The organism is Sphingopyxis sp. (assembly GCF_035944815.1).
Lineage (GTDB): Bacteria > Pseudomonadota > Alphaproteobacteria > Sphingomonadales > Sphingomonadaceae > Sphingopyxis.
Map to the genome: position 1 here is coordinate 1 of NZ_DASZAU010000006.1, position 57228 is coordinate 57228.

The following is a 57228-nucleotide window of genomic DNA, read 5'->3' on the forward strand; positions in this document are numbered from 1 at the left end:
CGGCGGCAACGATCGCCTGTTCGGCGGTACGGGGGTCGATGTGACCACCGGCGGTGCGGGCGACGACTGGCACTATGTCGACAATGCCGGCGATCAGGTCGTCGAAGGCGCGAGCGAAGGCACGCTCGACCGGGTGTTCGCCAGCGCGAGCTACCAGCTTGGCGCCGGCGCGCATGTCGAAGTGGTCTCGACCGACAATCATGGCGGGACAGCGGCGATCAACCTCACGGGGAATGCGCTTGCGAACATGATCTATGGCAACGCCGGTGCGAACACGCTCGATGGCGGCGGCGGCAACGACCGCATCTTCGGGCTGGGCGGCGACGATCACATCGTCCAGACGGGTGCGGCGGGTGGCCGTGCGATCATCGACGGCGGCGACGGGATGGACACCTATCAGCTCAACGGTTCGGCCGGGGCGGAGGCGTTCGTCATCTACAGCCGGGCGGCGGCCGAAGGCGCGATCGCGGGCCTCTCGCTCTCGGCAGGGACCGAGATCGTCGTGACGCGCAACGGGCAGGTGATCGCCGAACTCGACAATGTCGAGGAGATCAACGTCAATGCGCTCAACGTGTCGTCGCCCGGCGGCGTCGCACCCGGCGGATCGGGCGGCGATGGCGGCGATACCATCCAGGTGATCGGCGACTTCAATCCGACCAGCCTGAACTTCAACACGATCACCGTGAACGGCGGCGACGGCGACGAGACGGTCGATATCTCGGGGCTCACCTCGGCGCACCGGCTCGTGTTCAACTCGGGCGGCGGCGACGATCAGGTGCTCGGCGACCTTCGTGCGCAGGATGTCGTCAACGGGAGCGGTTTCGCCGGCCCGGCATCCGCTGCCGGTACCGGGCACGGGATCCGCTTCGATGCTGCCGATATCCACGACCTCGGACGCCACGTCCTCGAGAATTCATGGGATTATATGTTCGCGTAAAGAGCATGGCGCCGGGAACCCCCCAGCCAAGCTCGGCGCCGGGAGTCCCCCGTCCCGGCGCCACTTTTTCAGTCAATTCATAGGGGAAATACCATATGCGCCTGTTCTGGATGCCCACCTCTCCGGCGGTGGCGGAAGCCGTCCGGGCTTGCCGGACGCACTTCGCCCTGGCAGCGGCCTTCAGCGCGCTCGTCAATATCCTGCATCTCGCGCCGACCATCTATATGATGCAGGTCTATGACCGGGTCGTGCCGACGGGCGGCGTCCTGACGCTGGTCTGGATCACGGTGATCGTCGCCGCGGCGATCGGCTGCCTCGCCGCGCTCGACATGGTCCGCAACCGGCTGATGCTCCGGGCTTCGTTGCGCCTCAATCGCCAGCTGGCCGCGCCGATCCTCGACCGGCTGCTCAGCCGGGCGAAGGGTGACGCCGGCCCCGCGGCGGCCCAGGCGATGCGCGACTTCGATACGTTGCGCCAGACCATGGCGAGCCCCGCCGCGATCGCGCTGTTCGATATTCCCTGGACGCCGCTCTATTTCCTTGTCGCTTTCGCCATCCACCCGATCCTTGGTGTGATGATCCTCGCCGGTGCGGGCGTGCTGCTCGCCCTCGCGCTGCTCAACGAACGCGCGACGAAGCGATCGGCGGCGGACGGCCACCGGGCGATGGCTGCCGCCTATGCGGGACAGGAAGCGATGTTCGGCAAGGCCGAGATCGTTCGCGCGCTGGGGATGCGCCGGGCGCTCGTCGCGCGCCAGATCGGTGACCGGCGCACGGGCCTCGAAGCGAGCGCCATCTCGCAACTGGCGGCGTCGCGATACGCCGCGCTGGTCAAATTTGCGCGCATGTTCATGCAGTCGCTCGCGCTGGGCGTCGGCGCCTGGCTGGCAATCAATGCGCAGATTTCGGTGGGGGCGATCATCGCGGCGTCGGTCCTGCTCGCGCGGGCCTTGCAGCCAATCGAACAGATGGTGTCGGCCTGGCCCGCGATCGGGCAGGCGCGTCAGGCGAAAGCGTCGATCGAGGCCTTGTTCCAGTCGACCGACGACCTGGTCGGCGACCGCGTGCTCCTGCCGTCGCCCGAGGGCTATGTCCAGATGTCGAACCTGTTGTTGCGCACGCCCGACAACAGCGCGCTGATCCTCCGCGGCGTTTCGACCTGGCTGATCCCGGGCGAAGTGCTGGGCGTGATCGGGCCGTCGGGCGCCGGCAAGACGACGCTGGCACGGATCGCCGCCGGCGCGATCCCGCCCGATGGCGGCGAAATCCGGATCGACGAGGCGCTGTACAGCGATTGGGACGCCGAGCGGCTTGCCGCCTATATCGGCTACCTGCCGCAGGATCCGACGCTCCTGCCCGGAACGATCGGCGAGAATATATCGCGTTTCGCGGCGGCGCGCGGCGAATTGCCCGTCGAGGTCGACCAGAAGGTGATGGATGCTGCGACCGCGGCGGGGATCCACGACATGATCCTGCACCTTCCGGGCGGCTATAATGCGCGGATCGGGGACGACGGCTTGCGGTTGTCGGGCGGGCAGGCACAGCGCGTCGCGCTGGCGCGCGCGCTTTACGGTGATCCCAAGATCCTCGTCCTCGACGAACCCAATGCCGCGCTCGACAGCCAGGGCGAGGACGCGCTGAACGCGGCGGTCGCCGCCGCCAAGGCCCGCGAGGCCGCGATCATGATCGTGACGCATCGTCAGTCGGCGCTGCGCGATGCCGACCGGCTGGCGGTGATGAAAAACGGTGCGATCGAGCATCAGGGACCGCGTGAGGAGGTTCTCGAGACATTGCGGCAGAGCGCGGCGGCAGCCCGCGCGAATGTCGTCAAGATGAAGAGGGGGGGCAAGCCATGAACGCCGCGAGTTTTTCGGACGAGATCGACGCTACGCCGCTGACCGTCGGGGCAATGGATTCGCCAAAGGGCGAAGTCCGTATCGGGGCATGGATCGCGGGCCTGTTTTTCGCGGGCTTCCTCGGCTGGGCGGCGCTCACACCGCTCGATGCCGGCGCGCTTGCACAGGGCAGCGTTGCGGTTTCGGGAAATCGCCAGGCGGTGCAGCACCGTGACGGCGGTATCGTGACCGCGTTGATGGTCCAGGAAGGACGCGAAGTCCGGCAGGGCGATGTCCTGCTCAAGATATCGGCGTCGGACGCGGTCGCGACCGAACGGGGATTGACCGGCGAGATCGTCGCGTTGCTGGCACAGCGGGCCCGGCTGATCGCCGAGCGCGACGGGGCCCGGCAACTCGTCGAGCCGGCCGAGTTCAGGACATATCTTGCCGGCGACGAGGTGCTGGCGCGTGAAGCGATGCGCGGCCAGCGATTGCTGTTCGACGCCCGCCGGCGATCGATCGAAACCGAACGCGGTGTCCTCGGCCAGCGTATCGCCCAGCATAACCGCCAGATCGCGGGCTATGGGCACCAGATTCAATCCAATCGCACCCAGCAGCGCCTGATCGGCGAAGAGTTGAGCGGCCTGAAGACGCTTTCGGAGCGCGGCTTCGTTTCGCTGAACCGGATCAGGTCGGTCGAACGCAATGCGGCGCAGCTCGACGGCGATTTCGGCGCGCTGGGATCGGACGTCGCGCGTCTCGAAGAGGCGATCGGGGAATCGCGATTACAGATGGTGTCGATGGATCGTCAGATGCTCGAAGAGGTGGCGACGCAGCTGCGCGAAGTGCAGGTCCGGCTCGACGAATTGCAGCCCAAATTGTTCGCGACGCGCGAACGCCTGACCCAGTCGGTCGTGCGGGCTCCGGCCAGCGGTCGGGTGGTCGGGCTGAAGGTCTTCACCGTCGGCGGCGTCGTCGCCCCCGGTGAAATGCTGATGGAGGTGGTGCCGCAGGACAAGGCGCTGGTCGTCAAGGCGAAGGCGTCGCCCAACGATGCCGACGACCTGTCGCCGGGCATGGCGACGCAGGTCCGCTTTTCGGGCATCCAGGAGCGGAGCCTGCCCATTTTGTCGGGCAAGATCACGAAAATATCGGCCGACAGCTTCGAAGACGAGCGGACGGGGATGCAATATTTCGAAATTGAAGTGGTCGTGTCGCCGGCGGAACTTTCCAAAATAACCGTGCTGCGCGGCCCGAACGCGTTGCGCGCAGGCATGCCCGCCGAGGTCATGATCCCGCTGCGCAAGCGGTCTGCGCTGACCTATCTCATCGAACCGCTGACCCAGACGCTCTGGAAGGCCGGGCGCGAGCATTGACGGGGACCGCGATTTGCCGAAGCGTCCGGCAGGAGTCGAAGGGGGCGTTCAGGCAATCCTGAAAAGCGAAAATCGTCCGAAACGGGAGGAGCGGACCGCTCGGTGCTGATTGGACTCCCCATCGCGCGCTCGGCGATCAATAGCTCCTCGGAAGCGCCGGCGGGCTCGCGGAAGACGATCGATTGGGTTTCGCGGACCACCAGTTCGCCGTCGCCATGCGTCTCGTGCGTGACCTCGCCAGGGCTGCGCGACCCGTGTGTCGGCATGCGCTTCGATCGAACGGTTGGGCCGCGGTTCGGGACGTCCGGAGAGCTGGACCGCTATATCATTCCCACTCAATTGTTCGCTTAAAGATAAGCTTTTGATTCAAAATAATAACAAAAAATTTCATCCGGTTCGACCGTCATTGGGGCCGCCAAATTTTTAACCTTATGAAAAAAGGTAATTTTAGGGATTTCAAATTGGGTGCCCTTCGGACGCAATTGGTCACAATTTGAATTCGAGTCCGCTAGGAATGATGAACTCTTAAACGCCGCTAATCTCGATTCTGTTATAAAAAAAGACCGTCAGTTCGCCCACAAAATGCCGTCACGCGGCCCTCCCTATTCAACATTGTGCGGTCCGCTTTGCGCCTGCTTATGGACATTAGTGCGACCATTCTGGTCGCCCGAAACCTGTCGTTCGAGGACTAGGCTATACCGAGTCAGCTTCGAGTTCAGCTCCCGTATTTCCGAGGTAAGCGCAGTGATTTCTCAAGCCCTCGACGGACCGTGCATCAGTGGGTCAGTGTAGGATATTGAGCCCACTCCAGCTCTGGTGGGAGTGCGACTGGAAGATGGGCGGCTCAGGCCAATCTCGCCTCGCAGTAGTGTTGCCGATGAACAGATTGGAATCCGGTTCGCACTGGTATTCTATCTTCTAGCGATTCAGAGGCCGCTGTGGCATGAGACCGGGCAAAATTCGGTCGATCGGGGCAGACACAGGAATGGATATTGTAGCATCGGTTAGAGCGCAACAGCCGTCGGCAGTACCAACCGAAGCGAGCTTCAATACGGCCTCCTATGTAAATTTTTCAAGCTGGGTCGGGAATCGTCAGGTCGCGACTTTAGGAACAAACAGCGGGTCAACAGTCATACCCTTCCAAAGCTGGCGCAGTTTCAAAGAGGCATTCGCGCCGGAACTGGTTGAACAAGCTTTCAGGGAGAGTGGCAAAGTTACCGCTGTCGTTGACCCGTTCGGTGGGTCAGGGACAACAGCTCTTGCCGCCCAATTTCTTGGCGCTACTCCGACCACGATCGAGGTCAATCCATTCCTCGCCGATCTGATCGAGGCCAAGATTGCGCACTATGACTTCGAAGCCCTCGTAACAGGGTATGCCGATGTGCGGAGCGCGGCGCGGGGGACCGACGCCAATCTGAATGATTTTGTGGCGACTGCACCGGTGACATTTATAGAGCCCGGGTTGAAAGATCGCTATCTCTTCTCGAAAGCCGTCGCGGCTCGCTTCTTTTCATACCGGAATGCCATAGCGCGCGTTTCTGATCCCGCAGTGCGGCGATTGTTCAACGTCCTGCTAGCGGGACTTTCGGTATCCGTTAGCAACGCGGTCGTTTCGGGCAAAGGACGGCGATACCGGCGGAACTGGAAGGACCGCCCGATCGACGCCGCTTTCGTCGACGAATATTTCGAGCGTCTGGTTCTCGAGGCGATGGGTGATATTCGTCGTTACGGCGCGCGTCGTGTACGGGAATATTCCCTTCTTCGCGGCGATGCGCGCGAACTTGTGGCAGATCTGCCGCCACAAGATTTGGCGATATTCTCACCGCCATATCCCAACTCTTTCGACTACACCGATGTCTACAACATCGAACTATGGATGGGCGGATATCTAAAGAGCTCTTCGGACAACCGCAATCTCAGGGAAAAGACGCTGCGGAGCCATGTCCAGATCCTGCGAAGCATGGCTCATCGCGCGCCGGACTCTCCCTCGATGAAGGAAGCGTTGGAGCGGCTTGAAGAGGTAAAATCGACGCTTTGGAACAAGAATATTCCTGCCATGATCGGCGCATACTTCGATGACATGGCGAAGGTGCTTCGCGGCGTTCGCTCGTCTCTACGTGACGGCGGGCGAGTCTACATGGTTGTGGGCGACAGCCGCTACGCGCGCATCGACGTTCCCGTTGCCAAGATATTGACCGAGCAGGCCGCGGCATTGGGCTATGAGGTAGTGAGATCTGAGCCGTTCCGCTCGATGCGTGCGTCGCCGCAGCAGGGTGGTCAAAGCGAGCTCCCGGAAACCCTCGTCGTGTTCAGGGCAGCTTGATTAGGCCACTGCGGCCGCCTCCTGAGCATCGCCGGTATTCGCGTACAGCGGCAGTACAAAGGCTTCGACCCGGTCGTCGGTAAAATAGCGATTGCGAGCCAATATGCACAAGTCGGCCGCGAGAATATCGTCCTTGTTCTGGCGGAGGTCGAAACAACCGAGCACGGAGTAACGGGCCTCTTTTTCCTCTCGATAGGATTTCGCCTGTCGCATTCCCTTTACTACCGCGCGAATATTCTTCGACGCGGCAAAGGGCGCGCCACCATTCGACCGCGATTTGAGTGCCTTCAATTCGATCACGGCAGGGTGAAGCGGTACTTCCGCAGTCGGTTTAGGATTCGTCATCACGAGGTCGATCCGACCCAACGCTACCTGTTGCTCTGGCTCGACCTGAATGGGGCGGAAGCTCGAACTAAGTTGCATGGCGACAATCCATTGAATTGTTCGCTCAGCTTCGGGTCCCGGTTCATAGGTAGCGGGATTTGCCCAGAAACCGGGAGGACCAACCTGCGGAGTAAGCAAGCCATTCCGACGGACATGTTCGAGGACTTCAAATATGTCATTGATCGTGACAGGTCTGATTTGCGACGGCAGCACCAACTGGATTGGCGCCTTCTCCGACGTGCCTCCCTCCTGGTAGCAGCTCAACGTTCTCGCTTCGGGATAAATAACTGCAATGGGAAGTTCGCCGAAACCATTCGCTTCAAGCAGATCAATGGCAGCATCGGCCGAGTTATCGGGCAAGGGAATGGCCCAACCGCCGGTGCCATGGGCAGCAGTGAATACCAACTTACCTTGCCATTCGTCGGGCGAACGCAGATTTATGTCGGCGAGCCGCGTAGCGCTCGAGTCCAGCGTTCGCGCGTCAGTGCGCGCAGTTCGGTTGGACAGGACGAATACCGACGGGACTAGTCCGTCGCCAGCCCCAAGGTCGAATGAAGCCAGTGCTGTCCTGCGGAGATTGTCGAAAAACCGCAGTGTAGGGTCTTCATCGCCGCTCGTGACGGCGAGGCCCGCGGCACCTCCCTCTCGGAACGCATCTTCAGCTAGAATTGCGGCGGCGAAGTCATCTTCATCCATGCGCGCGACGGCCTAGGTAATTCGCATACATGTAAAGCCGGCGCGCCGGACTCAATTTCGTCCCCGGAAAGGCTTGGTCGAACGATGCGATCGCCTGCGCAGTCCTGCTGGGTCCTGCCCGTCGATCTAGATCGACATAGTCCTCCGTATCCGGTCCGCTCCGTTGATAGACGAGGTCCATGCTTGCCGCCTTGGCAATCTCGTCGTCGGGAAGAGAAGCCAAAGCTTCCGCCAGTGCGTCAAGGAAGATTTGCTCTTTTGTCGACTGCGGATCATTAGCCAAGCCGGCTTCAATGTTGGTTAGATATTCGGAACCGATCCGCAAGGCATAGGATGCGAAGAACCGGGCTATTCGCTGCTCCCCGTCTCCTTCGATGCGATAGGCCAGTTCCGAAGGTTCAACCAGACCCATTCCGACAAGCAAATCGAGCTGAGCCTGCAAATCTGGATAATAGGGAGGACGGCCGGTTCGTCCGATGCGATCTTCGAATGGCCTCAGGCCCCATACGGGGCTAAGTACGTCCGCAAGAAACGCGAAAGCATGCAGCTTGTCGATCGAGATAGGCGCAAGTGCCGCATTCTCTGCCGCAATTAAGAGCTGGACGAGACGTACACGCGACTTCGTTCGCGCCAGATCGAGGTTCATCCAGCATGACCTCTCAGGCCAGCCTCGAGAAAATCATCGTATTGGCGGAAGTGATGACGAACGGCAGCATTCGGTGCGGCAACCTGCAGCAGATTGAGAACGCGCCGCCGTCGCCGGTCGATTTCAACATCGTCGGTCGTCGGCGTGCCCATCAACGCTGGAATCATCACCGAACTTGTAAGGTTGGATGTCACAATCATGCTACGAGGACCCTCGGCAAAGGCACGGAACATTTCCGCGGCGCGGCCCATGAAGATCGCATCAAGGCTCGCCTCCGGCGTCTCGATGACCATCGACATTGCACCGTCGGCAGCAGCTGCCTCGGCAAGTGCCATCCGAAAAGCGAGGTCGATAAACTCCCGTTGCGATTCCGAAACATCGTCAGGCGACTGTCTGATTTGCTCCCCTTCGAACGCAGCCGCAGTCATTTCAAAACGCAACGAGGGATATTGGAAGAACCGCCCGCTTTGGCTTGGGCGGTCGGAAATCATCTGAAAAGTAAGGCTGCACCGCTCTTCAAGAAAGCGCTCGATCAACGTCTGGAAGAAGCCGCTCACGCGGTGTGTCGCGGTTTCGATGCGCTCATTTACCGTGGCGAGCAGCGTCCCATAAACTGCCTCAGCGCCTTGGCGTTTGCGTTTTTCTATTTCTTCGCGTTCACGCAGTTCTTGGATGCTTGAGCGGAGTTTCGCGAGATCTTCAGGGTCCGGCGGGAGCTGACTTCGCAAGGCTTCGACGTCTGCCTTGCGAGTGTTGAGCGCAGTGTTGATTTCGCCCAGCTCCTTCAATGTCATCCGCCAGGATTGATCTAACGTGCGCTCATCGTCGAAAAGTGTCTCTCGCTGGATGCTTGCCGCTTCGTATCGCTGCTTTGCGTCGGCGAGGTCTTGATCGGATGCACTGGCAATGATGCCATCGGCTTGACGTGGCGACGCCGCCAGGTCGCTTCCGCAAACGACGCACAGCCCGGCCTCAAGAGCGCCTTGGAGTCGGGCTTGCGCGTCGGGTGTGTGCTGTTCGCAGGCGAGGCACCGCCCATCCGCGTGAAGTTGTGTAAGGATGTACCGAGCAGTCTCATTCAGCGTTGGAAAAAGGGCACCCAAGCGACTAAACCGGATTTCCTCAACGCTTTGACGTGCCGCGTCCTCGAAAAGCTTTGCGCGTTCAAGGTCGCGGCGCATCATGCGAATCTCGCCGTCGAACTTTTCGGCCTGCTCCTCAAGTTCGGCCTTCCGTTTGAGATCGGCGTCCAGAAGAGCCTGCTCTGCCGCCAATCTGGCGTCAACGCCGGCATTGTTTACTAGAAGGCGTTCTCCGGCCCTGAGGTCTTGGTCGAGCTGAAAAACCGAAGCGGATATATTGCGTGCTCGGCTGTCGGCGCTTGCAATCTGTTGTTCAACTTCGATCCACGCCCGTGCCTCCTCGGGGCGCGTAAAAAGGATTCGGAAAAATTGCCGTTGGGCCTGTTCGTCCCACAGGATGTCGCGGCGTTCTTCATTGAAAAAGGTCAGATACTTAACAGCCGTCAGAAAGTCGACGAACTGGCCCGCGTCGGCAGCTTCGCACAATGCGGCCCGGTAAGCGTCCTCATTTGGGCTGAGGACCAGCTCCACGCCGTTCCGGCGACATTCCAAAAGCCTGAGATTGGCTAGGGAGCGAACAATGTGGAAAGACACGTTGCCGATACGAAAGCTGAGTTGGGCGGTTGCGTCCTTCGCACGGTCAGCTACGCGTTGCGGAAAATAGGTTGTCCGACCTGCCCAAGGAACCACGTTAGCTTTCGCCGCTGAGCCAAACTTTCCGGCCCCTGAATCCTTTGGAAGCTCAAAAGCGCCCACCAGCAGGCGAAAAATCATGTTGATGAGTGTTGTTTTGCCGAGGCCGTTTATTCCGGCAAGAAGCGATATTCCGTCGTGGAACGCAAAGTCAATTCCCGGAACCTCAGGAGATCCGGGAAACAGCCGGTAATTGGTTACTTTGAGATGCTGTAAAACCGGAAACCTATTCAAATCACGCCATCCCAGTAGAGATTAATCCGCCGATCTCTTTATACATATGGGTGTTTACGCAATTATAACGGCGCAATCCTACCCCTGTCGTGTTGAACAGTGGTGCAACGATCGCCGGTCGAGGTCAACAATATCTGAAGCCAGAATGAAGTGCACCGACCAATTTTGCGCATCAGATGCCGTCGGTGCAGAATCGAAGAGCCGACGCTTTTTGCAGCGTTATGGGCGAGGGGATCGACGGGTGTCAGCTACGAATTGCGAAGCTTTGACATGATGCCCTGACGGCGGTACGTAGAGTCCAACATTCACGACATAGTCAAAATAGAAGTCACTCGATTCTTGATGAGTCGGGTGTGGAATTGAGCTATGCGAATGTTACCGAGACGTCGCCGCCGGCCCGTCCTCACACAGTTACTAGCAGCATCGACGATAACGATCGATGTTGCAGGGTGCATCAGGCAGATTGGCTACGTAACGGTTGCGATCATTCTTGCCCTGCACGTGCGTGACCTTCCCTTACAAACCATTTTCGAGGCGCGCTGCGGCATAACTAAATTAGTATCTCAGTAAGAAACATCCCCATGGAAGGCTGGGCGGCTGGCTACTGCTGCTATCTGTAGCCGCTTGCCAAAAGCAGACAGACCGCTACCGGCCAAGTGCCGCAAATATTGTGCAAGTTTCCGGCGCAACTCGCTCACATTCTTTTGCACAGATCCTGCGCTTGATCGCGAAGCGCGGAGATCGCGGCGTCGATCCTATCGGACGAATCTAGGCTAGGGACGATATCTCTTCCGCTTGCGAGGCCGGTGAGGCTCGCGATCATCATCGTTGCGCGAATCCGTGCCTCGTTTCCTTGTAAGGTGCCGCCCGATGCACGTGTGATGAGGTTAGCAGCGAGGTCGATACCGGGACGCCAAAGTTCTGCCGCGAGGATGTCGAAGGCGGGGCCTGGGCTGGCCAATTCCCGGGCCACAAACGGCGCGCGCCGTGCCGCATCGCCGGTGGAAAGAAGGAAACGGGCAAGCTCCGCCATCAGTTCGCTCAATGCCGTGGCCGAATGCGCGCGGTCCTGCTTTCCATGCAACGACGATCGCGCCGAAGCCGCGGCCGCCCCGAGAGCTTCCTGGTACTCGGACACGATGGTTCTGGCGCAGGCGAGGTACAAGGCTTCCTTGGTGCCGAAATAATAGCTCAGGGCCGGGAGGCTAACCCCCGCCCGATCGGCGATCTTCCGCGTCGTGACAGAGTCAAATCCTTCTGCGCCGAACGCGCAGAGCGCCGTTTCCAGGACGCGTGCGCGCGTGTCAGCACCCTTGGCATATCCGATGCGGGCGGTCGCAGCTTCGTCTGCCCGTACTTCGGCGTTTCCGCGGTGTCTTGCCATGCCCGCCATATGGCAAACGGACAAAAAAATGTCAATTGACACAAATCTATCAAATGACATGAATGTTGATCGTCAACCGAGAGGATGGTCTCATGCGTATCAAGACGCCGATTGCAGAACTCAAGGAGCGCGTGCGCGCGCAGGCCCACGCAGCGCCTTCGATCTATGGGGCGATTGATTTCGACACGGTACCGGAGCGCTATACCGAGCTCGCCGAGGATAGGTCGTACCTGTCGGCACGCTACGCGCATGACCGCGTGGCCTTGCTGGCCGATCGCGAACGTCTGGATCTCATCAAGGCTTACACGATGCTCGGTGACAGCGTTGCCGACAGCTATGCCGCGCTCATGCGGCAATATGGGTTCCGCCCATTGGTCGATATGCTTGTTCAGGCCTGCGACAAAGGCGTGGAAGCTGTCGCTGACGCACCGCCTGAACTTGTGGCCTTCATTCGCGACATGGAGCGTGTGCCCGACTGGCTCGATATGGCCCTCGTGGAAAAGGGCGCGCGGATCGAGCGCAACCCGCTCGCCAATTTCGGGCCCTTCGTGATCCGCGGCGCCTTGTTCGCGACTTTCATGAACAAATATGCCGCGTTGCCGATGGCAATCACCAACACCCTTTCCGGCGAAACCTCGGCGCGGCGCGTCAAGGAAACTGCGACCTTCTTCACCACCACGGCGTTGCCCGGCGCGCTTGAGCGCTTCGGACCGGGATTCAAGGCGGCGGCGATGGTGCGGCTGATGCACTCGATGGTGCGTGCCAATGTCATGCGGCGGCCCAAGGATTGGGACTCGCGGATTTTCGGTATCCCCATCCCGCAACTCGACCAGATGCCGGCGGGATTGTTCGGCGTCTTCCTGATGTCCTATGCGATTATCGATGAGGGACGCGACCACTTCACCGCGGATGAGCGCGCCCGCGTCGAGTTCGCGCGTTACCGGTGCTTCCTGCTCGGTTTGCCGGAAGATCTGTTGGAAGATACCCCCCAGGGCATCGTCAATATGATGACCGCGCGTGCCGGAACGCTTCGGGCCGGTTTCGATGACAACACCTGCGGCGCCCTCGTACGCGCCACGATGGCCGCGGATCTCCGACCCGACGGATCGTTGAAGTCGCGCATCTTCGAACGCTTCGAGCGGAGCTTCTCGAAAATGTTCTTCATGAAGAATTTCATGGCGGGAAGCCGCGAACGGGCGTCCGCCGTCGGCGTGCGGTTTACGACTGGCGATTCGGTGCGGGCCTCGCTCGCCGGGATCTGGGTGTTCGGAAAAATCGGGCTTTACCGGGCGTTGGACAAGATCCCGTCGGTTCGCAACTGGGCGGATCGCCGCCTGGTCGCCAAGCTGAAAAGACAGCTGGGCACATATGGGCACGCCGAGTTCACGACCGACGCGTCGAACTATCGGCCCGCGTCGACAGAAGCTGTGCCGGCTTCGGCCTGATCGCCGGGAGGGGCGGTCGTCGCACCGGGATTCCTGGCCTCGAGCCAGAAATCCCGGTGCGGCCTAAGACTTCCGGCCGGAACCGTTCGATCGCCGCTGGCAGAGGCGCTCCATCCCGATTTCGTCGATGCTCTTGAAGGGTAGGACCATGACAGTCACTGAAGCGATAATGGCGCGCCGTTCGGTTCGCTCCTTCAAGTCGGATCCGGTGCAGGAACCCGTCATCCGCCGGTTGCTCGCCGACGCGGCACGGGCGCCGAGCGGCGGCAACCTGCAGCCCTGGCATGTGCATGCGGTGGTTGGCGAACGTCTGGCAGAGCTACTTGCTCATGTTGCGGCCGCAGGTCCCGATCCCGAACCGGCGTACCGGATATATCCGGAAAATCTCGAAGAACCCTACCGGACCCGCCGTTTCGCCAACGGCGAGCAACTCTATGCATCGATCGGGCTTCCGCGAGAAGATCGCGCCGGACGCTTCAGGCAACTTGGTCGGAATCTGCAGCTCTTCGGCGCTCCGGTGGGCCTGTTCGTCTTTATCGATCGCAACATGGGGCGTCCGCAATGGGCGGACCTCGGAATGTATCTGCAGAGCCTTATGCTTCTCGCGGTAGAACAGGGGCTCGACACCTGTCCTCAGGAGTTCTGGGCCGCTTATGCCAACCCCGTAAGCAGCTTCCTGGGCGCGCCCGAGAACCATATGTTGTTTTGCGGCGTCGCTTTGGGCGTTGGTGAATCGGAAGCGCCCATCAATTCCTTTTCCACCACGCGTGCGGCGCCGGAGGAATGGCTGTCCTTCCACGGTTTCGGCGACAGCGGCGCAAACGCGCCCATTCAGTAGAGGAGTATATCTCTTGAAGCTTGTGCAAGCAGACAAGATCGACAGCGTCGACGACTATCGCATGATCGATGCGCCAATCCCCAGCCCCGCACCGGATGAGGTGCTCGTCAAGGTGATGCTATGCGGGATGGGTTATGTCGACGCGCTCGTCGCGCTCGGCGGATATCAGGTCAAACCGGCCGTTCCGTTCACGCCGGGGCAGGAGATTGCCGGCATCGTCGAGGCTGTCGGGGCCGAGGTTACGGATATAAAGCCGGGTGACCGCGTGATGGCGAACTCCTTTGGCGGCGGGCTTGCGGAATATGTCGTCGCCAAGCAGGTCATGGTCGCGGTCATTCCCGATGCTATGACCTTCGCGCAGGCAGCCGGTTTCCGGATCAACTATATCACGGCGCTGCATGCGCTTCGCGACCGCGCCGCGATCCAGCCGGGCGAACGCCTGCTCGTCTTCGGCGCGGCGGGCGGCGTCGGTAGCGCAGCCATTCAGGTGGGGCGGCAGCTCGGCGCCGAAGTGATCGCAGTCGCCTCGTCGGAAGCCAAACGCGCCTTCGCGCTCGATCTGAGAGCTACCGCTGCGCTGGACACCGAGGCCGAAGGCTGGCGAGACCGGCTGAAAGCCGCGTGCGGCGGCAAAGGGCCCGACGTCATCTTCGACCCCGTGACGGGCCCCTTGTTCGAGGCTGCCTTTCGTTCTCTCGCGTGGCGCGGGCGTCACCTCGTCATCGGCTTTGCCGGTGGGCCCATTCCCAAGCTTCCGATCAATCTCGCCCTGATGAAAGGCGCTTCGCTGGTCGGGGCGGATGTGAGGCAGTTCCTCCTTTACGAGCATGCGCAAGCCGCGCGCCATCTCGAGCAGCTGCTTGCATGGGTTGGCGACGGGAGCCTCGTGCCGCCTGTCGGCAAGCAGTTTTCCTTTGGGGATTTTGCCGAGGCCATGCGCTTCGCAACGTCGGGCGCCGGAATGGCAAAATCGATCATTCAGGTCGGCGAACACTGACAAGTCGCATTTGGGCTTTAGGTTGATTTGCTCTCCAGTTCCTTCGAGGTCGCATCGCTATTCCTGCATTAACAATGCGGCATAGGCCGACTTCATTTCATGGGTCGCGCATCTCGCTTACACCGAGAGGATCGACGACAGAACGTCCCCTTTGCCGGAAACACGCCGGAAAGCGGACTGTCCGGAGCCGGCCATTGGCGTTGCATATTGTTGTAGAATCCAAAGGCCATGACGCGGCCTCCACCATAGGAGGAAGTCATGGTAAAAAGACCCATCGCGCGCATAGTGATGCTGTCGTACCAAGATGACGAATCGAGAGAGGCTGCCGGCGGTTCGAAGCCCGCAGCGATATTTACCGGTCTGCCGGGGATGATCCGACGGCATGAACTCAAGCTCATGGTGCCATTGGCAGACAGCACCATTTTACCCTCGAACAGCGTGGCGAGTTTCCACGCCGCTTCAATCTAACACCTTGATGCGTGGTGTGGGATCTTGAAGAAGTCGAGGGCTGGATCGCTCAGCGCCGTCTGAGCTCTATCGAAGGGCGAACCAGGGTCGCGCCGCCGCCCGATGTAAGGCAGCGCACGACTCGCCCGATCAAGCGGGTTGTGAAATCATAGTCGCAGAGCCCGACCACGGGTGGGAGTGCTGATCTCGCAACAAAGATGGAGGAAATCCGATCACACAATGAGGAAGATTGGGCCCCGCGGGTCTCTCGCTTTGGAACTACGCTTATCTACGCTCAGCTACGCCCCAGTACCCCTCATTCCCACTCGATCGTGCCCGGCGGTTTCGAGGTATAATCGTACACCACGCGGTTGATGCCCTGCACCTCGTTGATGATGCGCGTTGCGCAACGGCTGAGGAAGCTGGCGTCGAAGGGATAGATGTCGGCGGTCATGCCGTCGGTCGAGGTGACGGCGCGGAGCGCGCAGACATGGTCGTAGGTGCGCCCGTCGCCCATCACGCCGACGGTCTTGACAGGGAGCAGCACCGCGAAGGCCTGCCAGATCGCATCGTAGAGGCCGGCATTGCGGATCTCATCGAGATACACCGCGTCGGCCTTGCGGAGGATGTCGCAGCGGTCCTTGCTGACCTCGCCCGGGATGCGGATCGCGAGGCCGGGGCCAGGGAAGGGGTGGCGGCCGACGAAGATGTCGGGAAGGCCGAGTTCCTTGCCGAGCAGGCGGACCTCGTCCTTGAACAGTTCGCGCAAGGGTTCAACGAGCTTCATGTTCATCCGCTCGGGAAGGCCGCCGACATTGTGGTGGCTCTTGATCGTGACGCTCGGCCCGCCGGTGAACGAGACCGATTCAATCACGTCGGGATAGAGTGTGCCCTGCGCGAGGAAGTCTGCGCCGCCGATCTTCTTCGCTTCTTCCTCGAACACGTTGATGAATTCGGCGCCGATGAACTTGCGCTTCTTTTCGGGGTCGGTGACCCCCGCGAGCCCGCTCATGAAACGCTCCTCGGCGTCGACGACGACGAGCGGGATGTTGTAGTGATCGCGGAACAGGCGCTCGACCTGTTCGCGTTCGTTCATGCGCAATAGGCCATGGTCGACGAAGACGCAGGTCAGCTGTTCGCCGATCGCTTCGTGGATCAGCACCGCGGCGACCGCGCTGTCGACGCCGCCCGACAGTCCGCAGAGCACACGCTGGTCGCCGACCTGTGCGCGGATCTCGGCGATTTTCGTGGCGCGGAACTCGGCCATCGTCCAGTCGCCCGAGCAGCTGCAGACGTGGCGGACGAAGTTCGCGATCAACTTCGCGCCGTCGGGTGTGTGCACGACCTCGGGGTGGAACTGCGTGCCATAATAGCGGCGCTCGTCGTCGGCGATCAGCGCGAAGGGGGCGCCGTCGCTGATCGCGACGATGCGGAAGCCGGGGGCGAACTCAGTGACGCGGTCGCCGTGGCTCATCCACACCTGATGGCGCTCGCCGACCTCCCACAGGCCGTCGAACAGCACGCATGGTTCGGTGACGGTCAGGAAGGCGCGGCCGAATTCGCCGTCGCGCTCGCCGTCGGCACCGCCCGGCTCGACCTGCCCGCCGAGCTGCTGGCTCATCACCTGCTGGCCGTAGCAGATGCCGAGGATGGGGAGGCCGCTGTCGAAGATCGATTGGGGGGCGCGCGGACTGCCGTCGGCGGGGACCGATGCGGGAGAGCCCGAGAGGATCACGCCCTTGGGCTGCATCCGTTCGAGCGCGGCCTCGGCGGCGCTGAACGGGACGATCTCGCTATAGACGCCGGCTTCGCGGACGCGGCGGGCGATGAGCTGGGTGACCTGCGATCCGAAGTCGACGATCAGGATCGATTCGGGGGCGGCGGACGAGTCGGGAGTCGGCATGGCTGGCCGATAAGGAAGCCGGGCGATGCTGTCCAGCGGTCGATATCGGCAGTTGGTGGGAAGTTGGTAGGAACTGCGACAGTCGCGACACATTGTTGCGACAATTGCGACATAGATGAACCGCGAACAAAGGGCGGCGTCAGCGGGCGTTAAGTCCCGCCATGCGAAGAAAAAAACGAAGACAGAAAAGAAACAAAAAAGGCTCTCCCATGAATGATGTCCGCCTCGTCCTTTCCGTGCGTGCCGCCCTGCTGACGGCTGGCGCCTCGTTCGCGCTGCCGGCGATGGCGCAAACGCCGATCGGGCCGCCGCCGGTATCCGCGGTGGCCGAACAGCCCGCCGAACCCGTCGTTGCGGCGCCCGAGACCGTCGAGGACGCCTATGACGATTACAGCGAGGACGAGATCGTCGTCACCGCGCCGCGCCTTGCCGGTCAGCTCGATACCGATATCAAGGCCGAGGCCGAACTCGATGAGGCGGCGATCGCGAGCTATGGCGTGTCGAACGTGTCCGAACTGCTCGACGCGCTTGCGCCGCAGACGCGCTCGGGCCGCGGACGCGGCGGCGGCCGGCCGATCATCCTCGTCAACGGGCGTCGCATCGGCGGCTTCGGCGAGGTGCGCAACCTGCCGCCCGAAGCGATCGCCAAGGTCGAAGTCTTTCCCGAAGAAGTCGCGCTGCAATATGGCTATTCGGCCGACGAACGCGTCGTCAACATGGTGCTCAAACCCAATTTCCGGCAAGTCGCGGTCGAGGCCGAGGGCGGTATCCCGACCCAGGGCGGGCGCTTCCAGAGCGAAATCCAGCCGAGCTTCCTTGCGATCGGCAAGAATGGCCGCGTCAACATCAACGCCGGCTGGGACCATAAGACGATGCTGCTCGAAAGCGAGCGCGACCTCGATTATGCGACCGACGAGGCCGGGCAGGCACTGGCGGCCGGCGCGCCGGCGCGCAGTCTGCTCGGCGCATCCGACGAATATTCGATCGACGCAACGGTCCAGCGCAGCCTGAACAAGACGACCGACGCGTCGCTCAACGTGCGCTGGGACCAGACCGACAGCCTGTCCTGGCTCGGACCGCGCAACGGCGACGCCGCCGACCCGCTGACCCGCGACAGCCGCAGCCGCAACCTGACCACGACCGCCAGCGTCAACGGCATGCTCGGCGACTGGCGCTGGTCGCTGTCGGGCAATTATGCCGATGTTGACCAGCTGACCTTCACCGACCGCTTCAGCGACAATGTCTCTTCGACCGACCGTTTCGACAGCAGCCAGCAGACCTTCGGCGGCAGCGCCAACCTGTCGGGGACGGTCACCGAAGGCTGGGCGGGTCCGATCCGTCTGTCGATGACGGGCAGCTATTCGGGCCTGCGTTTCGACAGCCGTTCGGCGCGCGCGGGCGATATCACGACCACCGACCTCGGGCGCGACTTGCCGGGGGTGTTCGGGTCGCTGACCATTCCGCTGCTCGACCCCGAATATGAGGTCGGCAAGATCGGCCGCGTTTCGCTGACGCTGAGCGGACAGGTCCAGAACCCGAGCGATTTTGACGCGCTCAAAAGCTGGGGCGCGAACCTCAACTGGGGCGTGACCGACAATCTGTCGCTGATCGCGAGCTATAACAGCGATGAGGCCGCCCCCGGCATTCAGCAACTCGGCGCCGCGCCGCTCGATACGCAGGGCGTGACCTATTACGACCTTCAGACCGGCCAGACCGTCCAGATCACGACGACGACGGGCGGCAATCCCTTCCTGCTCGCCGAGCAGCGCCGCGACCTGAAACTCGGGCTCAACTGGTCGCCGCCGATGGTCGAGGGGCTGAACCTCTCGATCAATTACAACAGCAACAAAAGCTATGACACGACGAACAGCTTTCCCCTGTTGACGCCCGAGATCGAGGCGGCCTTTCCGGATCGCGTCGAGCGCGACATCAATGGCGTGCTGACGCGCATCGACCAGCGGCCGGTCAATTTCGATCGAGCCGAAAATTCGCAAATCCGCTGGGGCCTCAATTTCGGCAAGAGCTTTGGCCAGCAACAACAGCGCGGCCCCGGTGGCGCGCGCCCCGACGGCGCGGGCGCGCGTGAAGGCGGCGGTGGTCCCGGCGCCGGGCGCCCGCGCGGCGGTGGCGGCGGTCCGCGCATGGGCGGGCGCGGACCGGGTGGTCCCGGCGGCATGTTCGGCGGTCCGCAAGGCGGGCGCTGGCAGGTGTCGCTTTATCATACGATCAAGCTGACCGACAAAGTGCTGATCCGCCCGGGCGTGCCCGAGCTCGACCTGCTGAACGGATCGGCGACGGGCAGCGGCGGCGGCAGCAATCGCCACCTGTTCGAACTCGACGGCGGGCTGTTCAACAAGGGCATGGGCGTGCGGCTCAGTGCGAAATATGACAGCGGCAGCACGGTGACGGGCGGGACCGCAGGCGATCTGAAGTTCGGCGATCTTGCGACCTTCAACCTGCGCTTTTTCGTCGACCTCGGCCAGAAGCCCAAGCTGACCGAGAAGTTGCCGTTCCTGAAGGGATCGCGCGTACGTCTCGCGATCGACAATATCTTCGACGCGCAGCGCAAGATCACCGACGCGAACGGCAGCGTGCCGCTCAACTACCAGCCCGGCTATATCGACCCGCTCGGCCGCTATATCGAGCTGGAGTGGCGCAAGACCTTCTAGGCGACGACGCCCGCGATCCCGGGCTTGACGTCGGGTACGGGATGGGCGGGAACGAAGGTCAGGGCCTTTTCGAACTGCGCGGTGCAACTGGGCCAGCTGTAGCGCGCGCCGAGTGCGGCCGCATCGGCACGGTCGCAGGCCAGCGCTGCGTCTATCGCCTGGCCTAGATCCTCGTCGAGCGCGCCGGCGCCGTCGGTGACGATGTCGCCGGGGCCCGGTACCGGGAAGGCGGCGACGGGGGTGCCGCAGCTCAGCGCTTCGATCACGACGAGGCCAAAGGTGTCGGTGCGGCTCGGAAAGACGAAGACATCGGCCCCCGCATAAGCGGAGGCCAGCGTTTCGCCGCCAAGCTTGCCGAGGAACAGCACATCGGGATGCCGGCTCTTGAGGTCGGCGAGCGCCGGGCCGTCGCCAACGACGACTTTCGTCCCCGGCCGGTCATGGCCGAGGAACGCATCGATATTTTTCTCGACCGCCACGCGGCCGACATAAAGCTGGATCGGCCGTGCCAGCGTCGCATAGGCCGGATGCGGGGCGCGATCGGGATGGAAAAGATCGTGATCGACGCCGCGTTCCCACATCATCGTCTGGGTCAGGCCCTGATCGGCCAGTTCGCGCGCGAGGCTGCGCGTCGCGACCATGATGTGTCGCGCGGGGCGATGGAACCAGCGGATGAAGCGCCACACAAAGGCGGGCGAGAGCGGCAGGCGTGCTGCGACATATTCGGGAAAGCGCGTGTGATAGGCGGTGGTGAAGGGGAATGTGTTGCGGATGCACCAGCGCCGCGCGGCCATGCCGAGCGGTCCTTCGGTCGAGATATGGATCGCCTGCGGGGCAAAGGCGCGGATATGGCGCCCGACCTTGCGCCAGCCCGCGAGCGCGAGCCGGATTTCCGGGTAGGAAGGGCAGGGGAGCGAGCGGAACAGGTCGGGTGAAACGACGCCGACCTGGTGTCCCGCAGCGTGCAATTCGCCGATCGTCGCTTGCAGCGTGCGGACGACGCCGTTGACCTGCGGCTCCCACGCGTCGCTGACGATCAGGATCCTCATGCGGCCGCCGGCAGTGCGAGCTTGGTCGGCGCCGAGCGCGCCGCGACTTCCTCGGCCCAGTGGAGGATTTCCATCGTGCCGTCATGATGTTCGACCAGCGCGGTGCAGCCCTCCACCCAGTCGCCGTCGTTGTAATATTCGGTGCCCTCGATCTCGCGCATCTCGGCGCTGTGGATATGGCCGCACACGACACCATCCACCCCGCGCGAGCGCGCCGCGTGGGCGACGACTTCCTCGTACCGTCCGATGAACTGGACCGCATTCTTGACCTTGTGCTTGGCTACCATCGATAGCGACCAATAGGGGAGGCCGAAGGCGCTGCGGATGCGGTTCACGACCACATTGCACTTCATCAGCGCGGTGTAGGCGGCGTCGCCGACGAAGGCGAGCCAGCGGTGGGCGAGCATCACCGCGTCGAATTCGTCGCCGTGGACGACGAGCAATTTGCGGCCGTCGGCGGTCTCGTGGATCGCCTCGCGGCGGATCTCGACCCCGCCGAAATCGAAGCCGTCGAACGGCTTCACCATCTCGTCATGGTTGCCGGGGACATAGACGACGCGCGTGCCGCGCTTCGCACGCTTAAGCACGCGCCATACGACGTCATTATGCTCGGGCGGCCAGAAGTGGCGCTTCTTCAGACGCCAGCCATCGATGATGTCGCCGACGAGGTAGAGCGTCTCGCAATCGACATGGTCGAAAAAGTCGATCAGCATCGCGGCGTTGCACCCGCGGGTGCCGAGGTGGATGTCGCTGACCCACACGGCGCGGTAGCTGCGCCGTTCGCCGATCACGCGCTCGGGGATATGCGGGTCGGTGGTGAAGGGGTCGGGAAAACGGGCGGGGATCGGCAGGGTGGAAATCGATGCCATGTCGCACTCCGAAAGCAGCCTCTAGCTGCCCCCGGCGTAGACACGACAATTGTTACACCCTGCGATTCAAAGCCGCGACAGTTCGGCGACGCTTTTGCGGCGGTTCGGTTACGGTGCCGTCAGAGGCGGCGGATCACCAGATTCCGGATTTCGCTCATATCCTCCATCGCGAAGCGCACGCCTTCGCGGCCGAGCCCGCTGTCCTTCACCCCGCCATAGGGCATGTTGTCGACGCGGTAGGAGGAGACGTCGTTGACGACGATGCCGCCGACGTCGAGATGGTCCCACGCGTCCAGCACCTTATGGATGTCGCGCGTGAAGATGCCCGCCTGCAGCCCGAACTTGCTGTCGTTGACCTCGGCCATCGCTTCTTCCCAAGCTGAGAATTTCGACAGGACGACGACCGGGCCGAACGCTTCCTCGACCACGACATCGGTATCGTGCGGGACATTTTCGAGCAGCGCCGCCTCGAGCATATTGCCCTCGCACCCGCCGCCCGCGAGCAAGGTCGCGCCCGCGGCGACCGCATCGTCGATCCAGCCTTTGAGGCGCTGCGCCTCCTTGACCGAAATCATCGGGCCGATGAAGGTGTCGCGCAGCTTCGGGTCGCCCGATTTCAGCGTCTTGACCTTTGCCGTCAGCATGTCGCGGAAGGTGTCGTAAATATCCGCATGGATGATCGCGCGCTGGACATGGATGCAGCTTTGCCCCGACTGGTAATAGCCGCCGAAGATGATGCGCGCGAGCGCATGGTCGAGGTCGGCGTCCTTGTCGACGATCACCGCGGCGTTGCCGCCGAGTTCGAGCACGACCTTCTTCTTGCCCGCCTTCGCCTTCAGGTCCCAGCCGACGCCGGGCGAGCCGGTGAAGCTGAGCAGTTTCAGTCGTTCGTCTGTCGTAAACAGGTCGGCGCCCGCGCGGCTTGCGGGCAGGATACTGAACGCGCCTTCGGGCAGGATATCGCATTCGGCGAGAACCTCGCCCATGATGATCGCGCCGAGCGGCGTCAGCGACGCGGGCTTCATCACAAACGGACAGCCGATCGCGATCGCCGGGGCGATCTTGTGCGCCGCGAGATTGAGCGGGAAGTTGAACGGCGAGATGAAGCTGCACGGCCCGATCGGTACGCGCTTCCACATCCCCATATAGCCTTTGGCGCGCGCCGACACGTCGAGCGGCTGGACCTCGCCATAATTGCGGGTCGCTTCCTCGGCGGCGATGCGGAAGGTATCGATCAGGCGCGTGACCTCGCCTTCGCTGTCGGCGATCGGCTTGCCCGCCTCGACGCACAGCGCGTAGGCGAGTTCGTCGAAGCGCTCCTGAAAGCGCGTCACGCAATGGGCGAGCACGTCGCGCTTCTCGAAGCTCGCGAGCTTCGCCATCGGCTCGGCGGCGCGGACGGCGCCGGCGATCGCCTCGTCGATGATATCGGGGGTCGCGAGCGCGGTGCGGAACGCGACTTCGCCGGTGAACTTGTCGATCACCTCGAGGTCGGTGTTCGGCTGCACCGCCTTGTTGTTGAGATAGAGCGGGTAGACGTCTTCGAGTTTCATGCGGCCGGTCTCCGTATCCCGGCGAAAGCCGGGACCCAGTGCGGGATATAGGACCCCTGCTTTCGCCGGGGTAGGGATGCCAAAGATTACAGCTCCTTCGACAGCTTCTTGATGTCGATATTGAGGATCTGGTCATTCTCCGAATAATCGACCGGGCAGTCGATCAAGTGGACGCCGGGCGTGCTCAGCGTGTGCGCGAGGAGTTCCTTCAGATGCGCCGCGCTTTCGACGCGGTGTCCCTTGGCGCCATAGCTTTCGGCATATTTGACGAAGTCGGGGTTGCCATAGGTCAGCCCCCAATCCTTAAAGCCCATATTCGCCTGTTTCCAGCGGATCATGCCATAGCTGTTGTCGTTCAAAATCAGCACGGTGATGTTGAGCCCGAGGCGTACCGCAGTCTCCATTTCCTGGCTGTTCATCATGAAGCCGCCGTCGCCGCAGATAGCCATGACCTTGCGCCCCGGATAGACCATCGCCGACATCATCGCGCTCGGCAGCCCCGCGCCCATCGTCGCGAGCGCGTTGTCGAGCAGCACCGTGTTCGGCTTGCACGCGGTATAACCACGCGCGAACCAGATCTTGTACACGCCATTGTCGAGGCAGATGATCCCGTCGTCGGGCATCGCGTCGCGGATCGACTGGACGAGGTGCGGGGGGAAGATCGGGAAGCGCTCGTCCTTCGCGAGCGGCGCGGTATGCTCGACCTCGGCCTTGCGATAGGCGAGCAGGTGATCGAATTTCCACCCGCCGTTGGGGACGATATCCTCCTTCATCTGCCACACGGCATTGGCGATATCCCCGATAACCTCGATGTCGGGGAAATAGACGGGATCGACCTCGGCGGTCTTGGTCGACACATGGATCACGGTCGGCCCGCCGCGCTGCATGAAGAAGGGCGGTTTTTCGATCACGTCGTGGCCGAGGTTGACGATGCAGTCCGATGCCTCGACCGCGCGGTGGACGAAGTCGCCCGCCGACAGCGCGGCGCAGCCAAGGAATTTCGGATGCCGCTCGTCGATCACGCCCTTGCCGAGCTGGGTCGTGAGGAAGGGAATGCCCGTCTTTTCGATGAATTGCAGCAGCATGCGGCTCGTCATCGTGCGGTTCGCGCCCGCGCCGATCACGAGGACGGGCGAGGTCGCCTCCTCGAGCGCCTTCACCGCTTCGCGGATCGACTTGACGTCGGCGGTCGGCCGGCGCGAGTGGCTGCGCTTCAGCGGCAGGCTGTCGGTATGTTCGTCGGCGATATCCTCGGGCAGCTCTATATGCACCGCGCCGGGCTTTTCCTCTTCGGCAAGGCGGAAGGCCTCGCGCACGCGGCTCGGGATATTGTCCGACGAGGCCATCTGATGCGTATATTTGGTGATCGGTCCCATCATCGCGACGACGTCGAGGATCTGGAAGCGTCCCTGCTTCGACTTCTTGATCGGTTTCTGCCCGGTAATCATCATCATCGGCATGCCGCCCAATTGCGCATAGGCGGCCGCGGTGACGAAGTTCGTCGCGCCCGGGCCAAGCGTCGCAAGGCAGACGCCCGTCTTGCCCGTGTGGCGGCCATAGGTCGCAGCCATGAAGCCCGCGCCCTGCTCGTGGCGCGTCAGGATCAGCTTGATCTTGGTCGACCGCGACAGGCTGTCGAGGAAATCGAGATTCTCTTCACCCGGAACGCCGAAAATATACTCGACGCCTTCTTCTTCCAGGCACTCGATGAACAGGTCGGATGCTTTTTTCATATGTCAGTCGCCCCCTCAGCCTCGCACCCCATCGGTGCGGCCCCAAGTCATGCCGGCGACCCCTCAGCATCATGTCCGTTGCAGCGGCGCTCGTCATAGGCCGCGAGTCCCTGCTGCATCGGGAAGGATTTGTAACGAGGGGCAAAGGGCTTGTCACCCCGACCCATTAAGGATCAATCGATGTCGAACAATCCCGCGAGCTGTTCGACCATCGTGCCGCCGAGTTGCTCGGCGTCCATGATCGTCACCGCGCGGCTGTAGTAGCGCGTGACGTCGTGCCCGATGCCGATCGCGCACAGCTCGACCGGCGACCGTTTCTCGATCCATTCGATCACCTGCCGCAGATGCTGGTCGAGATAGGCGCCGTGGTTGACCGAGAGCGTCGAGTCGTCGACCGGCGCGCCGTCGGAAATGACCATCAGGATGCGGCGTTCCTCGGGGCGGCCGATGATCCGCTGGTGCGCCCACATCAACGCCTCGCCGTCGATATTCTCTTTCAGCAAGCCTTCGCGCATCATCAGCCCGAGCGACTTGCGCGCGCGGCGATAGGGTTCGTCGGCGGGCTTGTAGATGATGTGGCGGAGGTCGTTGAGGCGGCCGGGATGCGGCGGACGCCCGGCGGCGAGCCAATCCTCGCGGCTCTGTCCGCCCTTCCATGTCCGCGTCGTGAAGCCCAAAATTTCGGTCTTCACGCCGCAGCGTTCGAGCGTGCGCGCAAGGATGTCGGCGCTGATCGCGGCGATGCTGATCGGCCGCCCGCGCATCGAGCCGCTATTGTCGATGAGCAGGGTGACGACGGTGTCGCGGAAATCGGTGTCGCGCTCGATCTTGTACGACAGCGAGCTGCCGGGCGAGACGATGACGCGCGCGAGCCGCGCGGCGTCGAGCTGGCCTTCCTCCTGGTCGAAATCCCACGCGCGGTTCTGCTGCGCCATCAACCGCCGCTGGAGGCGGTTCGCGAGCTTGGTGACCGCGCCTTGCAGGTGCGTCATCTGCTGGTCGAGATAGGCGCGCAGCCGGGTGAGTTCGTCGGCATCGCAGAGCTCGGTCGCGGCGACGATCTCGTCATGCTTTTCGGTGAAGCGCAGATAGTTGAAATCGGGAATGTCGCTCGGCAGGCGGTTGGGGCGCACCGGCAGCATGCCCTCGTCGCCTTCGCCGCCCATTTCGGGCTCGCCGTCGGCTTCCATTTCCTGCGCGTCGGGGTCGCTGTCGCCGTCGTCGGCCTGGTCGCCCGCCATTTCGGCGCGCGCGTCGACTTGGCTCTCGCCCGCGCCGCCGTCTTCGCTTTCCTGCTCTTCCTGGCTTTCCTCGGCTTCGCTCTCGTCCTGTTCGCCGCCGTCCTCGCTGCCTTCCTCCAGCGGTTCGTCGCTATGGATGAGGTCGAGGTGACGCAGCGCAAGTTTGGCGGTCTCGGCAAAGGCGGCCTGATCGTCGAGCAGCATCGACAAGGCGGTAAGGTCGCCGCCCGCCTCGCTGCTGATCCATTCGCGTACCAGCGACAGGCCGGTCTCGGTGCCCTGCGGCGCATGTTCGCCGGTCAGCGCTTCGCGCAACATCAGTTCGAGCGCGCTCGACAGCGGGACCTCGTCGCGGCTTTGTGCGCGGCTGATCGGGTCGCTGCGCATCCGCATCGCGAGGCTGGAGGCGAGGTTGCTGCGCATCCCATCCATGTGGCGCGCGCCCAATGCCTCGATCCGTGCGCGCTCCATCGCGTCGAACGCGGCGGCGGCCAGCGGTTCGGACGGGCGCGCGGCCGCGTGCAGTTTCTCGCTGTGATGCTTCATGCGCAGCGCGTAGCTGTCGGCAAAGCCGCGCGCTTCGGCGACCTGGTCGGCGGGCAGGGTGCGCGATGGCGTCGGGACCTTGATCGCCTTGCCGATCTGCGCGGGCGCATCGGCGGTAAAACCGACCTCGACCTCGGCATCGCGCGTCACCGCGCGCGCGACGCTCGACAGCGCGGCCTTGAAATCGTCGAGGGGAGATTGGGCAGACATTTCGACTCGGCTCTAACCAGCTTTGGGTGCCGAAGGAAGAGGATGCCGTCACGCATACCATAATCGTCACCCCGGACTTGATCCGGGGTGGCGAAAGAGGGAATGGGCGCGACCATAGCTATGCTCGCTTGACGGAAACGGAAGGCAGGCGCATCGCCGCGACATGAGCTCCCCCCAACTCTCCCCCATGAAACGCCCCTGGATCGTCATCGCCTGCGCGGCGTTCATCGTGACGCTTGCGATGGGGGTACGCCAGTCGTTCGGCCTGTTCTTGCCGCAGATGAGCGTCGATATCGGGATCAGCCGGTCCGATTTCGGGCTCGCGATGGCGCTCCAGAACCTGCTCTTCGGGCTCGTCCAGCCGTTCGTCGGAGCGCTCGCCGACAAGCATGGCGCGGGACGCGTCGTGCTCGGCGGGGCGCTGCTCTATGCGCTCGGGCTAGTCGGCGCAGCCTTCGCGACCGATGCGATCGGGCTGCATATCAGCTTTGGCCTGCTGATCGGCATGGCGCAGTCGGCGACGACTTTTGTCGTCGTATTGGGCGCGGTCGGGCGCGTCGTCAGCCCCGAAAAGCGCAGCAGCGCGTTCGGGATCGTCACCGCGGGCGGCTCGCTCGGCCAGTTCCTCGTCGTGCCGCTGGCGTCGATGCTGCTCGGCGACATCGGCTATCACCAGACCTTGTGGATCATGGCGGGGCTCGTCGCGCTCTGCGGGCTGCTCGCGATCGGCGTCGCGGGGCGCACCGACACCCCGGGGACGCTGCAGGTCGAAGAACAAACGGCGCGCGAAGCGCTGCACGAAGCCGCGGTCCATCGCGGTTACTGGCTGCTCAACGCGGGCTTCTTCGTATGCGGTTTCCACATCGCCTTCATCGCGACGCATTTGCCCGCCTATCTCGACGACAAGGGGCTGGGGATCGAAATCGGCGCGCAGGTGCTTGCACTCGTCGGGCTGTTCAACATTCTCGGTTCCTATGTCTTCGGCCGTGCGGGCGACCTGCTGCGCCAGAAATATGTCCTGTCGGCGCTCTACACCGCGCGATCGGCGGTGATCGCGCTGTTCCTGTTCCTGCCACTCAGCCATGCGAGCGCGCTCGTCTTCGCGGGCGCGATGGGGTTCCTGTGGCTCGGCACCGTGCCGCTGACCAGCGGGATCGTCGGCCGCATCTTCGGCATACGCTACCTCTCGATGCTATATGGCATCGTCTTCCTGAGCCATCAGGTCGGCAGCTTCTTCGGTGCCTATACCGCCGGGCTGATCTTCGACGCGACGGGAAGCTATAATATCGCGTGGGGCTTTTCGATCGCGCTCGGGCTGTTCGCGGGGCTCGTCCACCTGCCGATCGCCGACGCGCCGGTCAAACGGCTGCAACCCGCATGAAGATCGCGCGACAGGACTGGATCGCGCTTGCGCTCTTCGTCCTGATCGCGGCCGGCGGCCTGTGGCTGTGGACCGGCGAAGGGCCGGTGGTCTGGCTCACCAATTTCGCGATCATGTGCGGATTCTAGCGGCTTACTGGGGTTCTTCGACCTCGGGCGTCCGCTGGCAGATCGCATCGTCCCCATTCTTGGGTATCACGGGATCGGGGAGCAGGCGGAACACATGGGCGAACTGGGTCGCTACCCGTTCGGGGCGCGTGCGCTTGTTGGCGACGACATCGATGAAGTCCCAGCACACGACGCCGCTGCGCAGGAAATTGCTGTGCCCGGTCGATCCGCGCGACACATCGGTCGTGTCGATCACGGTCAGGCCCGGGCGCGACACGGGATAGCAGCGTTCGGGCAGCGCCTTCGCCTTGAGGTCTGCCGCCTCGAACGGGTCGAAGCAATAGGGTGAACCCAGCCGCGGATAGCCGTGGATCGCGCGCGACGCTGCGAGCGCCTTGTCGGCGCGCGACGTATAGACGGTGATCCGGCGATTGTTCGCGACGCGCCGCGCCGACAGCACCTCATCCTCGATGTCGCGCTCGAACGTCTCGCGGTCGATGTCGGGCGAGGCGAGGATGATGTTCGAAATATTGCTGCTGTCGGCGCTGCTCGATGTCCGGTCGACATAGGAGATCGCCGGGATCACCAGCCGTGCCCCGAGCGAGTGCGAGACGATCACGATCTCCTTGACCCAGCCTTGTTCGGCGAGCGTCTTCAGGAAGTCGCGGAAGTTGCGGACGTCGTGATACATGTTCGTCTCGTCGACGACATAGCTCAAGAGCTTGCCCTGCGACGGCCAGCTATATTCGATGATCGGGCCGTCGAAGCCCGTCATGCGCGCGATCTGCGCGGCGTCCTTCGACGTCGTGGAGAAATTCTCGCGATAGCCGTGGACATAGAGCAGCACGCGCCCCTGCTTGCGGTCGGTTTCGGCCTGCAGCGCGCGCCACCAGTCTGCCGACGTCTGGAAGGCGACCGGGGCGAGCAGTTTCTTTTTCTTGTCGACGGTGATTTCGCGCGGCGCGTTGAAGCGGCCGTAGCGGATATGATCGCCACGATGGCGGAGCAGCTCGATGTCGGGCGTGCGGCAATCGGGCAGGCGGCTGGTCGCGAAGAAATAGGGCAAAGCCTCGCCGTCGATGACTGCGCCGGGCTGTGCGGTGCAGCGCGGGTCGGCGACATAGTCGGCGTGGCGGATCTTGCCATAATCGACCGCGGCGATGCTGCATCCCGTCAACGGGGCAAGGGCGATAGCGGCGAGCAGGGATTTCGTTCGCATGCGATGCTTCGTCTTTGAAAAAGCTGACACATCCCGACGCTGACAGAGCGGGGCGGTCATGGGAAGCCGGAAAATCGACCCGGCGAAGAGTGTTGATCGAATAATACACTTCGCCTATTCCTGTCCAGCACCCTTTGCCGGGCGCGTTCACAGGGGAGGGGTTTCGTGACGGCTTTCACCGCGTTGCTGCTGACGATGGCGGCCCCCGGGGCCTATGTCCCGGCCTTCGATCCGGGCCGGCTCAAGGACGGAGTCACGGGGGCGCCGGGCGAATTGCTCGTGCTGGGATCGCCGCACCTGTCGGGACTGCCCAAGGACTTCAAGCCCGAAAGCCTCGAGCCGCTGCTCGCGCGCCTTGCCGCGTGGAAACCGGCGATCATCACGATCGAGGGGCTTTCGGGCCCCGATTGCGAGTTGCTGGTTCGTTACAAGCCGCTCTATCCGGGGGCAGCGGACTATTGCTGGGACCCGGGCGCTGCGCAAAAGATCGTCGGGCTCGACATGGTTGCGGCGACGGTCGAGGCCGACAGGCTGCTCGCCGCCTGGCCTACCGATCCGGCACCCGCCGATCGCCGCCGCCTCGCGGCGCTGTTCCTGGCGGGGGGCGAGCGTCCGTCGGCGCTGGTCCAGTGGCTGCGGCTCCCCGCGAACGAACGGCGCGCGGGCGACGGGCTCGATCCGACGCTCGTCGCGGTGCTCGACAAGGCGATGACGGGGCGCAACGAGAATTTCCTGATCGGGTCGGCGCTGGCGGCGCGGCTCGGGCTCGAGCGCGTCTATGCGACTGACGATCATAGCGCGGACGGCGTGACCGCGTCGCTCGACAAGGATCCCGGCTATGGCGCCGCGCTGCAGCGGATCTGGGACACGCCATTGTTGAAGGACCGGATCGCGGCGGAAAAGGCGCTCGAGACCCGACTCGACGGCGAGGGCGTCATGGCGCTCTATCGCTTCTATAACCAGCCGGAAACGATGCGCCTCGCCTTCGACACCGATTTCGGCGCCGCGCTCGCCGATACGAGTCCGCAGCAATATGGGCGCCGTTACACCGGCTGGTGGGAAACGCGGAACCTGCGCATGGTCGCCAATATCCGCGCCGCGATGGCGGTTCGCCCCGGCGCGCGCGCGCTCGCGATCGTCGGCGCGTCGCACAAGGGCTATTTCGAAGCCTATATGGGCATGATGCACGACGTCCGGGTGGTGGACGCAGCAACCGTGCTGAAATGACCGCTTAGCGGGCGACGACGCTTTCGGGCAGGTCTTCGCCGAATACGCGCTGATAATATTCGGCGACGATCATCCGTTCGGCCTCGTCGCACTTGTTGAGGAACGAGAGGCGGAAGGCGAAGCCGATATTGTTGAAAATCGCGGTGTTCTGCGCCCAGCTGATCACCGTGCGCGGCGACATCACGGTCGAGATGTCGCCGCCCACGAAGCCCTGCCGCGTCAGGTCCGCAACCTTGACCATATTGGCGACGGTCGTGTCGTCGGTGCCCGGCACCTTCGCGAGAATGATCGCGCTTTCGGTCGCTGCGGGCAGATAGTTCAGCGTGACGACGATGTTCCAGCGGTCCATCTGACCCTGGTTGATCTGCTGCGTCCCGTGGTAGAGCCCGCTCGTGTCGCCGAGGCCGACGGTGTTCGCGGTCGAGAAGAGGCGGAAATGCGGGTTCGGGCGGATCACGCGGTTCTGGTCGAGCAGCGTCAGCTTGCCCTCGGTCTCGAGCACGCGCTGGATGACGAACATCACGTCGGGGCGGCCCGCGTCATATTCGTCGAAGACGAGCGCGGTCGGGGTCTGCAGCGCCCAGGGGAGCAGGCCTTCGCGAAATTCGGTGACCTGCTGGCCGTCACGCAGCACGATCGCGTCGCGGCCGACGAGGTCGATACGGCTGATATGCGCGTCGAGGTTGACGCGGATGCACGGCCATTTGAGGCGCGCCGCAACCTGTTCGATATGCGTCGACTTGCCGGTGCCGTGATAGCCCTGGACCATCACGCGGCGGTTATATTTGAAGCCCGCGAGGATCGCGAGCGTGGTGTCGCCGTCGAAGACGTAAGCCGGGTCGAGATCGGGGACGCGCTCGTCGGCCTCGCTGAACGCCGGCACCTTCATGTCGATATCGACACCGAACATCTCGCGCGCATCGACCTCGGTATCGGGCGCCGCAAGCAGCGTCGAGCCGTGGTGGTCGGGAAGGCTGTTCGGGATATCGATCATGGCAAAGTCCAGCAAGCAAACGGGGAGAGTCGCCGCGCGGCGGCGCTTCGCCGTCGCGGTATCGTCATGGGTTGCGGCTTGCAACGCCTTTCGTGGCGATAGTCTAAAGGAGGCCGAGCGCCTTCATCACCGCCGACTGGTCATAATAGGGGCGTTCGCAGACGATCTTGTCGCCGCCCGGCGCGAATTCGAAGCTGGCGGCCATACGAATGCGGAAGGCTTTTCCCGTGGGTTGGATCGTTCGGAGGCCGAGCTTCAGCGGACCGAGATGCGTGCCCGTCAGCCAGAATTCGACGAGCACCGTATTCGTGCTCTCGTCGGCGGCGATCGCGATCACTTCGTTCGCCTGATCGGGAAAGGGTTCGCGCGATGTCGCGAAATAGGATCGCACTGCCGTCTCGCCGTCGAAGATCGTGCCGGGCCCCATCAGCTCGTAGCGCGGATGATCGAAGGTCGCGAGGACACCGTCCCAATCGTGCGTGATCTCGAGCGCCATATGGCGGCGCACCACCTCGATCCGCGCTTCGTTCAGGTCGGTCATTGTGCATCTCCTATGCGAATGCCTTGCTCTTCCTGAGCAACTGATAGGCTTCGACTACCGCACCCAGCCGGGCTTCGAAACTGCGATCGCCGCCATTCCGGTCGGGATGATATTTGCGCACGAGCTCGCTGTAGCGCCGCCGCAGCGCCGCGCGGTCGGCGTCGGCGGGCAGCGCCATCAGCTGCATCGCGTCATGCTCTTCGCGCGACAGCCCGGGGTTGGCCGCCTCGCGCCGCGCGGCATCCATCCGCTGGCGAAAGCGTGCGCCGAGCGCGTCCATCGGATCGCGGAAGTCGGCCCAGCGCGGCGGCAGGTCGGCGCTGCCCGCGGGACGGAAGGCGCGGCTTTCGGTTTCCCAGCCTGCGGTCGGCGACTGCGCCGCCATGATCTGGTCGGCGCTCATCCCTTCGAAGAAATTATAGCCCGCGTTGAATTCGCGCACATGGTCGAGGCACAGCCAGCGGTACGGCGGCGGCCCGTCGGGCGAACGGTGCGACGATACCGGCGCGCGAAACTCGCCCGCCTCGCGGCAACCGGGCGCGGCGCAGCGCTCTTCGCGCGGGACGCGACCATGAAAACGGGTGGGGCGGGCAGAAGACGGCACGATAGGCTTTCGGAATCGAAGGGTGGAACCTGATCTTTGGGAGGCCTTATAATTTGGCGATGGAGCGCTTATGGTCAAGCCCATGAGCAACAAAGGCCCCGTGCAGCAAGAGATGGAAAGCCTGCTTCGCGCAGCTTTTCCCGACGCGAATTTCACCCTCAACAACGATAGCGCCAGCCATCATGGCCATATGGGCGACGACGGCAGCGGCGAGTCGCATTTCAGCCTGAATATCGAGTGGGCGGGCTTCGCCGGCCAGAATCGCGTCGCGCGCCAGCGCGCGGTGAACAAGGCGCTCGGCGACCTGCCGGGGCAGCGTGTCCACGCGCTCGCGATCAAGGCGACCGCGCCGGGGGAGGGCTGATGATGGACAAGGTCAACCTAGCCGAAGCCTTTGCGAAAATCCCCGATGCGTGGAACCCGCGCGTCGCGGGCGACATCAATGATTTCCAGGTCAAGCTGGTCAAGCTCGAAGGCCGGTTCGACTGGCACCATCATGAGGTAGAGGATGAGCTCTTCCTCGTCGTCGTCGGCCGGATGAAGATGGCGTTTCGCGACCGCGACGTGGTCGTCGAACCCGGCGAGTTCATCATCGTCCCGCACGGCGTCGAACATTGCCCCGAGGCGCTGGACGGCGAATGCCATGTTCTGTTGCTAGAGCCGAACTCGACCCTCAACACGGGCAATGTCGAAACCGAAAAGACCCGAAAAACGCTCGAAAGACTCGGCGGGCAATGAGTGGGCGGAGAGTACTGCGATTATTCTCTGCCGCATTGGTTTGCGCGCTGTGCCCGACGGGCGTCGGAGCTGGTGAGCCTGCCAAGTTTGCAGGAGAGATGTTCCCGCCCGAGTTCAGCACGCTCGATGGCAGTTGGGGCGGTTTGGCCGGGTTCGACGCGAGCCTCGTACGCATGGGCGAGGCACCCATCTGGAAAAAGGGTGCCAACGGTGACGATGCCGAAATTATCCGGTTGTTTCTCCAGCAGACGGCCGGATCGCAATTTGTGGTTACGCTGCGCCGATCGGCGGACGGCTCGGCGCGGGTGGTGACGAAGACCAGCGCTTACGGTCCGAAGGTGAAACAGCCCGCCGCAGTCATGACACGATCCTTCCCGGTCGATGCGGCCGAATTGCAACAGCTCGACGCGATGATCGCGAAGGCGGCGCTGTGGAAATTCTACCCCGGTGCATGGCCGCTCGACCCTGACAGCATCTGCATCGACGGCATCTATATGATCATGGAGCGCGCGTCGTTCGAAGGGCACGGTTTCGTTCATGGCAATATCCTGTGCGAAGTCGGCCGGGACGGGATCGCCGTCGCGAACCAGTTGCTTTCGATCGGGCATGTCGAAAATATCGGCGGCATTTACGTGGAGAAAATCTGATGTTCACCGTCATCACGCCCTCGACCCACGATATCGGCGCGTTCGACGTGCGCCGCACCTTGCCGAACAAGGCGCGGACGATGGTCGGGCCCTTCATCTTCGTCGACCAGTTCGGCCCCGCGCATTTCGACATCGGGCAAGGGATGGACGTGCGCCCGCACCCGCATATCAACCTGTCGACGCTGACCTATTTGTTCGAAGGCGCGATCGACCATCGCGACAGCCTCGGCACCTATGCGACGATCCGTCCCGGCGCGTGCAATTTGATGACCGCGGGGCGCGGTATCGTGCATTCGGAGCGCACGCCGCAGGCCGAGCGCACCACGGGTTCGGGCATTTCGGGAATGCAGACCTGGCTCGCGCTTCCTGACGGGAAAGAAGAGATCGACCCGGCGTTCGAGCATGTTCCCGCCGACAGGTTGCCGCTGGTCGAGGATGGCAATGTCTCGGCGCGCGTCGTCATGGGCAGCCTGTGGGGCGTGACCGCACCGACGACGCAGCACAGCGCGACCATTTATGCCGATATATTGATGAACGCGGGCGCGACGCTGCCGATCGATGCGGAAGCCGACGAGCGCGCGGTGCTCGTCGCGATCGGCGATGCGACCCTCGATGGCGAGCCGCTCGAACGTTACAGCCTCTATATATTGAAGCCCGGCCAGGCGATGACGCTGCGCGCGACAAGCGACGCGCGCGTGATGCTGCTGGGCGGCGAGGCGTTCACGACGCCGCGCCATGTCTGGTGGAATTTCGTCAGCTCGTCGCGCGATCGCATCAACGAAGCGAAGGCGGAGTGGAAGGAGCGCAAATTCCCGCTCGTTCCCGGCGACAGCGAAGAATTCATCCCGATCCCCGAAGTACCCAAGACGGTCAGCTATCCGTGAGCCTGCTGCTCGCGATGGTGCTTGCCGCCGCGCCCGAACCCGTTTTCGCGTGCAGCTTCGGCACCAAGCAGTTGACGGTCACGCAAGAGGGCGATGCGCTCGTCTATCGCTATGGCACGAAAGCCAAGACCGAGCTGCGCATCGTCGCCGACGCGCCGAGCCATCGCGTCTTTTATCATCGCACGCTCTATCCGCGCGCAGAGGACCAGACGCTGCGCTTCGTCAGCGGCGACTATAATTATGTCGTCTATGCCCATTGGTCGGCGCCGAGCATCGGGATGACCGAGGAGGGAAGCACCCCCGAAAGCTTCTACGGCGGGCTCACCGTGCTGCGCGGCGAACGCGAACTGTCGTCGCGCCGGTGCCGCAGCGGCGGCGATATGCGCGAATGGCCGATCTTCAAGACGCTGCCGCAGGACGAGACGAACATGACGCCGCCCGAATAGCGGCCCGCCATTTGTTGCAGCTTGCCAGCCGCAACGATCGCCGCCAGATTGGTTTTGAAAAGAAACCAAAGGAGCGGAATGGATGATCGGCGATTTCGAACAGCAACGCGTGGCGCTTTCGACCGGGGTCGAACTCGACGTGGTCGACATGGGGCCGCGCGATGCGCCGGTGCTGATGTTCCTGCACGGTTTTCCCGAATCGCACCGGACCTGGCGCTATCAACTGCCGCATTTTGCGGACCGTTTCCGCTGCATCGCACCCGACCAGCGCGGTTACCGCGGGTCGTCGAAGCCGCAGGATGTCGAATCCTACACCCCCGACAAGTTGATCGCCGACATCTTCGCGCTTGCCGACGCGCTCGGGGTCGAGAAGTTCACCATCGTCGGGCACGACTGGGGCGGCGCGATCGCCTGGGGTGTGGCGCTTGGCGGGCAGCCGGGCGGGCTGCATCCCGCATGGGCGGGCCGGGTGACGCGCGCCGTCATCGCCAATGCGCCGCATCCCGGCATCTTCGGTCGCCTGCTCGCGGTCGATCCCGAGCAGCGGGCCGCAAGCCAATATATCCGTACCTTCCGCGATCCTGCGAGCGACGCGATCATCGAGGAGCATGGCATTGCCGGTATTCTCGCGCACGCCTTTGCAGGGCGCGTGCCGAGCGGGGGGCTCCAGCCTGCCGACGAAATCGGCCGCTTGCTCAAGGACTGGGAGGATCGCGATACCTGCCGCGCGATGATCAACTGGTATCGCGGTTCGCCGATCAACGTCCCCGCGATGGACGAACCCTTTGCCGAACCGCCCGCGGTTCCGTTCCCGAAACTCGCTATTCCCACGCTCGTCATCTGGGCGCTCGACGATGTTGCCCTGCCGCCGTGCAACCTCGACGGGATGGCGGAGCTCGTTCCCGGCGTGACGATCGTCAAGGTGCCTGACAGCGGCCATTTCGTGCCGTGGGACGCCCCCGATGCGGTCAATGCCGCGATGGACGCGTTCCTCGCGGCAAATTGAAGCAAGACGCTGTTTTCGTCGGTTTAAAAAGGTGGCGGGCGGCGTATTCGCCGCCCGCCTTGGGGGGGGTCTGGGTTGCGTGCGCAGGGCGCACTTATGATCTCGTCCGCAACGGTTTTTGCCCGACGATCATCGACGATCGGGGATTTTGAAGCGGCGATTTAACCATATAATTCGCAAAGATAGCAGGCTTTCAGATTCTCCCATTCTTGCCATAATCGCGTCATGGAAGTGGGTGGACTCAAGGTCGCCTCGATCGTGGACCGGATCGATGGGCCGTCTAGCTGGACGATCGAGCGCGATGTCCATGCGCTCTATCTATATGAGGCGGGCAGCTATCACTGGCTCGAAACATGGCTCGACGGGCAGCGCACCTCGTTGGGCGATCCCCTGCCGGGTGAAATGTGGCTGGCGCCAGCCGGGCGTCGCTACCATGGCGAGGCGAAAGGCGGGGCGGTCCGCTATGTCGAGGTGGAAATCCCGATATCGCGGCTGACGGTGACGCCTGATACGCGTGCGCTCGCCGCGCATTATGACCTGGCGCTTGCCGCGCTCGTGCGCGCCCTGCTTGGCGGGGACGCCGGCGCTGCCGACCCGCTGATATCGATCCTTGCCAAAACGCTCGACGGGATGGTCGTGCGACCGGAACCGCCCGCGATGGTCGCGCGCATCAACGATCTGATGGCCTATATCCAGACCCAGCTCGAATCGTCACTGTCGGTCGAGGAAATGGCGGCCGGGGTGGGCATGTCGGTCAACAGCCTGATCGTCCATTTTGCGCGCGCGACGGGCCTGACCCCGGCGCAATATATGCTGCGCCAGCGGTTACGCCGCGCCTGCTGGTTCCTGATGAACCGGCCGTTGTCGGTCGCCGAGATCGCCTTTGCCACGGGCTTTTCCAGCCACGCGCACCTATGCGCCATTTTTCGCCGCAAGCTTGGCATGTCGCCGGGCGAGTGGCGCCGCCGTCATGTATCGGCGATCCTGCCCGCGGCATGGGAAGAGACGGAGTAGGGAATGTTGCTGGCAACGGCCGTGCTTTGGCCTTGTACCTCTGACCCTAGTTTTCGGGCGACAGCAGGCAACCGCTCGCACCTGCATAGCGCGCCGAGCGCGATGCGAGCAGCGGGACGCTCCCGGTGACCGTTTTGGTCGCGGGATCCTCGCTCAGCGAAACCATTTCCATCCCCGGTTCGAAGTCGCCCTGGCAGCTGTCGAGGCTGCGCCCCTGCACATAACGACACGAACAGCCGATGCGCGCGGCATAGGCCGAACCGAGTTCGGCTTGCGCCTTGAACGAGGGGAATTTCCAGACCGCGAAGATGCCGAACAGGACCGCGATCGCCAGCACCCACGGCAGGCAGCCGCCCGAACGGCTTGGCCCTTTGGGCTTTTCGGCAGGCGGCGGGACGGGAGCGGCCGGCGGCGGAGCTGCGGGCGTTGCCTCGCCCGTTGAAGGACCGGTCGGGTTGGTGCTAGTCACCCATGCCATGATCACGAAAAAACGGCTGCTGGCAAGTGCCGCCCTCGCGATGCTGGGTGCCTGGTCGCTCACGCAGGCGGCGGGGCAGGGCAATATGGCGCCCGCATCGCCCGCGCCGAAATTCGGCGCTTCGATCGACAATATCGCTGCGGCCGATACGCCGCAAGCGCTGCCCGCCTTGCCCGCGGCGATCCGGACCCGCGCCGACGCGCTGTTCAGCGATGCCGACGACGTCGGGCAGACGCGCGCGCTCCTAGTGCTGCGCGACGGCGAGCTGATTTACGAACGCTATGGCGCGGGTTTCGGTGCCGACAGCAAGCTGATCAGCTGGTCGATGGCGAAAAGCATCACCGCGGTGCTCACCGGCTTCCTCGTTGCCGACGGCCAATTGTCGCTCGACGGACCCGCGCCCGTCGCCGCCTGGCAGCGTAGCGGCGATCCGCGCGGCGCGATCACGCTGCGCCACCTGCTCCACATGTCGTCGGGGCTCGAGCATGTCGAAAATGGCGACCCGGTGTGGCAGGGCGACACGGTGACGATGTTGTTCGGCAGCGCGGCGGACGATATGGCGGGTTTCGCCGAAGCGAAGCCGGCGGCCGCGCAGCCCGACGAGGTTTTCAACTACAGCTCGGCGACCAGCGTGATCCTGTCGGATATATTGGCGGACACGCTGACGCCGTCGCGAAACCCCGATGCGCGGCGTGACGCGATGCGCGACTTTATCGCCGGCCGGCTGGTGGAACCGCTCGGGATGACCAGCCTGACACCCGAATATGATGCGCGCGGGACGATGATCGGCGGGTCGATCATGCACGCAACGGCGCGCGACTATGCGAAATTCGGCGAATTCCTGCGCAATCGCGGCGTGGTGAACGGTCAGCGGCTGCTACCCGAAACCTGGATCCGCTTCATGTTGACGCCCTCGGGCAAGGATGCCGGCTATGGCGGTCATATCTGGCTCAACCGGAAACGGCCCGCGGGCGTGACCCCCGCGCTATGGCCCGACCGGGGGCCGAACGACCTGTTCGCGTGCATCGGTCATCAGGGGCAATATATCATCGTGTCGCCGTCGCAGCGGGTGACGATCGTGCGGCTGGGCGTGACGACCGACGACCAGTTCCCCGAATTGCGCCGGCATCTCGCCGACCTGACAGAGGCGCTTTGAAACGGCGGCGCCGATCGGCGCCGCTTCGAGCATCAGAGCAGGAAATCGCCAACCAATGTGGTGACGCAGGTGCCGCTGAGTTCGACCATGTCGCCGTCGAGGCGGCAGCCGACATGGCCGCCGCGCGCGCTCGCCTGATAGGCCGCGAAATGGTCGCGCCCGAGGCGCGTCGTCCAATAGGGCGTCAGCACGCTGTGCGCCGAACCGGTCACCGGGTCTTCGGGAATTCCCGCACCCGGTGCAAAGGCACGGCTGACCACATCGGCGCCCGATGGGTCGCCCGCGCCGGGCGCGGTCGCGATGTACAGGATGTCGCCTTCGCTCAGTGCGGCCAGATCGGGCGTCAGGGCGCGCACGTCTTCGGCGCTGCGATAGGCGATCAGCGCATAGCCGCCGTCGTGCCACAGCGTTTCGACGACATCGCCGCCCATGGCACGCGCGATATCGGGCATCGGCTTCGCGGCCGCGCGATAGGCGGGCAGCTTCATGCGGTAACGGTCCTGGTCGTCGTCGTCACCGTCGCGCGCGACCGTCAAGATCCCCGCCTTGCGGGTGCGAAAGCGCATGTCGCCGCGCCATTGCGCTGCTGAAAGCAGGACATGCCCGCTTGCCAGCGTCGCATGGCCGCACAGCGCGACTTCGATCGTCGGGGTGAACCAGCGCAGCTCATAATCGGCCTCGCCGCTCTCGTCAGGGATCAGGAAGGCGGTTTCGGCAAGGTTGTTCTCGGCCGCGATGGCTTGCAGCGTCGCATCGTCGAGCCATTCCTCGAGCGGCATCACTGCCGCGGGATTGCCGGTAAAAGGCCGGTCGGCAAAGGCGTCGACCTGGCTGATCGGAAGGCGGCGTGCAGCGCTCATGGATATAGATATCCTTTCGTCCAGCCATCGCCGGCGCGTTCGAACAGCGTGCGTTCGTGCAGCCGGTGGGCGCGATCCTGCCAGAATTCGATGCGCGAAGGATTAACGCGCCAGCCCGACCAACGCGGCGGGCGGGGCACGTCCTGTCCCGCGAAACGCGCCTGCATTTCCTCGAAGCGCGCCTCGAAGGTGGCGCGCGCGTCGAGCGGGCGCGACTGGTCGCTCGCCCAGGCGCCAAGCTGGCTGTCGCGGCTGCGCGTCGCGAAATAGGCGTCGGCGACCCTGTCATCGACCTGTTCGACCGGCCCCTCGATGCGAATCTGTCGGCGCAGCGACTTCCAGTGAAAGAGCAGTGCAACATGCGGGTTTGCCGCCAGTTCATTGCCCTTGCGGCTGTCGAGGTTGGTGTAGAAGACGAACCCGTCCGGCCCATGCCCCTTCAGCAGCACCATGCGCAGCGACGGATGGCCGTCGGCCGTCGTCGTTGCGAGCGCCATCGCGTTGGAGTCATTGGGCTCGCTGGCGCGCGCTTCGGCGAACCAGCTGTCGAACAGGGCAAAGGGATCGTCGCTCATCCGCGCGGTCATAATGCGGCACGCGGGCGCGGTCGAGCGCGATATGGGGAACTTGACCGCCTCGCTGGACATTCCCACATCGCGCACGCAATCGGGCTTCACGCCCAGTCACTTATCGGGCTACAGGAGCAAGATGGCCGATCCCTATTCCACCCTGGGCGTTGCGAAGAGTGCAAGCGATGCGGAAATCAAGTCCGCCTATCGCAAGCTCGCCAAGGAACTGCACCCCGACAAGAACAAGGACAATCCGAAGGCGTCGGAGAAATTCTCCGACGTGACGAAGGCGTATGACCTCTTGTCCGACAAGGCCAAGCGCGCGCAATTTGATCGCGGCGAAATCGACGGCGACGGCAATCCCGCGATGCCCTTCGGCTATGGCGGCGGCGGTTTTCGCGGCGATCCGCGCGGGCAGGGCGGCTTCGGCAACGAAAGCGCCGATTTCGGCGACATTTTCGAAGGCCTATTCGGCGGCCGCGGCGGTGGCGGCGGACCGTTCGGCGGTTTCGGCGGGCGCAGTGCGCCGTCGGCCAAGGGCGCCAATGTCGCCTATCGCCTTTCGGTATCCTTCATCGACGCCGCGACGCAGGCGCCGCAGCGCATCACGCTGGCCGGCGGCGGCACGATCGACCTGAAGCTGCCCGCCGGGGTCGAAACCGGGACGCAGATGCGCCTCGCCGGCAAGGGGCAGCAGGGCCCCGGCGGCACCGGCGACGGCATCGTGACGATCACCGTCAAGGATCATCCCTTTTATGTGCGCGAGGGTACCAATATCCGGCTCGACCTGCCGGTGACGCTGAACGAGGCGGTCAAGGGCGCCAAGATCAAGGTGCCGACCGTCGACGGCCCCGTCATGCTGTCGATCCCGGCGGGTTCCTCGTCCGGCAAGGTGATGCGCCTCAAAGGAAAGGGGTTCAGTCAGAAGAGCGGCGGCCGCGGCGACCAGCTCGTCCGTTTGATGGTCGACCTGCCCGCCGACGACGAGGCGCTGATCAAGCTGCTCAGCGAATGGACCGATCCGCGCGACGTGCGGGCGGAGCTTGGCGTGTGACGCGTGGCTGACGCCAGCGAAAAGAAGATCGTCGCCGCACTCGAGCGCGAAGTGGCCGAAGAGGTGGGCCAGGAATTTCTGGCGGAAGGCCATTCGCCCCACTCGCCCGAAGCGCGGGCCGAACGCGCCAAGCGCGTCAAGCTGCGCGCGCGCGCCGAGGGCGTCATCGCACGCGGCCGCGAACAGCTCGGACCGGGAACGCGCGCCTATCATATCGTCCGCCGCGTCGTCGTCGGCACCTATACCGACGGCTTCATTCATGCGGGCAATCTTGCCTATCTGGCGCTGATCGCGCTCTTCCCCTTCTTCATCCTGCTCGCCGCCGCGCTGTCGCTCTTTGGCGGCAGCAGCGGCGGCGAAGCGGCGATCGAGGCGGTCTTCTCGACGATGCCGCCAACCGTTGCAAAGGCGCTGTCGGGGCCGATCCGCGAAGTGATGACCGCGCGCACCGGCATCTTCCTCTGGCTCGGCGCGCTCGTCGCGCTGTGGACGGTGGGCAGCCTGATCGAGACGGTGCGCGACATCTTGCGGCGCGCCTATGGCACGCATTTTTCCAAGGGCTTTTTCCACTATCGGCTCTTGTCGATCGGTATCATCACCGGCGCGGTCGTGTTGATGCTGCTGTCGTTCAGTATGCAGGTGCTGATCGTCGGGATCGAACAGTTTGTTACGCGCGTGCTGCCCGAAAAATATCAATCGGTCGGCGTCGTCGCGATCTCGCGCGGGGTATCGGGTTTCGGGCTGTTCCTCGCGATTTACATGCTCTTCTATAGCCTGACTCCGTCGAAATACCGGCGGCGGCAATTCCCCAAATGGCCCGGCGCGCTGTTCACGACGCTCTGGTGGGTCGGGGTCACGCTGGCGCTGCCGCCGCTGCTCGCCAGCCTGCTCAGCTATGACGCAACTTACGGCAGCCTTGCGGGTGTGATGGTCGCGCTCTTCTTTTTCTATCTCGTCGGATTGGGTATGGTGATGGGCGCCGAACTCAATGCCGCTTTGGTAGAGGTTGAGGATTTGGGCCACGACGCTATTGGGCGCGTCGACGATGTAAAGTTTGAAGCCAAAACGGCCGGAGAAGAAAAATGACGGGTCTGATGAAGGGCAAGCGCGGGCTGATCATGGGCCTTGCGAACGACAAATCGCTTGCCTGGGGTATTGCCAAGGCGCTCCACGCGCACGGCGCCGAGCTGGCGATTTCCTATCAGGGCGACGTGATGCTGAAGCGCGTCAAGCCGCTCGCCGACGAACTCGGCTGCGATTTCCTGATCGATTGCGACGTGTCCGACATGGACAATCTCGACGCCGCTTTCGGCGCGCTTTCGGCGCGCTGGCCGTCGATCGATTTCGTGGTGCATGCGATCGGCTATACGAACAAGGAGGCGCTGCGCGGCCATTATGCCGATGTGACGCTCGACGACTTCCTGATGACGATGAACATCAGCGTTTACAGCTTCACCGCGGTGGCCAAGCGCGCCGCGGCGATGATGACGCCCTTCGACCCCGAAACGGGCAAGGGCGGCGGCTCGCTGCTGACCCTCAGCTATTATGGCGCCGAAAAGGTGATCCCGCACTATAACGTCATGGGCGTGGCTAAGTCGGCGCTTGAGACGAGCGTCAAATATCTCGCCAACGACTACGGTCCGCAGGGCGTGCGCGTAAACGCGATCTCGGCTGGTCCGATCAAGACGCTGGCGGCGAGCGGTATCGGCGATTTCCGCCTGATCCTCAAATGGAACGAGCATAATGCGCCGCTGCGCCGCAACGTCACCATCGACGATGTCGGCGGCTCGGCGCTCTATCTGCTGAGCGACCTGTCGGGCGGCGTCACCGGCGAAACGCATCATGTCGACGCCGGCTATCACACCGTCGGGATGAAGCAGGAAGACGCCCCGGACATCGCGCTTGCCTGATCCGCTCGTCATCCGTCCCGCACGCGCGGAGGATGACGAGGCCATCGACAGCCTAATCCGCGCCGCCTTCGGCGGGACCGAATATGGTCATCAGGGCGAAGCCGAGCTTGTCCGGATGCTGGGTGCGGACGGTGACGTCATGGTGTCGCTTGTCGCCGAACAGGGCGGCGATGTCGTCGGACACGTGCTGTTCAGCCGGATGGATGTCGAGGCCGACGGGGCGCCGCTTTCGGCCGCGGGTCTCGCGCCGGTTTCGGTCGCGCCCGGCCTTCAGGGGCGGGGGATCGGCGATGCGCTGATCCGCGCGGGGTTGGTTTCGCTTCGCGGACAGGGCGTGGCGATCGGCTTCGTCCTTGGTCATGAAAGCTATTACCCCCGCTTCGGTTATGCGCCCGAGCTTGCCGCGCGCTTCGTCTCGCCCTTTGCGGGCCCGCATTTGATGGCGATGATGCTGGACTCGGGCGCTATATGGCCGCAAGGCGGCCGCGCCGACTATGCACCCGCATTCGGCCGCTTGGGGTAGGGTCATGAGTTTCAACAGCTTCGGACGCGTTCTTCGCTTCACCACTTGGGGGGAGAGCCATGGTCCCGCGCTCGGAGCCGTCGTCGACGGATGCCCGCCGCGCCTCTCGCTGTCCACGGCCGATATCCAACCCTTTCTCGACAAGCGCCGCCCCGGCCAGTCGCGCCATACGACGCAGCGGCAGGAACCCGATCAGGTGCGCATCCTGTCGGGCATTTTCGAAGGCAAGACGACGGGCACGCCGATCAGCCTGATGATCGAGAATGTCGACCAGCGATCGAAGGATTATGGCGAGATCGCGCAGGCGTACCGCCCCGGCCACGCCGATTATGCCTATGACGCCAAATATGGCATCCGCGACTATCGCGGCGGCGGCCGGTCGAGCGCGCGCGAGACCGCGGCGCGCGTCGCCGCGGGCGGCGTCGCGCGGCTCGTGATTCCCGAGGTGCAGATTCACGCCTGGGTCGCCGAAATCGGCGGCGATGCGATCGATCCTGCGAACTTCGATCTCGAAGAAATTGATCGCAATCCCTTTTTCTGTCCCGATCCCGCCGCGGCGCAGCGCTGGGAAGGCTTGATGGACGCTGCGCGCAAGGCGGGCAGTTCCTTGGGCGCGGTCATCGAATGCGCCGCGAGCGGCGTGCCCGCAGGCTGGGGCGCACCCATCTATGCCAAACTCGACAGCGACCTTGCGGCCGCGATGATGGGCATCAACGCGGTGAAGGGCGTCGAAATCGGCGCGGGCTTCCACGCTGCGCGTCTCCGCGGCGAGGAAAATGCCGATCCGATGCGCCCCGCCACTGACGGCAGCAATCGCCCCGATTTCCTGTCGAACAATGCCGGCGGTATCGCGGGCGGCATCTCGACCGGCCAGCCCGTCGTCGTCCGCGTCGCGTTCAAGCCGACCAGTTCGATCCTCACCCCGGTGCCAACGGTCAACAAGGCGGGCGAGGCGACCGATATCGTTACCAAGGGACGCCATGATCCGTGCGTCGGCATCCGCGGCGCACCGGTGGTCGAAGCGATGATGGCGCTCGTGCTCGCCGACCATAAATTGCTGCACCGGGCGCAGAACGGTTGACATGATCGAGGCGGTCCGAGCTTTCATCGAAACCCATCAGGCTGTCCTGTCGCTGATCATTCTCGCCGCGATGTTCGTCGGCTTCCTGATGGAACGATTGCCCGCAACCGTCATCGCGATCCTTGGCGCCTGTACCTATCTCGCGCTCGGCATTCTCGATGCCGACGGAATGTATTCGGTCTTCTCGAACTCGGCGCCGATCGTCATCGGCGCGATGTTCGTGCTGTCGGGTGCATTGATCCGCACCGGGGTGATCCAGCGTGTCGCCGATGCGATCATGAAGCGGGCCGAGAAGCATCCGCGTCTTGCCATCGTCGAGGTGCTCGTCGGCGCGCTCTTCGCCTCGGCCTTCCTCAACAACACGCCGGTCGTCGTGGTGCTGATCCCGATCATGATGAAGCTGGCCGAAGTCACCGGGGTCAGCGCGAAAAAATTGCTGATGCCGCTGTCGATCGCGGCGGTGCTCGGCGGCACGCTGACCCTGATCGGGACCTCGACCAACCTCGTTGTCGACGGCATTGTGCGGCAGGCGGGGATGGAGCGCTTCGGCATTTTCGAGATCACGCACATCGGCCTCGTCACCGCGGCGTCGGGCATGATCGGTCTCGCGCTGATGTGGTGGCTGCTACCCTCCGACAAGCCCGTGCGGGGGCCTGCGGGGACGCATGACGCGCATCAATATCTGACCGAACTGGTGCTGGGCGAGGATGATGCACTTGTCGACATGACGGTCGAGGCGTTCAGGGACTTGCCGCGATCGGGTCGTATCATCGGCGTGCGCCGCGGTTCGGTGGCGGTGCGCGGTGCCGATCTCGACAGCTGGATATTGACCGCGGGTGACCGTCTGATCGTCCGCGTCGATGGTGCAACGCTGATGACCTGGCGCGAACAGGGGCGGTTCGGGCTGGGGATCGGCGGCGGCGAGCCCGCCGAGGGCGATGTCGTCGTCGAAACGATGATTGCGTCGAATCATCCCGCGATCGGCCAGCGGTTGATCGACATCCCCTTTCTGCAAAAGGTCCGCGCGCGCATCATCGGGCTCGACCGCCCGGCGCACGAACCCGGTCCGGATCTTGCCAGCGTCCGTATCCGCCCCGCCGATCGCCTGCTCGTCGCGGGTGGTCCGCGCGAGGTCGAGGCGCTGCGCGACAATCCGCATCTGATCGGCGCCGACCTCGCCAAGGTGCGCGCGTTCCGCCGCCGCAAGGCATGGATCGCAATCCTCTGCATGCTGGGCGTCGTGACGCTCGCCGCGTTCGACATCATGTCGATCGGCGTTGCGGCGATCATCGCGATCGGCGTGATCCTCGTGACGCGCTGCATCGACAGCGAGGAGGCATGGGGGACGATCGACGGCGACGTGCTGATCCTGATCTTCGCGATGCTCGCGGTCGGGCTGGCGCTCGAACAGAGCGGCGCGGTCGCGATGATGGTCGGCTGGGTCAAGCCGTCGCTCGCGGGACAGCCGATGTGGGTGCTGGTGTTCGGTATCTATTTTTTCGCGCTGATCCTGTCCGAACTGCTCAGCAACAATGCGGTCGCGGCACTGATGACGCCGGTGACGCTCGCTATCGCGGCCGAACTCGGCGTCGATCCGCGCCCGCTGGTGATCGCGCTGATGATCGGAGCGTCTGCCTGTTTCGCGACGCCGATCGGCTATCAGACGAATACGATCGTCTACGCCGCCGGCGACTATCGCTTCGTCGATTTCGTGAAGATCGGCGTGCCGCTCAACATCATCACCGGCGTTTCGACCTGCTTCGCGATCGTGTTTTTCCTGACCTGAGATTGCCCGCGGCGCGACACCCTGTTACCCCCGCCCGATAATTGCCCGCCGGGGCGGGACAGGGGAGTGATTGGATGGCGCGTCGCCTTACTTTGTACATATTGATCGGCATGGTCCTGGGGATCGTGGTCGGATATCTGGTCCGCGTTACCGTCCCCGCCGATAGCCAGGCCTATGAATATTGGCTGCGCAGCTTCGGCACGCTCGCGACCATTTTCCTCAACCTCATCAAGATGCTCGTCGCGCCGCTGATCCTCGGCACGCTCGTCGCGGGTATCGCGCATATGGGCGACAGCTCCGCACTGGGGCGCATCGGGACACGCGCGATTGCCTGGTTCATCATCGCCAGCCTGGTCTCGATCAGCCTCGGCCTGATCATGGTCAATCTCCTTCAGCCCGGTGTCGGGGTCGACATGACCGCTTCGGCGCAGTCGGTCGGCGAGGTCAAGAAGCTCGATATGTTCGAATTTATCGAACATATTTTTCCCAAGAATGTCATCGCGGCGATGGCGGAAAACAACGTCCTCCAGATCCTCGTCTTCTCGCTGTTCGCCGGCGTCGGGCTCACCGCGCTGGGTGAAAAGGGCAAGCCGCTGGTTCGCGGCGCCGAAGCGCTGGCCGAGCTGATGCTGCAGATCACCGGCTATGTCATGCGCCTTGCGCCCTTCGCGGTGTTCGGCGCGCTGGCCAAGGTCGTCGCGCAATATGGCCTCGGCATCCTCGCGACCTATGCCGAGCTTTTGATCGAATTCTATATCTCGCTCGTGCTGCTCTGGGTGCTGCTGCTCGCTGCCGGCGCGGTCTTCCTGCGCGCGCGGATCATCCAGTTGATACGCTATATCCGCGAACCGCTGCTGATCGCCTTCTCGACCGCCTCGTCCGAAGCGGCGATGCCGAAGCTTTTCGAACAGCTCGACCGCTTTGGCGTGCCGCGCCGCATCTCGGGCTTTGTGCTGCCGCTCGGCTACAGCTTCAATCTCGACGGATCGATGATGTATGCGAGCTTCGCGACGATCTTCATCGCGCAGGCCTATGGCATCGAACTGTCGATCGGGACGCAGATCCTGATCCTGCTGACGCTGATGGTGTCGTCGAAGGGCATCGCGGCGGTGCCGCGCGCCAGCCTTGTCGTCATCACCGCGACGCTCGCGATGTTCGACCTGCCGGTCGAGGGCGTCGCGCTGGTTTTCGCGATCGACCATTTCCTCGACATGGGGCGCACCGCGACCAATGTCGTCGGCAATGCCGTGGCAACGTCGGTCATCACCAAGTGGGAAGGCATGCTCGAACATCCCGACCCCGCCTTCGCCGAACGGCCGCACGCCCCTGCGCATACCGGGCACCATGGAACCCGCGGGCTCGATATTCGTGATAGTGACGATGCAGGGGAGAATAAACCAGCGGCCGACAACGCGTAACGCGCGAGCTTCGGGCCGCCCACATCGGGGCGAGCAAGGAGCCGGCCATGGCCGAAACGGCGGCAATCGATCAGGCGGCGCGGGATGAGGCCCGCGCCCGGCGGCTACGTTGGCGGATGCTGGCGGGCTTCGTCGCTGGCCTGATAATCGGGCTGGGCGTGCATTATGGTGCGCCCGACGCGGCGTGGGTCGAAACGGTCACCACCTATGTAACGGGGCCGGCGGGGCAGATTTTCCTCCGTCTGCTCTTCATGCTCGTCATCCCGCTGCTCGTGTCGGCGCTGATCGTCGGCGTTGCCGAAATGGGCGAGATGCGTGCGCTGAAGTCGGTCGGCGTCCGCACCCTCGTCTACACGATCGCGGTGTCGAGCATCGCGGTCGTCGTCAGCCTCGTCGTCGTCAACGCGATCCAGCCGGGTGCCGGGGTCGACCCCGCGCTCGCGCGTTCGCTGATGGCCGAGGGCGCGGCGGGCGCGCAGGCGATCGCCGACCGTGCGGGCGAAGCGAAAACCGGCATGGACGCGGTCGTCGCGATCGTCCCCGACAATATCTTCGCCGCGATGGGCGCGAACGACGTGCTCGCGGTGATGTTCTTCGCGCTCTTCTTCGGCATCGGGCTGATGCTCGTCCGCACCCCGCAGACCGAGGCGTTGAAGACCGTCGTCGAGGGCGTGTTCGAGGTGGTGATGAAACTCATCGGCCTCGTCATCCAGCTCGCGCCGATCGCGGTCTTCTGTTTCATGTTCAATCTTGCCGCGCAGTTCGGTTGGGACCTGATCATCCGCCTGTCGGCCTTTGTCGGCGTCGTGTTGCTCGCGCTCGCGATCCAGATGTTTATTGTCTTCCCCGTCCTTTTGAAGACGCTGGCCGGCAAGTCGCCCGTCGCCTTCTTTCGCGAGACGCAGGAGGCGTTCGTGATGGCCTTTGCGACCGCTTCGTCGAACGCGACGCTGCCGACGGCGCTGCGCGTCGCGCATGACCGGCTGCGCCTGCCCGACAAGGTCGCGCGCTTCGTCCTCACCATCGGGGCGACCGCGAACCAGAACGGCACTGCGATGTTCGAAGGCGTGACGGTGATCTTCCTCGCCCAATTCTTCGGCATCGACCTGACGCTCGATCAGCAGTTGGTCGTGATGCTCGTGTGCATATTGGGCGGGATCGGGACGGCAGGTGTTCCGGCCGGATCGCTGCCCGTGATCGCGCTGATCCTCGCGTCGGTCGGCGTGCCGCCCGAGGGGATTGGCCTGATCCTTGGCGTCGATCGGTTCCTCGACATGTGCCGCACGACGCTCAACGTCATTGGCGACCTTGTCGCGGCGACGGTCGTTTCGGCGGGCGCGACAGATCGGGCGCCCGCCGAAACCTCATCCTAATTATCGCGGACGCGACCTTCGCGATTGGGTTCGGGTGCCTGACGTGCAGGGCGCGGCGCCTCGCGCACGACGGGAGCGGGGCGGGCGACCGGCGCGGGCCGCGCAGCAGGCGGCGGGCTCGCGACCGGAGCGGGGCGCGGGCGCCCGGCGCCCGGACCCCGGTCGGGGCGGCCGCCATTGCCATCGCCGCGATTCCAGCCGCCGGGTCGTCCGGGGCGGCCGGCACCGCCGTCGGGACGCCCGGGATTGCCAGCCGCGGGCGGGTTGCCGGGATTGCCGGGGCCGCGGCTGGGGCGTGTTCCGCGCGGGCCGTCATTATCGCGGTCGGGGCGGTTCCACCCGCCGGGGCGGCCGGGGCCGCGATCGGGGCGACCGGGATTGCCGGCAGCGGGCGGCGTAACGGAGTTGCCGTCGCCGCGACCGGGTCGCGTACCGCGTGGGCCGTCATTGTCGCGGTCGCCGCGGCCCCATCCGCCAGGGCGGCCCGGCCGGCCATCGCCCGGTCGACCGTCATGATCGCCGCGACCCCATCCACCGGGGCGTCCCGGCTTCCAGTCGCCGCGCCCGCCGTGATGCTTCCACCAGGCGCGACGCCCGCCCCAATAGTTCAGATACTGGCCGCGCAGCGGATAGCGGTTGCGATAATTGTCGAACATCCACAGGCCGTAGCCGGGGTAGTAATAGCTGTCGTACCAGCCGCCGCCGAAGCCGATGTTGACGAAGCCGCTGCCATAATCCGACGCATCGTAGCAGTCGTAGCCATAGCCATCGTCATAGGCATAGCCGTCGCCGTCATAATAGGCGTCGCCGTAACGTGCCGAGCAATCGCCGCCCGAGGCATAGCTCGCGCCATAGACGTCGCCATAATAGCAGCCGCCAAGCGTCGTCGTCGCGAGCGCGCCGAGCGCGATGGACAGGGGCCGCTTCAAACTCTTCGCCATAGCTTTGTCCTTTTGGGTCCAACGGATGCGACCCGTCTTCATGGATCGCAAATTGCGCGAGTCGAGTTGAATTTGCGGTGAATGGTGTCCCGTACCGCGAAAGGGCTTACTTGCATCGTTGTCAGTAGTGCGTTACCCATGACGCCAAGGCAAGATGGACGAGGATGTGACCCGATGAACGCGCCCGCGAATATCCAATGGTCGGAGGCCCGCTTCGGCCCCGAAACGCAGCATTGGCTGCCGCGCAACCCGGGCAGCACGCTCGACCATATCCCGGGTGAGGACGGGATGCCGGTGCTCGGCAACACGCTCGAACAGCTGCGCGACTATCCGAGCTTTACCCGGCGGATGGTCGCCAAATATGGGCGCGTCTATCGCAACAACAGCTTTGGCGGGCGCAGCGTCGCGCTGCACGGGCCCGAGGCGAACGAACTGGTGATGTTCGATCGCGAAAAAATCTTTTCGTCCGAACAGGGCTGGGGACCGGTGCTCAACCTGCTGTTCCCGCGCGGGCTGATGCTGATGGATTTCGAAAAGCATCGCGCCGACCGCAAGATATTGTCGGTCGCGTTCAAACCCGAACCGATGCGCCACTATGCCGAATCGCTGAACGAAGGAATCAAGGGTCGCATCGGCAAGTGGAGCGGCAAGACCTTCAAATTCTATCCGGCGATCAAGGAACTGACGCTCGATCTTGCCGCGACGAGCTTCCTCGGCATTCCCTGGGGTCCGGAAGCCGACAAGGTCAACAAGGCATTCGTCGACATGGTGCAGGCGTCGATCGGCGTCGTGCGCGTGCCGTTGCCTTTCACCGCAATGGGGCGCGGCGCGAAGGGCCGCGCCTATCTGGTCGACTATTTCGGCAAGATGGTTCCCGAAAGGCGTGAAGGCACAGGCGAGGATATGTTCAGCCAGATCTGCCGCACCCGCGACGACAATGGCGCGTATATGAGCGTCGAGGCGATCGTCGACCATATGAACTTCCTGATGATGGCGGCGCACGACACCATCACCAGCTCGATCACGACGCTGGTGTGGGAACTCGCGCGCCATCCCGAATGGCAGGACAAGTTGCGCGAAGAGATGCTCGCTGTCGCCCCGGCGGGCGAGGGCGTCGGGCACAACAGCCTTGGCGAGCTGGAGATGACCGAATGGGCGTTCAAGGAAGCGCTGCGGCTCGTGCCCCCGGTGCCGAGCTTCCCGCGCCGCGCGCTCAGGGATTTCGAATATGGCGGCTATCGCATCCCGGCCGGAACGTCGGTGGGGGTCAGCCCCGCCTATACGCATATGATGGAAGAGCATTGGCCCGAGCCCGAAAAATTCGATCCGATGCGCTTTTCGCCCGAAGTCGCGCGCGAGCGCCACAAATATGCGTGGGTGCCCTTTGGCGGCGGTGCGCATATGTGCCTCGGGCTGCACTTTGCGTATATGCAGGCCAAAATCTTCTTCCACCATGTCGTGACGACGCATCGTATCGTCGTTGCCGACGGCTATGCGCCCGAGTGGCAGGTGCTCCCGATCCCGCGGCCGAAGGACGGGCTGACGGTAAGTTTCGTGCCGCTATGACCTGACCGGCTGTCCCCGCTTGTTTCCGCGGTGCAGCGACCTATCTCCAGACTTTCGGGGAACGGAGGGGCCGCGATGGTTTTTGCGTTGTTTCTTGCGAGCTTGATCGCCGTGATGTTGTTCGCGCCGGGTACCGATGCCGCGCGCTGGCTCCATCGGGTAACGGTCGAGGAGCCGATCCGCCTCGTCGAGCGGTTCGAGCGCAAGCATGTGCTGTTCCTGATCGTCGGCCTGTTCGCCATCCAGGCTTATGCCGCAGTTTTGCCGGCCGAGCTCGCCATCGCGCTGGCATGGGACATGACCGCCTATGTCGACGCAATGATCGCCACATGGGCCTTGTCGACTTTCGCACGCTTCAATTCGATGAAGGCATGGGCATCCGTCCGGATGGCTGCGATGCTGGCGCCGTTCAGGCGCCTCCGCGCACGTTTGCGGCGAAGCCGCCCGACCCGGACCGATGGGCAGAAGCCCGCCGCCAACGACGACGACCCATGGCCTGTAACGGTGGCTGCCTGAAACTCACCCGCGGATAAACAGGTTGCGGATCCATGGCGACCGCGCGCGCGTCGCTTCGCGCCAGTCGCCATCCTCTGCCGTGTCGGGCGCGGCGCGGCGCGGGTCCAGCAGCTTCAGCCTTGCGCCGCGAAACTCCGCGGCCCGATAGGTAACGAGGGTCAGCCCATGTTCCAGCGCCGTCGCCGCGAGCAGCGCGTCGCTGTCCCGGTCGAGCGGCAGCGCCGCGCGGCGGCGTACGACGGCGATGTCGACCGGCAGGATACGACCGTCGAACGCGGGGAGCAGCTGGCCGTCGATCCAGCCGCGCCATGCGGCGCCCGCCGCCTTGCCCTGCTTCGCCGCGATCGCAGCGGCCTTTTCCAGTTCGACGAGCGAAAGCGCCGACAGGAACATCGATTGGCGCGACGTGCGCTGCGCCCAGCCGGCCAGCATTGCGCCGTCGCCATCGGTCCGCATATCGCGAAGGTCGAGCAGGATTTCGCTGTCGATGAGGAACATCAGTGACCCCCTGCGCGATCGCGTGCGCGGTGCAGGCAGGTACGATCGAGCGGGGCGTCGCCCGGCGCTGCGGCGAGCAGCTGCGCCATATTCTCGCGCTCGCCGCTCAATTGGCGCCAGGCGTCGATGCTGACGAGTACGTGCGTCGGGCGACCGCGATCGGTGACGAATACCGGTTCGACGAGTGCGAAGCGTTTCGCGCGGCTGACGTCCTGATTGAGTTCGCGGCTCGTAACGCGCTTCATTCCGCCTCTCGCCTGATAGCGTTCACATGTAGGTATGTTACTACACTGTGGCCACCCCGCAACAAATTTGAACGAGACCGGGGGAATCGGCCTTCCGGAGAGGACCAATCGCCCAGTTGGTATTGCATGGTGCGCGCGTTCATGGCTCCCTCACACTAGGGAAACGGGAAATGACGGCTCTATTCGAGTCGCAGGCCGGCAATGGCAGGGGAGAGCGAAATTGGTATCAGATATGTTCGGTCAGTTAGCCGATGCGGTTGGTGACATACTCGGCGCGCATGGGCCGGCGATCGAGTCCGCGGCGAGCTACACCCCGACCGACTACAGCATCCACTTCTTCCTGCAGATTGCGGTCATCCTGCTCGTCTGCCGCGTCGTCGGCTGGATGGCGCACCGTTTCATGGGCCAGCCGCAAGTGGTCGGCGAGATGATCGCCGGCGTGGTGCTCGGCCCCTCGCTCTTCGGCCTTTTCTTTCCCGAGTTTCAGGCGGCGCTGTTCCCCAAGGAAACCCGCAACATGCTCTATGTCGGCGCGCAGTTCGGCGTTGGCCTCTACATGTTCCTTGTCGGTACGACGCTGCGGCTCGACCATTTCCAGTCGAAGGCGAAGAGCGCGATCGGCGTTTCGGCCGCGGGCATTGTCGCACCCTTCCTGTTCGCCGCCGCGATCACGCCCTTCCTGCTCGATGTCCCGGGCCTTTTCACCGAAGGGCTGGGACAGGGGAGCGCGACTTTGTTCATGGGCGCGTGCATCGCGCTGACCGCCTTTCCGATGCTCGCGCGGATCATCAACGAGCGCGGGCTCGCCAATACGTCGCTCGGTACGCTGACACTGACCGCCGGTGCATTCGACGACGCGGTGTCGTGGTGTGTGCTCGCGATCGTGCTTGCGACCTTCGGCGCCGGTGCCGGAATCGCGCTGCTCGCGATCGTTGGCGGGCTCGGTTTCGCGCTCTTCATGTTCTTCGCCGGACGCAAGCTGCTGATCCCGCTCGGCCGCGCGGTCGAGGCGAAGGGCGAACTCACGCACACGCTGCTTGCTATCGTGCTGATGCTCTATGCGATGGCGGCCTTCTTCATGGACGCGGTCGGCATCCACGCGGTGTTCGGCGGCTTCCTGCTCGGCGCCTGCATGCCGCGCGGTCTCTTGACCGAGGAGATCAAGAAGAAGGTCGAGCCGATGACGGTGGTCTTCCTGTTGCCGATGTTCTTCACTTATTCGGGGCTCAACACGCAGCTAACGACGGTGAACAGCCTGTCGATCCTGGCGGTCGCGCTCGGCATCCTGCTTGTCTCGATCGCCGCGAAATTCGGCGCCTGCTGGCTCGCCGCGCGGCTGGCGGGCGAGGATAATCGCACCGCGATGGGGATCGGCGCGCTGATGAACGCACGCGGGCTGATGGAACTGATCATCATCAACATCGGGCTGCAAAAGGGCATCATCGGCCCGACCTTGTTCGCGATCATGGTGCTGATGGCGATCGTCACCACGGTGATGGCGGGGCCGCTGTTCGAAATCGTCTATGGCCGCAAGGCGCGCGAGATGGGGGAACTCGGCCAACTCGGTACGGAGGGGCCCGACGAGGTGCGCGGCGACAGCCAGCTGGCGGTCAAGCCGGCCTGAGGTCAGGCGGCCGCGGCGCCGGCGTTGATCTGGTCGATCATCGCGCGGTGCGCGGGCAGCTCGTTCGCGGCGCGGTCGCCAAAGGTCCGGATCCGCGCAAAGATGCGCTCGGCCTCGGCCGTATCGGGAAAATCCGCGCGCACCGGCGACAGGTCGGTGCGATATTCCATGCCGTACAGGATATATTGATAGTTGAAGAAGGCGAAGCTTTCGAGATCGAGGATGAAGTCGAAGCGGCCGGGCGGGCGGTAACGCCATTCCTCGAGCAATTCCTTCAGCCGGTCGGGGATCGATGCTGGGTCGCCATTGTCGCGCCAGAAGCCTTCTTTCCGCTGGCTGAGGCAATAATGGAGCTTCAGGAAGTTGATGATGTTTTCGTATCGCGCCGCCATCAGTTCGTTGAAGCGCCGCGCGGGCGCGCCGACCGGGCCGTTCAGCGGGAGCATCTCGGCGATCATCGCCGCCGCGGTCTCGATCATCACGAGCCCCGTCGATTCCAGCGGTTCGAGGAAGCCGCCCGACAAGCCGACCGCGACGCAATTCTTCACCCATGACGCGGGGCGATAGCCTGCCTCGAAGGGAATCGAGCGGACGGTGACGTCATGGCTGCGGCCGCCGGTATATTGTGCGAGAATTTCGGCGGCGCGCTCGTCGCTCAGATGGTCGCTCGAATAGACGCAGCCGATGCCGCGTGCGCCCGCAAGGCCGATGTCCCAGGTCCACCCCGCCTCGTGCGCCGCGGCGATCGTATAGCTTTCGATCGGCACGTCGGGTCGCTCGTACGGCAGCTTGCACGCGAGCGCGCGGTCGGTGAACAGTTGGTGCTTCACGCGCTTGAACGGCGATTGCAGCGCGCCGCCGATCAACTCGGCGCGGAAGCCCGAGCAATCGATATAAAGGTCGGCGGCCAGCGTCCCATGCTCGGCGGTAACGATATGATCGATCGCGCCGTTCGCCGCGTCGAGGCCGACGCCGGTCAGCGTGCCGCGCAGATGCACGACGCCGAGCGCAAGCGCCTGCGCCGACAGTATCTCGGCCAGCTGCGCGGCGTCGAAATGATAGGCGTAGGTGAGGGGGCCACTGAACGCGCCTTCGCCCGGCCGCTTCGGCGCGCGCTGCGCTTCGGCGACGCGGTTCTGGATCGTCATCGCCTCGGCGAACGGCCGCCGCGTCCTTTCGTCCTGGAGCAGCCAATAGGCGACAAGGCTATGCCCGTCGCCGTGGAAGGGCGGCTCGAACGGATGGAGAAAATGGCTCGACCGGCCGGCTTCGGGCGTGCGAACCCAGTCGTCGAAGCGGATGCCCTGCTTGAAGGTCGCCGATGTGGAACGAACGAATTCGCTCTCGTCGATCCCGATGAATTGCAACGTCTCGCGGATCGTCGGAAAGGCGCCTTCGCCGACCCCGATGCTGCCGATTTCGTCCGATGCAAGCAATGTGATCGACAGGCGCGGATTGCGCGGCAGGTCGAAAAAGCGCGCGAGATAGGCGGCGGTCAGCCATCCCGCGGTTCCCCCGCCGACGATCAGGATCGAGCGTTTTGCCACGCGCAACGCTATCGAGCCGCAAAGCGCTTTCAACAAGCGGTAATTTGCGGCACCGGGGAACCGACAAGATGAAGACTCTCCGCCCCTATCTGACCTGGTTTGCCGTCGCGGTGCTGCTGGCGCTCGGCGCGATCCTTGGCTTGCAGTGGGTGCGCGCGCATCCCGAACATATTCCCGGCGCGCGC

Annotated in this window: 53 protein-coding genes (1 of these 53 only partly in view); 32 read left to right on the forward strand and 21 right to left on the reverse strand. The window is 63.8% G+C overall.

Features of this window, described 5'->3' with window-relative positions:
- The 4 genes from VGU00_RS08850 to VGU00_RS08865 form a co-directional block, all read left to right on the forward strand.
- A partial coding sequence (locus tag VGU00_RS08850) for a calcium-binding protein (RefSeq protein WP_414713520.1) occupies positions 1–937 on the forward strand: 937 nt, incomplete at its 5' end.
- Positions 938–1032: 95 nt separating this feature from the next.
- Positions 1033–2793 carry a type I secretion system permease/ATPase gene (locus VGU00_RS08855; protein ID WP_327467608.1) on the forward strand — a complete coding sequence of 587 codons (1761 nt, stop codon included), beginning with the start codon at positions 1033–1035 and terminating at the stop codon, positions 2791–2793.
- A complete protein-coding gene (locus VGU00_RS08860) occupies positions 2790–4148 on the forward strand; it encodes an HlyD family type I secretion periplasmic adaptor subunit (protein WP_327467610.1) in 1359 nt (452 codons plus the stop codon). The genes VGU00_RS08855 and VGU00_RS08860 overlap by 4 nt, the downstream gene beginning before the upstream one ends.
- Before the next feature lie 985 nt (positions 4149–5133).
- The gene (locus VGU00_RS08865; protein WP_327467612.1) at positions 5134–6471 is read left to right on the forward strand and encodes a hypothetical protein; all 1338 of its coding nucleotides are present in this window, start codon (positions 5134–5136) and stop codon (positions 6469–6471) included.
- Here VGU00_RS08865 and VGU00_RS08870 read toward each other — a convergent pair whose 3' ends face one another.
- The 4 genes from VGU00_RS08870 to VGU00_RS08885 all read right to left on the reverse strand — a co-directional run bounded on the left by VGU00_RS08870 (position 6472) and on the right by VGU00_RS08885 (position 11590).
- Positions 6472–7551: a hypothetical protein gene (locus tag VGU00_RS08870; protein WP_327467614.1), complete on the reverse strand. Its 1080-nt coding sequence runs from the start codon at positions 7549–7551 to the stop codon at positions 6472–6474.
- Positions 7544–8197 (reverse strand): hypothetical protein, encoded by a 654-nt coding sequence (locus VGU00_RS08875; RefSeq protein WP_327467616.1) that lies wholly within the window; start codon positions 8195–8197, stop codon positions 7544–7546. Before VGU00_RS08875 ends, VGU00_RS08870 begins: the two co-directional genes overlap by 8 nt.
- Positions 8194–10206, reverse strand: coding sequence for a hypothetical protein (locus VGU00_RS08880; RefSeq protein WP_327467618.1), 2013 nt, complete (start codon positions 10204–10206; stop codon positions 8194–8196). Before VGU00_RS08880 ends, VGU00_RS08875 begins: the two co-directional genes overlap by 4 nt.
- A 694-nt stretch (positions 10207–10900) precedes the next feature.
- Positions 10901–11590, reverse strand: coding sequence for a TetR/AcrR family transcriptional regulator (locus VGU00_RS08885; RefSeq protein ID WP_327467620.1), 690 nt, complete (start codon positions 11588–11590; stop codon positions 10901–10903).
- A 92-nt stretch (positions 11591–11682) separates the two neighbouring features.
- Between VGU00_RS08885 and VGU00_RS08890 the strand changes: the two genes are divergently transcribed.
- The 4 genes from VGU00_RS08890 (at position 11683) to VGU00_RS08905 (ending at position 15338) form a co-directional block, all read left to right on the forward strand.
- The gene (locus VGU00_RS08890; protein WP_327467621.1) at positions 11683–13035 is read left to right on the forward strand and encodes an oxygenase MpaB family protein; all 1353 of its coding nucleotides are present in this window, start codon (positions 11683–11685) and stop codon (positions 13033–13035) included.
- A gap of 148 nt (positions 13036–13183) precedes the next feature.
- Positions 13184–13873, forward strand: a complete 690-nt coding sequence (locus tag VGU00_RS08895; protein WP_327467623.1) for a nitroreductase — start codon at positions 13184–13186, stop codon at positions 13871–13873.
- 22 nt (positions 13874–13895) lie between these two features.
- On the forward strand, positions 13896–14870 hold the full coding sequence (locus VGU00_RS08900) for an NADPH:quinone oxidoreductase family protein (protein WP_327467937.1): 975 nt from the start codon (positions 13896–13898) through the stop codon (positions 14868–14870).
- 258 nt (positions 14871–15128) lie between these two features.
- Positions 15129–15338, forward strand: coding sequence for a hypothetical protein (locus VGU00_RS08905; protein ID WP_327467625.1), 210 nt, complete (start codon positions 15129–15131; stop codon positions 15336–15338).
- Between the two features lie 295 nt (positions 15339–15633).
- Here the strand turns inward: VGU00_RS08905 and guaA are convergent, their stop codons facing one another.
- Positions 15634–17220 carry a glutamine-hydrolyzing GMP synthase gene (guaA, locus tag VGU00_RS08910; protein WP_327467627.1) on the reverse strand — a complete coding sequence of 529 codons (1587 nt, stop codon included), beginning with the start codon at positions 17218–17220 and terminating at the stop codon, positions 15634–15636.
- Positions 17221–17429: 209 nt separating this feature from the next.
- Here guaA and VGU00_RS08915 point away from each other — a divergent pair, with 209 nt between their 5' ends.
- On the forward strand, positions 17430–19889 hold the full coding sequence (locus VGU00_RS08915; protein ID WP_327467629.1) for a TonB-dependent receptor plug domain-containing protein: 2460 nt from the start codon (positions 17430–17432) through the stop codon (positions 19887–19889).
- Here the strand turns inward: VGU00_RS08915 and VGU00_RS08920 are convergent.
- The 5 genes from VGU00_RS08920 to cobT form a co-directional block, all read right to left on the reverse strand.
- Positions 19886–20938 (reverse strand): glycosyltransferase family 1 protein, encoded by a 1053-nt coding sequence (locus tag VGU00_RS08920; protein ID WP_327467631.1) that lies wholly within the window; start codon positions 20936–20938, stop codon positions 19886–19888. The two genes, VGU00_RS08915 and VGU00_RS08920, sit on opposite strands and share 4 nt — an antisense overlap.
- Positions 20935–21807, reverse strand: a complete 873-nt coding sequence (locus VGU00_RS08925) for a UDP-2,3-diacylglucosamine diphosphatase (RefSeq protein WP_327467633.1) — start codon at positions 21805–21807, stop codon at positions 20935–20937. Before VGU00_RS08925 ends, VGU00_RS08920 begins: the two co-directional genes overlap by 4 nt.
- A 119-nt stretch (positions 21808–21926) precedes the next feature.
- On the reverse strand, positions 21927–23360 hold the full coding sequence (locus VGU00_RS08930) for an aldehyde dehydrogenase family protein (protein WP_327467635.1): 1434 nt from the start codon (positions 23358–23360) through the stop codon (positions 21927–21929).
- A gap of 86 nt (positions 23361–23446) precedes the next feature.
- Positions 23447–25093, reverse strand: coding sequence for an acetolactate synthase large subunit (locus VGU00_RS08935; protein ID WP_327467637.1), 1647 nt, complete (start codon positions 25091–25093; stop codon positions 23447–23449).
- Between the two features lie 173 nt (positions 25094–25266).
- Positions 25267–27090 (reverse strand): cobaltochelatase subunit CobT, encoded by a 1824-nt coding sequence (cobT, locus tag VGU00_RS08940; RefSeq protein ID WP_327467639.1) that lies wholly within the window; start codon positions 27088–27090, stop codon positions 25267–25269.
- Positions 27091–27277: 187 nt separating this feature from the next.
- On the opposite strand from cobT, the gene VGU00_RS08945 reads away from it, so the two are divergent.
- On the forward strand, positions 27278–28471 hold the full coding sequence (locus VGU00_RS08945) for an MFS transporter (RefSeq protein ID WP_327467641.1): 1194 nt from the start codon (positions 27278–27280) through the stop codon (positions 28469–28471).
- Positions 28468–28599 (forward strand): hypothetical protein, encoded by a 132-nt coding sequence (locus VGU00_RS08950; protein ID WP_327455160.1) that lies wholly within the window; start codon positions 28468–28470, stop codon positions 28597–28599. Before VGU00_RS08945 ends, VGU00_RS08950 begins: the two co-directional genes overlap by 4 nt.
- A 4-nt stretch (positions 28600–28603) precedes the next feature.
- Here VGU00_RS08950 and VGU00_RS08955 read toward each other — a convergent pair whose 3' ends face one another.
- Positions 28604–29797 carry an alpha/beta hydrolase gene (locus VGU00_RS08955; protein WP_327467643.1) on the reverse strand — a complete coding sequence of 398 codons (1194 nt, stop codon included), beginning with the start codon at positions 29795–29797 and terminating at the stop codon, positions 28604–28606.
- Positions 29798–29962: 165 nt separating this feature from the next.
- On the opposite strand from VGU00_RS08955, the gene VGU00_RS08960 reads away from it, so the two are divergent.
- Entirely contained in the window at positions 29963–31024 is a 1062-nt protein-coding gene (locus VGU00_RS08960) for a DUF5694 domain-containing protein (protein ID WP_327467645.1), read from the forward strand.
- 4 nt (positions 31025–31028) lie between these two features.
- Here the strand turns inward: VGU00_RS08960 and cobS are convergent, their stop codons facing one another.
- The 3 genes from cobS to VGU00_RS08975 form a co-directional block, all read right to left on the reverse strand.
- Positions 31029–32018, reverse strand: coding sequence for a cobaltochelatase subunit CobS (cobS, locus tag VGU00_RS08965; RefSeq protein ID WP_327467647.1), 990 nt, complete (start codon positions 32016–32018; stop codon positions 31029–31031).
- Between the two features lie 103 nt (positions 32019–32121).
- Positions 32122–32559 carry a nuclear transport factor 2 family protein gene (locus VGU00_RS08970; RefSeq protein WP_327467649.1) on the reverse strand — a complete coding sequence of 146 codons (438 nt, stop codon included), beginning with the start codon at positions 32557–32559 and terminating at the stop codon, positions 32122–32124.
- Positions 32560–32569: 10 nt separating this feature from the next.
- Positions 32570–33163, reverse strand: coding sequence for a J domain-containing protein (locus VGU00_RS08975; protein WP_327467651.1), 594 nt, complete (start codon positions 33161–33163; stop codon positions 32570–32572).
- Between the two features lie 82 nt (positions 33164–33245).
- On the opposite strand from VGU00_RS08975, the gene VGU00_RS08980 reads away from it, so the two are divergent.
- The 7 genes from VGU00_RS08980 (at position 33246) to VGU00_RS09010 (ending at position 37898) form a co-directional block, all read left to right on the forward strand.
- Positions 33246–33527 carry a BolA family protein gene (locus VGU00_RS08980; protein ID WP_414713521.1) on the forward strand — a complete coding sequence of 94 codons (282 nt, stop codon included), beginning with the start codon at positions 33246–33248 and terminating at the stop codon, positions 33525–33527.
- Entirely contained in the window at positions 33527–33901 is a 375-nt protein-coding gene (locus tag VGU00_RS08985; RefSeq protein WP_327467653.1) for a cupin domain-containing protein, read from the forward strand. Before VGU00_RS08980 ends, VGU00_RS08985 begins: the two co-directional genes overlap by 1 nt.
- A gap of 98 nt (positions 33902–33999) precedes the next feature.
- Complete coding sequence (locus tag VGU00_RS08990; protein ID WP_327467655.1) at positions 34000–34548, forward strand: hypothetical protein; 549 nt, start codon at positions 34000–34002, stop codon at positions 34546–34548.
- Positions 34548–35432 carry a pirin family protein gene (locus tag VGU00_RS08995; RefSeq protein WP_327467656.1) on the forward strand — a complete coding sequence of 295 codons (885 nt, stop codon included), beginning with the start codon at positions 34548–34550 and terminating at the stop codon, positions 35430–35432. The genes VGU00_RS08990 and VGU00_RS08995 overlap by 1 nt, the downstream gene beginning before the upstream one ends.
- Positions 35429–35878 (forward strand): hypothetical protein, encoded by a 450-nt coding sequence (locus VGU00_RS09000; RefSeq protein WP_327467658.1) that lies wholly within the window; start codon positions 35429–35431, stop codon positions 35876–35878. Before VGU00_RS08995 ends, VGU00_RS09000 begins: the two co-directional genes overlap by 4 nt.
- An 82-nt stretch (positions 35879–35960) precedes the next feature.
- Positions 35961–36884 carry an alpha/beta hydrolase gene (locus VGU00_RS09005; protein ID WP_327467660.1) on the forward strand — a complete coding sequence of 308 codons (924 nt, stop codon included), beginning with the start codon at positions 35961–35963 and terminating at the stop codon, positions 36882–36884.
- Between the two features lie 225 nt (positions 36885–37109).
- On the forward strand, positions 37110–37898 hold the full coding sequence (locus VGU00_RS09010; protein ID WP_327467662.1) for an AraC family transcriptional regulator: 789 nt from the start codon (positions 37110–37112) through the stop codon (positions 37896–37898).
- 46 nt (positions 37899–37944) lie between these two features.
- Here the strand turns inward: VGU00_RS09010 and VGU00_RS09015 are convergent, their stop codons facing one another.
- Positions 37945–38376, reverse strand: a complete 432-nt coding sequence (locus VGU00_RS09015; RefSeq protein WP_327467664.1) for a hypothetical protein — start codon at positions 38374–38376, stop codon at positions 37945–37947.
- Between VGU00_RS09015 and VGU00_RS09020 the strand changes: the two genes are divergently transcribed.
- Positions 38375–39532 (forward strand): serine hydrolase, encoded by a 1158-nt coding sequence (locus VGU00_RS09020; protein WP_327467666.1) that lies wholly within the window; start codon positions 38375–38377, stop codon positions 39530–39532. The genes VGU00_RS09015 and VGU00_RS09020 overlap by 2 nt on opposite strands.
- Positions 39533–39564: 32 nt before the next feature.
- Here VGU00_RS09020 and VGU00_RS09025 read toward each other — a convergent pair whose 3' ends face one another.
- Positions 39565–40392 carry a PhzF family phenazine biosynthesis protein gene (locus tag VGU00_RS09025; protein WP_327467668.1) on the reverse strand — a complete coding sequence of 276 codons (828 nt, stop codon included), beginning with the start codon at positions 40390–40392 and terminating at the stop codon, positions 39565–39567.
- Positions 40389–40967, reverse strand: coding sequence for a pyridoxamine 5'-phosphate oxidase (pdxH, locus tag VGU00_RS09030; RefSeq protein WP_327467670.1), 579 nt, complete (start codon positions 40965–40967; stop codon positions 40389–40391). Before pdxH ends, VGU00_RS09025 begins: the two co-directional genes overlap by 4 nt.
- A 133-nt stretch (positions 40968–41100) precedes the next feature.
- Between pdxH and VGU00_RS09035 the strand changes: the two genes are divergently transcribed.
- The 8 genes from VGU00_RS09035 to VGU00_RS09070 all read left to right on the forward strand — a co-directional run bounded on the left by VGU00_RS09035 (position 41101) and on the right by VGU00_RS09070 (position 50106).
- Positions 41101–42015: a J domain-containing protein gene (locus tag VGU00_RS09035; protein WP_327467672.1), complete on the forward strand. Its 915-nt coding sequence runs from the start codon at positions 41101–41103 to the stop codon at positions 42013–42015.
- A 3-nt stretch (positions 42016–42018) separates the two neighbouring features.
- The gene (locus VGU00_RS09040) at positions 42019–43101 is read left to right on the forward strand and encodes a YihY/virulence factor BrkB family protein (protein ID WP_327467674.1); all 1083 of its coding nucleotides are present in this window, start codon (positions 42019–42021) and stop codon (positions 43099–43101) included.
- On the forward strand, positions 43098–43925 hold the full coding sequence (locus VGU00_RS09045) for an SDR family oxidoreductase (RefSeq protein WP_327467676.1): 828 nt from the start codon (positions 43098–43100) through the stop codon (positions 43923–43925). The genes VGU00_RS09040 and VGU00_RS09045 overlap by 4 nt, the downstream gene beginning before the upstream one ends.
- On the forward strand, positions 43918–44448 hold the full coding sequence (locus VGU00_RS09050; RefSeq protein WP_327467678.1) for an N-acetyltransferase: 531 nt from the start codon (positions 43918–43920) through the stop codon (positions 44446–44448). Before VGU00_RS09045 ends, VGU00_RS09050 begins: the two co-directional genes overlap by 8 nt.
- A 4-nt stretch (positions 44449–44452) precedes the next feature.
- Positions 44453–45529: a chorismate synthase gene (aroC, locus tag VGU00_RS09055; protein ID WP_327467680.1), complete on the forward strand. Its 1077-nt coding sequence runs from the start codon at positions 44453–44455 to the stop codon at positions 45527–45529.
- Position 45530: 1 nt separating this feature from the next.
- Positions 45531–47315 carry an SLC13 family permease gene (locus VGU00_RS09060; protein WP_327467682.1) on the forward strand — a complete coding sequence of 595 codons (1785 nt, stop codon included), beginning with the start codon at positions 45531–45533 and terminating at the stop codon, positions 47313–47315.
- Positions 47316–47389: 74 nt separating this feature from the next.
- Entirely contained in the window at positions 47390–48733 is a 1344-nt protein-coding gene (locus VGU00_RS09065; protein WP_327467684.1) for a dicarboxylate/amino acid:cation symporter, read from the forward strand.
- A 47-nt stretch (positions 48734–48780) separates the two neighbouring features.
- A complete protein-coding gene (locus VGU00_RS09070; protein WP_327467686.1) occupies positions 48781–50106 on the forward strand; it encodes a dicarboxylate/amino acid:cation symporter in 1326 nt (441 codons plus the stop codon).
- Here VGU00_RS09070 and VGU00_RS09075 read toward each other — a convergent pair.
- A complete protein-coding gene (locus VGU00_RS09075) occupies positions 50103–51047 on the reverse strand; it encodes a hypothetical protein (protein ID WP_327467688.1) in 945 nt (314 codons plus the stop codon). The two genes, VGU00_RS09070 and VGU00_RS09075, sit on opposite strands and share 4 nt — an antisense overlap.
- Positions 51048–51221: 174 nt before the next feature.
- Between VGU00_RS09075 and VGU00_RS09080 the strand changes: the two genes are divergently transcribed.
- Both VGU00_RS09080 and VGU00_RS09085 read left to right on the forward strand, forming a co-directional pair.
- Positions 51222–52613, forward strand: a complete 1392-nt coding sequence (locus tag VGU00_RS09080) for a cytochrome P450 (RefSeq protein WP_327467690.1) — start codon at positions 51222–51224, stop codon at positions 52611–52613.
- Positions 52614–52727: 114 nt separating this feature from the next.
- Positions 52728–53129: a hypothetical protein gene (locus tag VGU00_RS09085; protein WP_327467692.1), complete on the forward strand. Its 402-nt coding sequence runs from the start codon at positions 52728–52730 to the stop codon at positions 53127–53129.
- A 3-nt stretch (positions 53130–53132) separates the two neighbouring features.
- On the opposite strand, the gene VGU00_RS09090 is transcribed toward VGU00_RS09085, so the two are convergent.
- Positions 53133–53627 carry a PIN domain-containing protein gene (locus VGU00_RS09090; protein WP_327467694.1) on the reverse strand — a complete coding sequence of 165 codons (495 nt, stop codon included), beginning with the start codon at positions 53625–53627 and terminating at the stop codon, positions 53133–53135.
- A complete protein-coding gene (locus VGU00_RS09095; protein WP_327467696.1) occupies positions 53627–53872 on the reverse strand; it encodes a type II toxin-antitoxin system Phd/YefM family antitoxin in 246 nt (81 codons plus the stop codon). Before VGU00_RS09095 ends, VGU00_RS09090 begins: the two co-directional genes overlap by 1 nt.
- A 232-nt stretch (positions 53873–54104) precedes the next feature.
- Between VGU00_RS09095 and VGU00_RS09100 the strand changes: the two genes are divergently transcribed.
- Positions 54105–55496 (forward strand): cation:proton antiporter, encoded by a 1392-nt coding sequence (locus tag VGU00_RS09100; protein WP_327467698.1) that lies wholly within the window; start codon positions 54105–54107, stop codon positions 55494–55496.
- 2 nt (positions 55497–55498) lie between these two features.
- Here the strand turns inward: VGU00_RS09100 and VGU00_RS09105 are convergent, their stop codons facing one another.
- Positions 55499–57043, reverse strand: coding sequence for a tryptophan halogenase family protein (locus VGU00_RS09105; protein ID WP_327467700.1), 1545 nt, complete (start codon positions 57041–57043; stop codon positions 55499–55501).
- A gap of 68 nt (positions 57044–57111) precedes the next feature.
- Here VGU00_RS09105 and VGU00_RS09110 point away from each other — a divergent pair, with 68 nt between their 5' ends.
- Positions 57112–57228, forward strand: partial view of an extensin family protein gene (locus tag VGU00_RS09110; RefSeq protein WP_327467702.1) — the start only. The gene runs 600 nt beyond the window's last position; only the first 117 of its 717 coding nucleotides appear in the window; it begins with the start codon at positions 57112–57114; its stop codon lies beyond the right edge, outside the window.

Bases quoted from the DNA above. Each gene is read 5' to 3' on its own strand.
- VGU00_RS09045 (WP_327467676.1), top strand. From the start codon at position 43,098: ATGACGGGTCTGATGAAGGGCAAGCGCGGGCTGATCATGGGCCTTGCG.
- VGU00_RS08930 (WP_327467635.1), bottom strand. From the start codon at position 23,360: ATGAAACTCGAAGACGTCTACCCGCTCTATCTCAACAACAAGGCGGTG.
- VGU00_RS08860 (WP_327467610.1), top strand. From the start codon at position 2,790: ATGAACGCCGCGAGTTTTTCGGACGAGATCGACGCTACGCCGCTGACC.
- pdxH (WP_327467670.1), bottom strand. From the start codon at position 40,967: ATGAGCGACGATCCCTTTGCCCTGTTCGACAGCTGGTTCGCCGAAGCG.
- VGU00_RS09015 (WP_327467664.1), bottom strand. From the start codon at position 38,376: ATGGCATGGGTGACTAGCACCAACCCGACCGGTCCTTCAACGGGCGAG.
- VGU00_RS08990 (WP_327467655.1), top strand. From the start codon at position 34,000: ATGTTCCCGCCCGAGTTCAGCACGCTCGATGGCAGTTGGGGCGGTTTG.
- aroC (WP_327467680.1), top strand. From the start codon at position 44,453: ATGAGTTTCAACAGCTTCGGACGCGTTCTTCGCTTCACCACTTGGGGG.
- VGU00_RS08925 (WP_327467633.1), bottom strand. From the start codon at position 21,807: ATGGCATCGATTTCCACCCTGCCGATCCCCGCCCGTTTTCCCGACCCC.
- VGU00_RS08870 (WP_327467614.1), bottom strand. From the start codon at position 7,551: ATGGATGAAGATGACTTCGCCGCCGCAATTCTAGCTGAAGATGCGTTC.
- VGU00_RS08945 (WP_327467641.1), top strand. From the start codon at position 27,278: ATGAAACGCCCCTGGATCGTCATCGCCTGCGCGGCGTTCATCGTGACG.
- VGU00_RS09095 (WP_327467696.1), bottom strand. From the start codon at position 53,872: ATGAAGCGCGTTACGAGCCGCGAACTCAATCAGGACGTCAGCCGCGCG.
- VGU00_RS08905 (WP_327467625.1), top strand. From the start codon at position 15,129: ATGGTAAAAAGACCCATCGCGCGCATAGTGATGCTGTCGTACCAAGAT.
- VGU00_RS08855 (WP_327467608.1), top strand. From the start codon at position 1,033: ATGCGCCTGTTCTGGATGCCCACCTCTCCGGCGGTGGCGGAAGCCGTC.
- VGU00_RS08950 (WP_327455160.1), top strand. From the start codon at position 28,468: ATGAAGATCGCGCGACAGGACTGGATCGCGCTTGCGCTCTTCGTCCTG.
- VGU00_RS09005 (WP_327467660.1), top strand. From the start codon at position 35,961: ATGATCGGCGATTTCGAACAGCAACGCGTGGCGCTTTCGACCGGGGTC.
- VGU00_RS08955 (WP_327467643.1), bottom strand. From the start codon at position 29,797: ATGCGAACGAAATCCCTGCTCGCCGCTATCGCCCTTGCCCCGTTGACG.
- VGU00_RS09025 (WP_327467668.1), bottom strand. From the start codon at position 40,392: ATGAGCGCTGCACGCCGCCTTCCGATCAGCCAGGTCGACGCCTTTGCC.
- guaA (WP_327467627.1), bottom strand. From the start codon at position 17,220: ATGCCGACTCCCGACTCGTCCGCCGCCCCCGAATCGATCCTGATCGTC.
- VGU00_RS08885 (WP_327467620.1), bottom strand. From the start codon at position 11,590: ATGGCAAGACACCGCGGAAACGCCGAAGTACGGGCAGACGAAGCTGCG.
- VGU00_RS09100 (WP_327467698.1), top strand. From the start codon at position 54,105: ATGTTCGGTCAGTTAGCCGATGCGGTTGGTGACATACTCGGCGCGCAT.
- VGU00_RS08985 (WP_327467653.1), top strand. From the start codon at position 33,527: ATGATGGACAAGGTCAACCTAGCCGAAGCCTTTGCGAAAATCCCCGAT.
- VGU00_RS08875 (WP_327467616.1), bottom strand. From the start codon at position 8,197: ATGAACCTCGATCTGGCGCGAACGAAGTCGCGTGTACGTCTCGTCCAG.
- VGU00_RS08915 (WP_327467629.1), top strand. From the start codon at position 17,430: ATGAATGATGTCCGCCTCGTCCTTTCCGTGCGTGCCGCCCTGCTGACG.
- VGU00_RS09085 (WP_327467692.1), top strand. From the start codon at position 52,728: ATGTTGTTCGCGCCGGGTACCGATGCCGCGCGCTGGCTCCATCGGGTA.
- VGU00_RS09060 (WP_327467682.1), top strand. From the start codon at position 45,531: ATGATCGAGGCGGTCCGAGCTTTCATCGAAACCCATCAGGCTGTCCTG.
- VGU00_RS09020 (WP_327467666.1), top strand. From the start codon at position 38,375: ATGATCACGAAAAAACGGCTGCTGGCAAGTGCCGCCCTCGCGATGCTG.
- VGU00_RS08890 (WP_327467621.1), top strand. From the start codon at position 11,683: ATGCGTATCAAGACGCCGATTGCAGAACTCAAGGAGCGCGTGCGCGCG.
- VGU00_RS09090 (WP_327467694.1), bottom strand. From the start codon at position 53,627: ATGTTCCTCATCGACAGCGAAATCCTGCTCGACCTTCGCGATATGCGG.
- VGU00_RS09010 (WP_327467662.1), top strand. From the start codon at position 37,110: ATGGAAGTGGGTGGACTCAAGGTCGCCTCGATCGTGGACCGGATCGAT.
- cobS (WP_327467647.1), bottom strand. From the start codon at position 32,018: ATGATCGATATCCCGAACAGCCTTCCCGACCACCACGGCTCGACGCTG.
- VGU00_RS08920 (WP_327467631.1), bottom strand. From the start codon at position 20,938: ATGAGGATCCTGATCGTCAGCGACGCGTGGGAGCCGCAGGTCAACGGC.
- VGU00_RS08935 (WP_327467637.1), bottom strand. From the start codon at position 25,093: ATGAAAAAAGCATCCGACCTGTTCATCGAGTGCCTGGAAGAAGAAGGC.
- VGU00_RS08970 (WP_327467649.1), bottom strand. From the start codon at position 32,559: ATGACCGACCTGAACGAAGCGCGGATCGAGGTGGTGCGCCGCCATATG.
- VGU00_RS09070 (WP_327467686.1), top strand. From the start codon at position 48,781: ATGGCCGAAACGGCGGCAATCGATCAGGCGGCGCGGGATGAGGCCCGC.
- VGU00_RS09065 (WP_327467684.1), top strand. From the start codon at position 47,390: ATGGCGCGTCGCCTTACTTTGTACATATTGATCGGCATGGTCCTGGGG.
- VGU00_RS08865 (WP_327467612.1), top strand. From the start codon at position 5,134: ATGGATATTGTAGCATCGGTTAGAGCGCAACAGCCGTCGGCAGTACCA.
- VGU00_RS08980 (WP_414713521.1), top strand. From the start codon at position 33,246: ATGAGCAACAAAGGCCCCGTGCAGCAAGAGATGGAAAGCCTGCTTCGC.
- VGU00_RS09035 (WP_327467672.1), top strand. From the start codon at position 41,101: ATGGCCGATCCCTATTCCACCCTGGGCGTTGCGAAGAGTGCAAGCGAT.
- VGU00_RS08995 (WP_327467656.1), top strand. From the start codon at position 34,548: ATGTTCACCGTCATCACGCCCTCGACCCACGATATCGGCGCGTTCGAC.
- cobT (WP_327467639.1), bottom strand. From the start codon at position 27,090: ATGTCTGCCCAATCTCCCCTCGACGATTTCAAGGCCGCGCTGTCGAGC.
- VGU00_RS09080 (WP_327467690.1), top strand. From the start codon at position 51,222: ATGAACGCGCCCGCGAATATCCAATGGTCGGAGGCCCGCTTCGGCCCC.
- VGU00_RS09075 (WP_327467688.1), bottom strand. From the start codon at position 51,047: ATGGCGAAGAGTTTGAAGCGGCCCCTGTCCATCGCGCTCGGCGCGCTC.
- VGU00_RS08895 (WP_327467623.1), top strand. From the start codon at position 13,184: ATGACAGTCACTGAAGCGATAATGGCGCGCCGTTCGGTTCGCTCCTTC.